Genomic DNA, 57671 nt, shown 5'->3' with positions numbered 1-57671 from the left:
AAGATTGACATCCCTGCCCTTCTGGCATATAGTCCACAGTCTTGATCGGGAGAGCGCAGCGACCCGCTGCCGCCGAAGGGGCACTACCCAAAAACTCTCAGGCAAAAGGACCGGTCAGGGGCCAGCGGCGCGCAGCGCAGCTGGTTAAACTCTGGAGAGCGGCTGTTCGTTCGATACAGCCCACCGAAGGGGCGTGCAAACCTATCCGTTTGCTATCTCTCAGGTACCAAGGACAGAGGGGTTCGAAGTACGGCGCTGCCGTGCCTTATAGACCCTTTTGATCACTGGACCCAACATGACCCTGAAGTCGACTCCCCTCAATAATGCCCACCGCGCACTGAACGCCCGCATGGTCGATTTCGGCGGCTGGGACATGCCGGTCAATTACGGTTCGCAAATCGAAGAACACCACGCAGTGCGCACCGACGTCGGCATGTTCGACGTGGCCCACATGTGCGTGGTCGACATCAAAGGCGCCAACGTGCGCGGCTTCCTGCGCGGCCTGCTGGCCAACAACGTCGACAAGCTGCAAGTACCGGGCAAGGCCCTGTACTCGTGCATGCTCAATCCTGAAGGCACCGTCATCGATGACTTGATCGTCTACTTCATCAACGAAGAGTGGTTCCGCCTGGTGGTCAACGCCGGCACCGCTGAAAAAGACGTGGCATGGATGAAAGCCCACAACGACAAGACCGGCGCCAACCTCACCATTACCCAGCGCCGCGACGGTGATAACGCAATGGCGCTGATCGCCGTGCAAGGCCCGAACGCCCGCGCCAAGGTGTGGCAAGTGATCCCTGGCTCGCAAGCTGCGACCGGCGAAATGAAGCCATTCAATGTGGCCTTCGTACCAGACACCCCGTTCGGCGAAGCCATGGTGGCGCGCACCGGCTACACCGGCGAAGACGGTTTTGAAATCGGCGTGGCCGCCGACAAGGCCGAAGCGCTGTGGAATGCCCTGATTGCCGCCGGCGTCAAGCCGGCCGGCCTGGGTGCGCGCGACACGCTGCGCCTGGAAGCCGGCATGAACCTGTACGGCCAGGACATGGACGAATCCGTGAACCCGCTGGACGCCGGCCTGGCATGGACCATCGACCTGGTGTCGGAACGCGACTTCGTCGGCAAGTCTGCACTGCAGGCGAAAGGCCAGAACGCGCAATTCGTCGGCCTGATCCTGCGTGAAAAAGGCGGCGTGCTGCGCGCCCACCAGAAAGTCATCGCCGCCAATGGCGACACCGGTGAAATCACGTCCGGCACGTTCAGCCCAACGATGCAGCAAGCCATCGCCCTGGCGCGCGTGCCGATGGGCGTGAACGTAGGCGACACCGTGCATGTGGAAATCCGCGACAAGAAGCTGGCCGCCACGGTCGTGAAGCTGCCATTCGTCCGTAACGGTAAAATCCTGGCTGCCTGAGCATAGTCAGCACTAGGCATAACGAACAACAACCCAACTGGAGCCAATATGAGCAACATTCCTGCAGACCTGAAGTACACCGCATCCCACGAGTGGGTACGCGCTGAGGCGGACGGCACCCTGACCGTCGGCATCACTGAATTCGCGCAGGATGCGCTGGGCGACATCGTGTTCGTCGAACTGCCGAAAGTCGGCAATTCGTACACCGCCGGCGACGACGCTGCCGTGGTGGAATCCGTGAAAGCCGCTTCGGACATCTATGCGCCGGTTTCCGGCGAAGTGATCGCAGTCAACGACGCCGTGGTGGACGCACCTGAATCGATCAACAGCGACGCGTACGGCGCATGGCTGTTCAAGATCAAGCCAGCCGACGCCGCCGCGATCAACAGCCTGCTGGACGCTGCCGCTTACGGCAAGACCACCGAAGGTTAATCCTTCTGCGCCCGCGTTAATGCGGGCGTTCGTTTTCCTGCGGTCCACGTATATTCCTCTTCTGCCCCCCGCTATCATGACCCGTACCAGCCTGACCCAACTCGAAGCCCGCGATGCATTCATCGCCCGCCACATTGGCCCGGACGCCGCCGAGCAGCAGCAAATGCTCGACGTGCTGGGCTACGCCTCGCGCGCCGCGCTGATCGATGCCATCGTTCCGCCATCGATCCGCAACAAGAACACCCTGCCACTGGGCCAGTTCACCGAATCGATGCCTGAAACCGAAGCACTGGCGAAGCTGAAAGCCATCGCCGGCAAGAACAAGGTGCTGAAATCCTTGATCGGCCAGGGTTACTACAACACCCACACCCCGGGCGTTATCCTGCGCAACATTTTCGAGAACCCGGCCTGGTACACCGCCTACACCCCATACCAGCCAGAGATTTCGCAAGGCCGCCTGGAAGCCATTCTGAACTTCCAGCAAGTGGTGACCGACCTGACCGGCATGAGCATCGCCAACTCGTCGATGCTGGACGAGGGCACTGCCGCTGCGGAAGCCATGACGCTGATCCAGCGTGTGGGCAAATCGAAGTCCAACGTGTTCTACGTGGCCAACGACGTGCTGCCGCAAACGCTGGAAGTGGTGCAGACCCGCGCCACGCCGCTGGGCATCGAAGTGCGCACGTTTGACCCGTCGGAACTGGCCGGCGTCACCGGTGCATTCGGCGTGCTGCTGCAATACCCAGGCGTGAACGGCGTCGTGCGCGACTACCGCGCCGCCGTAGAAACCGTGAAAGCCGCAGGTGCGATGGTGGTGGTGGCAGCCGACCTGCTGGCCCTGACCATGCTGACGCCTCCAGGCGAATGGGGCGCCGACGTTGTCGTCGGCAACTCGCAGCGCTTTGGCGTACCGCTGGGCTTCGGCGGCCCGCACGCCGGCTACCTGGCCACCCGCGATGAATACAAGCGTTCGATGCCAGGCCGCCTGGTCGGCGTGACCATCGACCAGCAAGGCAACAAGGCTTACCGCCTGGCCCTGCAAACCCGGGAACAGCACATCCGCCGCGAAAAAGCCACGTCCAACATCTGCACCGCGCAAGTGCTGCTGGCTGTCATCGCGTCGATGTACGCGGTCTACCACGGCCCGGCCGGCCTGCTGCAAATCGCCAAGCGCGTACACCGCTTCACCGGCATCCTGGCTGCCAACCTGAAAACCCTGGGCTACAGCCTGGCCAACGATTCGTACTTCGACACGCTGACCGTGAAGACCGCCAATGCCGACGCGCTGCACGCAGCCGCTGTCGCCAACGGCGTCAACCTGCGCAAGATCGACGCGCACCACGTCGGCGTCTCGCTGGATGAAACCACGACCCGCGAAGACATCGCCACCTTGTGGACCATCTTCGCCGCCGGTATCAACTCGACTGCCACCGCTCCGGACTTCGACACCGTGGAAGCCGGCGTGGAGCGCGGCTTCAACGAAGCGCTGGGCCGTTCGTCCGCCTACCTGACGCACCCGATCTTCAACCGCTACCATTCCGAAACGGAAATGCTGCGCTACCTGCGCTCGCTGGCCGACAAGGACCTGGCGCTGGACCGCACCATGATCCCGCTGGGTTCGTGCACGATGAAGCTGAACGCCACCAGCGAAATGATTCCCGTGACGTGGCCGGAATTCTCGACCATCCACCCGTTCGCGCCAAACGACCAGACCGTCGGCTACCGCGAAATGATCGCGCAGCTGGAAGACATGCTGTGCGCCGTAACCGGCTACGCTGCCGTATCGCTGCAGCCGAACGCTGGCTCGCAGGGCGAATACGCGGGCCTGCTGGTGATCCAGAAGTACCACCAGTCGCGCGGCGAAGGCCACCGCAATATCTGCCTGATCCCATCGTCGGCACACGGCACCAACCCTGCTTCGGCCCAGATGGTCGGCATGCAGGTGGTGGTCACCGCCTGCGACGAGCGCGGCAACGTGGACCTGGCTGACTTGAAAGCCAAAGCAGAACAGCACAGCAAGAACCTGGCGTGCGTGATGGTGACGTATCCATCGACCCACGGCGTGTTCGAAGACGGCATCACGGAACTGTGCGACATCATCCACTCGCACGGCGGCCAGGTGTACGTGGACGGCGCCAACATGAATGCACTGGTCGGCGTGGCCGGTCCGGGCGCATTCGGCGGCGACGTATCGCACCTGAACCTGCACAAGACCTTCTGCATTCCGCACGGCGGCGGCGGCCCTGGCGTGGGCCCGATCGGCGTCGGCGCGCACCTGGCGAAATTCCTGCCTAACCAGCGTTCCAACGGCTACGTGCGCAGCGAAGACGGCATCGGTTCGATTTCGGCCGCACCGTTCGGCTCCGCATCGATCTTGCCGATTTCGTGGATGTACATCGCGATGATGGGCGCGGAAGGCTTGACCGCCGCGACGGAAACCGCGATCCTGAACGCGAACTACATCGCCCGCCGCCTGGCGCCGCACTTCCCAGTGCTGTACTCGGGCCACGACGGCCTGGTGGCGCACGAGTGCATCCTGGACCTGCGTCCTCTGACCGATGCCACCGGCATTTCGAATGAAGACGTGGCCAAGCGCCTGATGGACTTCGGCTTCCACGCGCCGACCATGAGCTTCCCGGTTCCTGGCACCCTGATGATCGAGCCGACCGAATCGGAAGCCAAGGCGGAACTGGACCGCTTCATCGACGCGATGATTGCGATCCGTGCCGAAATCGCCAAAGTGGAAAGCGGTGAATTCGACAAGGCCAACAACCCGCTGAAGTTCGCGCCGCACACGGCTGAAGTGCTGGTATCGGACAATTGGGACCGCAAGTACAGCCGCGAAGTGGCGGCGTACCCGGTGCCATCGCTGCGCCGTAACAAGTACTGGCCATCGGTAGGCCGTGCCGACAACGTGTACGGCGACCGTAACCTGTTCTGCAGCTGCGCGCCGATCAGCGATTACGAGTAAGTAGTCTCGTCATCCCCGCCTGCGCGGGGATGACGCTTTCTCAGCTTATGCTGCTGTCCCGAACTCCGCCGCTTCTTCTTCCCCTTCCCATACCGCCAACTGCGCAATTTCCTCGCAGCTGACGACCTCCCCGCCCCCGCGCACCCGCATCCACATCAACGCACCGCCCGGCGTCACGCCGACCGCATGCACGCCGCCTGTTTCACTGTCCACGCACAGGCTGGTCGCCACCAGCGATTCGCCCACAGCATGCGGCCGGCCCCATGACGAACCGACGGCGCGCGACACCAGCCACAACCCGCCAGAACCATCGGAGTACGCGATGTGTTCCGCCTGCGCATCCTGCCCGCACCACACGAGACGCGCGCCACGCGTATCGGCAACTTTCAGCGGCAGCGTATGCCCGCCCCGGTACACGACGATGCCGTCGCCCGCCACATACACGTCCGGCACATTGGGCACAGAACCCGGCGCCAGTACGAAACTGCACGCGCGCCGCGGAATCGCCTGGTACGCAATGTCGATGCCCCAGTTGAACGGGTCAGGGAACGATACAAACGACAGTGCCGAACCATCCTTGGCCAGCGACCACGCACCGGGCAAACGGTAGCAGCCGATGGCCAGTGGATCCGATCCTTGCGGCAGCGGCATGATTGCCGTCACGGGATTGGCCGCATTGAAATACCAGCGCCCTTCCCCGTCCGGCGTATCCGCCGTCACCAGCACCATGGCCGCAGCCCCCGGCAGCACAGGTCCCAGCGCCAGGCTGTTGACGGTTGCGCCATCGGGCAAGCCGCGCCGGCGTTCCGGCATCGCGGCAAAGGCGGAAACCCATCCGGCTTCATCAAGCGAAGCGGCCAAACCGGCCGCAGCATACAGCGCACATCCCCCATCGCCGCTGCGCCTGGACACAGCCAGCGCGACCGCGATCGCGCCATCGGCTCCCTGCCGCATATCGATACATTCAATTACCGACGCGCGGGAATCAAATGCCGGCAACGCCGCGCTCAAATCGGTTTGCGACCAGTTGCCAAATGCGGTGCGCCGGAACAAGTGCAAGTGGCCATTGGCGCCAACGGCAAACACCAGCGGCATGCCGTGGCTGTCACGCAGCGCAAAGAACGGACGGCGCGCATCAACTGGCGCCGCGCACGGCATGCTGCGGCTGCCGCTGCGCTCGATGTCATGCATGCGCACAAAATGCAGGCGGATCATTTCCGTTTCCGACAGCCCTTCCACCGCAAGGCGCTGCAGCAATGCATCCAGCCCATGGGAGGCGTTGATATTGTTCGTGTCGTAGCGCCCCATGACGGCGTCATAGCTGCGCGCCAGCCGCTCCGGCGCATCGAGCTGCGCGGTTTCCGGCAAAGCCAGCAAGGCAATTGCCAACTCGGCGCGGCCTCGTGCGGCACAAGGCTGCGATGCGAAGATCGACGTCCAGCGCAGCACTTCATCATTCACTGGTTCGCGCCGCAGCACGATGCGCGCCACGCGCGCCGCCGCATACCCCACCGCGCCCGACGCCGTTGCACCACCCAGCCCATCCACCTTGCGCCGTGCCAGCGCAGCCTTGCGCGTCATGCCTTCAATTGCCAGTGCCGCCAGATTTGCACTCATAATTAACGCTCCTCGTGAGCCAGTTCCAGTTCAATATTGCCTTCGCTATTCAGCTTCACGCCCCGGTAAGCCAGTTGCGGCCCGGCCGGCAGCACCAGGTGGCCCGCGGCTTGCCCGAACATTGCCGCCACGGCCGCGCCGAATTGCGCCACGACGGTTTGCTGCAGCGCCGCCATCCCCGCCGCATTGCCGTCCCAATCGTTGCTGATCTTGTTCATGTTCAGTAAGTGAGAACGCGCATCGGACACCACGTACACGCCAAGCACGCCGGAATCCGTAACCGCCGGCGCCAGGCGCCCGCTGACGTTCAGTGCTATGCTGCCGCGCGCCGATGGCACACATTGCAGCCGCAGCGACCACTGCATGGTGGTGCGCGCCCATCCTTTGCCGGCATAGGTCTTGCGCACGAATGGCCCGCTTTTCTGGTTGATGCGGTCCCACTCATAACGCATCAGTGAACTGCTGAGGTCAAAGGTCAGCCGTTCGACGCCTTCGGCATCGGCCTGGTTCGACACGCAGATGTGAAATTGCCAGTCCTGTTCCGATTCGCGGTCATGCGACCGCTCGCCGCCTTCGTGCCAGTGCAGCAACACATGGTCGCGGTAGCGCCAGCCGCTGGTTTCGGGTACGAAATCAGCACGCGCGCCGTTATCCAGTGTCGCCATGGCGCCAGATTTCTCATTCAGCGATTCCATGCGGTCCAGTTCATCGCCTTGCGCCCGCCGCGCGTGCACATAATCCGGCAGCGACGCCAGCCGCGCCCTGATGGGTTCCACCAGCAAGGGCCGGATGAATTCGTTGAAAAATGTATGGCGGGCAATCACCAGTTTGCCCACGCCGCCTTCGGCCGGCGCCGTGTTGAAATGCCCGGCATGGACGCCATACAGTTTGGGGTCGTGGGCGATTTTGCGGTCGCCCATCACTTGCAGGAAATTCAAACTGCCATGGGCGGCAAGGTTGGCGCCGGAAGGTTGCATACGGTCGAGAATATCGGTCGCATGTGTCTTGCGCGTGACAACGTAGCCCAGCACGAAAGGATTGCCATTGGCGGCCAGTTGTTTCAGCCAACGCCCCACTACAGCGGTAAACCGGTTCGCTATAAATTCGTTGTCAGTATTTAAATGCGTATTGAGCGCATCAGCCTGCGTTAAATCGCTTTGCTCAAAATCCAGCATCGCAGCTTGCACGCGGTAATACGCCTCGTCGAACCGCCCAAGGCGGTTGACGCTGGAAGGAACTGCCGGCGCAGCGCCATTTAACAAATCGCGCATCGGCACGGATTGCAATTGAATACGCACCTGGAACGCCAACCGCCACCCGGCCAGCGGCTGGCGCAAAACGTCGCCGCCAGCATAGCCGTTGGGAATGATCATGTTGCCGCCGACAAACGTCAGCACGAGCGCGGCAGTGCGTGGCAAGCCTGTTTCAAAATGGATTTCCGGCGCTGCCAGTACAGCGCGGTCATTGCCTTCTCCGCCTATCATCAGACCGGTTTGGTCCGGGTCGCCGGCGTTAACGGCCTGCGGAATGAAACCAGCATGTTGCATCATGGCAAGTTGCCGATTTACCACAGCAGGTTGCAACGCCCACACGAAATCAAAGCCATCGAGCGCCGCTTGAGGTGCCTTGCTGGTTTCCTGCTGGGAATTAAGCCCATGTGCGCCCATACTCTCGAAAGAGTTGCTTATGGTAAACATGGAAATGTTAGACATGTTACTATCCTTGTTGGGGGAGTGCTAAGATTGTTTGACCGGAACAGTTGCAATTTAACGAGTGCAACATTCTTCCGCCTTCCGGCAACCTTCCGGAAGGCATAAGTCCCTGATTTACAAAGAAATCATTTTTATGTGGGCGGCGGTGAATGAGCGAAAACGGGTTCCGCTTCGGCGATTGGCAGATTGATCCAGACAGCAATACGCTGCGTAACGGCGATACGGCAGCGGCTGTCGAGCCCAAGGCCATGGATGTGTTGCGGTACTTGTGCCGCCACGCAGGCGCCGTCATCCCTCCGGAAGAATTGCTGCAAGCCTGCTGGGGCAATGCCGAACTGGGTGACAACCCCATCCACAAAGCCATCACCCAACTGCGCCGTGCGCTGGGCGATTCCGCGTCCGAACCCCGCTATATCGAAACTGTCCGCAAGCGCGGCTACCGCGCCATCGCACCTGTCCTGTCGGAAGAAGCGGCTTTGGAAGGTTCCTGGCAGCAAGGTTCTCCCTTCCGCGGGCTGGAATCATTCCAGGAAAGCCATGCGGCCATCTTCTTTGGGCGCATGCAGGCGACTGCGCAATTGCGCGAGCTGGTGCTGCAGCAAGCTTCCGAAGGCTGCGCGATGGCGCTGGTGCTGGGACCTTCCGGGTCAGGCAAGACTTCTTTGGTGCGTGCCGGCCTGCTGCCGGGGCTGATGGCTTCGCGTACCGGCTCAGGCGAACCCGTGGCGCTGGCGTGCACCTTATATATGGATTGCGCGGACCTGGCGGATGGAAATTTGTTCCAGGCGCTGGCTGCTGTGCTGATCGACGCGGAAGTGGGCGGGCAACTGTTGTTCGCTGGTGACAATGCCGAGGGATTGGGGCGCTGGCTGGAATCTTCTGATGCTGAAACCATTGCCGGAAGGTTAAGGGAAGCTTCCGGAAGGATCAAAATCGGCTTGTTTGTGGACCGGCTCGAGGCGATTTTCCGGGCGCCGGGCGTCACTGATGAGATTCGCGTGCGGTTTATTGCTGTCTTGGAACATCTGGCGCGGTCGAAAGCGGTGCTGGTGATGCTGGCTTGCCGGAATGATTTTTATCCGGAAGTGATTGCGCTGCCAGCGTTGATGGCGCTGAAGGCGCGCGGCGGGCACTTTGACTTGAATCCGCCGGATGGGGCGGAGATTGCGCAGATGGTGCGGATGCCGGCCAAGGTGGCTGGGTTGAAGTTTGAGGTGGATCCAGCTACGGGGGCTTCGCTGGATGACGTGCTGTGTGATGCGGCGCGGGGGAGTCCGGATACGTTGCCTTTGCTTCAATACACGCTGAACGAACTTTATCGACAGCGCGCAGAGGATGGGACATTACGACTGGAGACTTTACGGCAATTAGGCGGTATTGAGGGCGCAATCGCTGTTCGCGCTGAGCAGGTCGTAGCAAGCTTAAATTCCACTAAAGCGCGAGCGTTACCTCGCGTGCTATCTCTGATTGTAGATGTTTCCGAAAAACAAGGCACGGTTACGGCGCGCCGAATACCTTGGTCAGCCTTGCCAGATACCGACGCAAATGAATTGCTGCAAGCACTCGTCGAAGCCCGACTGTTCGTGAGCGAACTGTCTGGAAATGTCCCCTGCTTCGGAATGGCACATGAAGCATTGCTTCGACGTTGGCCTAGAGTGTCCGAGTGGATAGAGCAACATCGCCATGCTTTACAACTGCGCACCCGGATTAGCATAGATGCGGACAAATGGGTTGCTGCCGGCAAACCGCGTGACTTGCTGCTTCCTCCTGGTAGCCGCATTAACCAGGCAGCCAACTTGATAGTTTTGGACGGTTTTTCGCTGTCTGCTCAGGAGCAAGAGTACATCGTTACCTCCCAACGCAGGGCGAAGCTGAGCGAACGACTCCGCGTGGGCATCATGATAATGATATGCCTCTTGGCAGTCTTAGCAGGTGTCTTGGGAATTACCGCCAAGAGAGCACAGGCTAATGCCGAGCAACATCGGATCGAGGCGGAAGGCCTGATGAGTTACATGCTCGGAGACTTTGTGGATAAATTGCGTCCGCTTGGCAAGCTTGCTTTGCTAAGCGATGTCAGCAATAAAGCGCTCACGTATCTTACGGCAAGTGACAATCAGGATTTATCAAGCACCGCCCAGATGCAGCGCGTTAAAGCCCTACAACTGATTGCGGACGTCAATATAGCGAAAAATGCACCAGAGGTTGCGAGCCAAGCCTTACAAGCCTCTGAAACTATGCTCGCCGCATGGGAAAAAAATGCGAAGCCGACGAAAGATTTGCTCAGGCTAAAGATGGCCAATGCTTTTCTCTTGGGACAAATTTATTTGAACAAGAATGAGCTTGGCGAAGCCCAACGCTACTTCATGGATTATGACAAGTTCAGTGTTCAGCTGATCGCGCTTAATCCCACAGATGCCGACGGGTGGCTGGAACAGTCCTATGCCCAAAACAATCTCGGTTCAGTTGCAGTGCGGCGAGGAAATTTTAAAGAAGCGATTCCACATTTTGAAAAATCAGTCGAGCTTAAGCGGCGCGTGCTAGCAAAGATTCCAAACGGACGCGAGGTACGGCTTGAACTGGCAAATAGCCTCTCATGGCTGGGAAGTTCATTGTCACGCCAAGGTGAGTTGATATCCGCAGCTAAATATATACAGGAACAAAAATCACTACTGGAGACAATGCACGCAGAGTCTCCAAATGACACAACCATTTCGTACCGTTTAGCAATTGCACAGGCTTTCAGCGCGGATCTGCGTTTTATTCAGGGCGAAATCCCATCCGCTGGCAGCGAGTTACGCCAAGCGGAGAAAATAATGAAGGATCTGACTGCAATTGATTCTTCCAATAAAAATTGGGAGTTTGCGCTGTTGCGCGTTCAATTACGCTTAATTGACACCGATATTGATAGCAAAAAAGAAAAAGAAGGTCTGGATAGGCTGGATATCCTTCTAAAGCGTTTGGAAGCTCTAATGGCTTCGGCCCCCAAGCGTTCTGATTTTGCAGTGATGAATGCCCGCGCCCTGTATAAAAAAGCACATTTTCTGGCTAATGCTGAAGAATTTGTTTTAGCAAGGCACGCAGTCAACAATTCGATTGCAACCCTACAACAACAGCATGAGCAGAACAAAAGCGACGCATCAATTTTAGCTTATTTATCTGAAGCAATACTGATCGATGCTGACCTTAGCCTGGATGAGAAGAAACCAGCCGAATCCATTTCGAAGTGCAAGAAAGTTCAAAATATATTGCAACCATTCTCCGAAAACACCAAAGACTATTGGATAATAGCGCCATATATACGGTCTTTTGCCTGCACCGGGGACATTGAAAAAGTAAAGCCACAGCAAAGATTGCTGTCAGATATGAGTTATGCAGAGCGAAACCATCTGCAATATTTAGTCACCCACGCCCATAGAAAGGAATCCAATGAGTAACGTCCCTCCAACCTCCTTTAAAAATGTGCAAGTTACGGCAATACCTGAGATCGATTCAGTAACTAAAAAGGTCAAATACAAAACTTCATTTGATCCTGACTCGCTTACGATTACCGAATTTGACACTGTTATTAATTACCAGCTCATTTCCCCAACTCCCGCTGACGTGACGATAAAGAAAGTCACTTTTAAGCCAGTAACCTCTAATCAGTTCAGCGAACCCAGTATCGGCGATAGCGGTAAAATTGTTACCTTTAGTGATGCAAATACTGCAAAAGAGACTTTCAACCTTACGCTTCATTTCGCTGACAGCGACGGCGTCGAGTTTCTTGTCGATCCAGAAGTGACGAACGAACCGCCTGTACCACCTATGTAATAGAAAGTCTTGAGGCCAGATATCGGAGGCATGCGGGAAGCATGCCTCTAAACGTGATTCTCGCGTTGCTGACCTCACCACACTGTTTGCCAAAAGTGTAAGATAGAGTCTCCCCACAAAGGAGTTCTGACCATGAAGCAATCCCTCAAGGCAGCACTGATGTCCGGCCTCGTATTCCCAGGGCTGGGGCAAATCATCTTCCTGAAAAAGCCCACCCGTGGCTGCATTTTCCTCATCCCTTCCCTGGTTTCCCTGTTTTACATCCTGCATGTCGCCTACGAACAAGCGTCGATGGTGGCGGCGCAGCTGGCCAATGGCACGCTGGCGCTGGACGTAACGGTGCTGGCGGCGCAAATTGCTGCTTCGCGCGTCAACGGGCCGACCATGACGGCGGCTACCCTTACCTGCGTACTGTGCTGGTCTGCCAGCATTCTGGACGCCATCTTGTTCGGTAACGACCATCACCATGAACCTGTCAAAGGACATGCTTAATGAATCAATCCGTGACTGCATCGGCATTTCTTGCCGCGTTTCTACTGGCGGCTTCCGGCGGCGCCTTTGCGCAGGCGTCCGGGATCAAGCGCACTGTCGTGACGAAGGCTGACGTCGCGGCGCCGGGACATGAAGCTGTCGTGGCGCGGGTGGAATTGGAGCCTGGCGCCGTGGCTGGGCGGCATTCCCATCCGGGAGATGAAATCAGCTATGTGCTGGAGGGCGAAGGTGAATTGCTGATTGAAGGGGAAGACCCGCGGCGCGTGAAGGCTGGAGATGCGTTTGTGATTCCGGCCGGGAAGGTGCATGACGCGCGCAATGTGGGCGGCACCGTCATGAAGCTGGTGGGGGTGTATGTCGTGGAGAAAGGGAAACCGCTGGCGACGCCGGCAAAATAAAACGCCGCGGTGGCGGCGTTTTATGGATCCTCGCCTGCGCGAGGGTGACGAGCTCACTGGAAAGCGGACCATAGCGGCCCGCTTTTTTTTACACCAGTTTTGCCGCGTGTTCGCGCGTCGCGTGGAATTGCAGTTTCGGCCAGCGCTCTTGCGTCAGGCGCAGGTTCACGCCCGACGTCGCCAGGTAAGCCAGGTTGCCTGCCGCATCGTAGGCCACGTTGGCCGACAACGCGTTTTCGAAGTCCGACAATGCTTTCTTGTCATCCGACGACACCCAGCGCGCCGTGGAAATCGACGTGCTCTCAAACACGGCATCGACGCCGTATTCATTCATCAGGCGGCTCGCCACCACTTCAAACTGCAGCACGCCGACCGCGCCCAGCACCAGCTCGCCGCCGGACACCGGCTTGAACACCTGTACCGCGCCCTCTTCGCCCAGCTGCTGCAAGCCCTTATGTAACTGCTTGATCTTCAGCGGGTTACGGATGCGTACCTGGCGGAAGAAGTCTGGCGCGAAGTATGGGATGCCGGTGAAGGTCAGCATTTCGCCTTCGGAGAAGCTGTCGCCGATCTGCATGTTGCCGTGGTTCGGCAAGCCGATGATGTCGCCTGCGTACGCTTCTTCCACCTGTTCGCGCGACGACGCCATGAACGTCACGACGGACGACACTTTGACTTCGCGGCCCAGGCGCAAATGCTTGACCTTCATGCCACGCTCGAAACGGCCCGAGCACACCCGCAGGAAGGCAATACGGTCGCGGTGCGCCGGGTCCATATTGGCCTGGATCTTGAATACGAAACCAGTGAACGGTTCCTCGGTCGGTTCCACCACGCGCACGGACGCGTCGCGGCCACGCGGTGCGGGCGCCCAGTCCACCAGCGCGGACAGGATTTCACGCACGCCGAAGTTGTTGATGGCGGAACCGAAGAACACGGGGGTCTGCACGCCGGCCAGGAAATCTTCCAGGTTGAACGGGTGCGATGCACCGTGCACCAGCTCGACTTCCATGCGCAACTGGTCCATCTCCATCGGGAACATTTCCTGCAGGCGCGGATTGTCGATGCCCTTGATGACTTCCACGTCCTGGTTCGCGCTTTCATCGCCGGCGCGGAACAGCAGGATTTCATCGTTCAGCAAGTGGTACACACCGCGGAAATTCTTGCCCATGCCAATCGGCCACGTCACGGGTGCGCACTGGATCTTCAGCACGGATTCCACTTCGTCCAGCAATTCCAGCGGGTCGCGGCATTCGCGGTCCAGCTTGTTCATGAACGTGACGATCGGCGTATTGCGCATGCGGCAAACGTCGAGCAGCTTAATGGTCTGCGCTTCCACGCCCTTGGCCGCATCGATGACCATCAGTGCCGAGTCCACCGCCGTCAGCACGCGGTAGGTATCTTCCGAGAAGTCCTGGTGGCCCGGGGTATCCAGCAAGTTGATAATGTGGTCACGGAAATCGAACTGCATCACCGACGATGCGACCGAAATGCCGCGCTGCTTTTCAATTTCCATCCAGTCGGACGTGGCGTGGCGGCCGGATTTACGGGCCTTCACCGTACCTGCCATCTGGATTGCGCCCGAGAACAGCAGCAGCTTTTCCGTCAGCGTGGTTTTACCCGCGTCCGGGTGGGAAATGATGCCGAACGTACGGCGGCGCTTGGTTTCACGCGCGATCAGGGCGGCAGATTTCACGCTGCCTTGTTCTGCGTTGTCGCTGGAGGTGGTGTCGATTTCGTTGGACATGGGGATGGCCGGGGCCTTGCGGAGCAAAACTGGAGATTTTACACCATTTCCCCGGGGTGTTTTAGCTGTAGCGGTGGGGCGCCAGGCTTGCTGTGCAAACCTGGCGCCGGCATGAGCTGAAGGCAGATTACGCGGAGGCCGGAAAGCGCACAGTGAACAACGCGCCCACACCCTGCGCACCGGTGCCGACCGCGACGGTGGCGCCATGCACGGCCGCGATGTCGCGCACAATGGCCAATCCCAGGCCATTGCCCGTCAACTTGCTGTCCAGCCGCACGTGGCGGTCAAACACGGCGCTGCGCAATGGCGGCGGGATACCGGGACCCGAATCTTCCACTTCCAGCACACTGCCCTGCTCCGGGCTTTGCCGGCAGCGCACCGTCACCATGCCGTGCTCCGGCGTATAGCGCAGCGCATTGTCAATCAGGTTATCGATCAAGTCACGCAGCAGGAAACGCTCGCCCAGCACGGCGGCCGGTTCCAGTTCAAAGCCCAGGTCGATGTGCTTGCGGGCCGCCTGCTCGACAAATTGCTGCACGCATTCCCCCACCAGTGCATCGAGCTGCATTGGCGCCAGCACGGATTTTTCCAGGTGGCCGGATTCGGCACGGGCCAGCGCCAGCAATTGCTTGCTCTGGCGCGCCATGCGCTCGGTGGCGGACAGCATCAGCGCCACCGTGTGCGCTGTTTCCGGATCACGGTGCCGCTGCGCCAGCCACTCCAGTTGCGCCTGCAAGCCCGCCAGCGGCGTGCGCAGTTGGTGCGCCGCGTCGGCAAGGAAATCCTGCTGCGCCTGCGCCGCGCTTTCCACGCGCGCCAGCAAGCCGTTAAACGCCAGCACCACGGGCTCCAGTTCATACGGCACGCCTTCCGGCGGAATCGGCTCCAGGTCGTCGCGGCTGCGCGCATTCAAATGGCTGCGCATGCGGTCCAGCGGGCGCAAGCCATTGGTGACGGACAGCCATGCCAGGCCGATACTGCCCACGGTCGCCACGACGCCCAGCGCCAGCAGCGCGCGCAATGCCGTCTGCCGGATCTGCGCACGCATGCGCACGGTTTTCGCCACGCCGATGACAGCCTCGCGCTGTCCCCGGCTGACGCGCAACGCGGCAATGCGCACCGGTTCGCCGCCGGCCACACCATCATACGCGATGGGCACGCCCACCTTGGGCGGCTTGCGCAATGGCGGAAAATCACGGTCCCCGGCCACCTGTGCACTGCCGTCGCGTACGGCAAACGCCACACGGTCGATATCGCCGCTGCGCAGCACTTGCTCGGCTTGCGGCGGCAAATCCATGCGCCACGCGCCATCCTTTACGTCGAGCCGCGCGCCCAGCGCACTGGCCGCATCAAACAAATTCTGGTCATACGCCATTTGCGCCGGCAGCCACGCCAGCAAATACGTCAGCACCCCGGCAATCAGGCTGATCAACACGAACGGGCCGATCAGGCAAGTCATCAGCCGCAGGCGGATGCTTCCCGGGCGCAGTGCGGCAGGCGCGTCACGCATGGGACGCCGTGGCCGGTTCCAGCATGTAGCCAAAGCCGCGGATGGTGCGGATCGTGATGCCCGCATCGGCAATTTTCAGGCGCAGGCGCGAGATATACACTTCCACCGCGTTCAATGTCATGTCGTCGCCGAACGGCAGGATGGCGTCAATGATTTGCTGCTTCGATACGACGCGCGAACCATGCTGCAGCAAGTATTCCAGCACGGCCCACTCACGGGCGGATAAATCGATCACGCGCTCGCCAATGCGGGCGCGGCGCGCCACCGCATCCAGCGCCAGCGCGCCCATGGCCAGCACTTGCGGCTTGGGCGCGTGGCGGCGCGCCAGCGCCCGCACGCGCGCCACCAGTTCCGGCATGGCAAACGGCTTCACCAGGTAATCGTCCGCTCCCAGTTCCAGGCCCCGCACACGGTCTTCGACGGCATCGCGCGCCGTCAGCAGCAAGACCGGCGTGGCGGCGCCCCGGGCGCGCATGCGGCGCACCACTTCAAAGCCATCGATGCCGGGCAAGCCGATATCGAGCACGACAACAGCGATGCCATCGCCTTCCGGCGTGGCCAGCACCGCATCGGCATCGGTACCGTTTTTCAGCACGTCGACCGCCATCCCGTGTCCCGTCAGGATACGGTGCAGGCCATCGGCCAGGACGGCGTCGTCTTCCACTACCAATACGTGCATCGGCTGCCTTTCAAACGGGGGTATGGCCACTATAGAGTCCGCAGGCGAACCGGGCAAGCGGAGGAATTTAGCCTCGCTTTTGTGACAATAGTTTCATCAAGTTGTCACATACGACGGGCATTATTGCATGGCGGAAATTTTATTCGACTGAGATCAAGATGAAAACGTTAATCCAGCCAGCCATCGCTTTAATGCAACGCTTGCGCCTGTTCCCTAAATTTACACTCGTTACGCTGGTATTCCTGTTGCCTTTGCTGATGGTCACCACTTTGCTGATGGCCGAACTGAACAAATCCATCGCCGTCACGGGCAGCGAACAGCGTGGCGTGGCCTACCTGCAGCAAGTACATGACATCACCCGCCTCGTGCAGCAGCACCGCGCGATCGAGCGCTTGCGCCTGGCAGCGCACCAAGCTGCCGATGGCGCACCATTGCGCACCCAGGCTGAAGAACGCATCAAACGGCTCGATGCATGGCAAGCCAATGCGGCCGGCCTGTCCGTAATGCCGGAATGGGCGGCAGTGCGCCAATCGTGGAGTACGCTGGCGGAACGCCAGGCCAACGGCGCATCGGACGCCAAGGACAGCATGCAGTTGCACGCCATGCTGATCACGCAGCTGGGCAAACTCGCGACAGCCGTGGCCGACCGCTCCAGCCTGAGCCTGGACCCGCAAGTGCAAACGTATTACTTGATTGCCGCGTTCACCCGCACACTGCCGGACATCGCTGAAGACTTGTCCGTGATTGCCGCCCGTGGCGGCGCGTATATCGACAGCGGCTTGTTCGAAGCCAATGAAGACCAGGTGGTCAATGCAACGGCCATGATTGCCCGCCACAACCTGGAGCGCCTGCCCAGCCAGGCAGCCGCCATGCTGCAGCACAATCCGGAATTGAAAGCCGCGCTGCAATCGCACGGGGCAGCCACCAATAACGCGCTCGCCTTCCTGGAGCGCACGAAAAGCGAAGTGACAAATTCGTACGATCAGACTTCCGGCAAGGAATTTTCCAGCGCCGGCAATGCCGCCATCGATGGCTTGTATGCGTTCGGCGGCGCCTGCGCGAAAGCACTGGACCAGTTGCTGGCGGAGCGGATGGCCGGCGCCCAGTTGCGCCGCAACCTGATGCTGGCCGGTGTGCTGGCGGCCATTGCCATGGCAGCGTTCCTGTTTGCCGGTTTTTACCTGTCCTTCTCGCGCGACGTGGGCGCGTTGAACCACGCCGTGCGCGCCGCCGCGGCGGGCGACTTGACGCAAGCCGTTGCCTCGCCCGCGCGCGATGAAATCGGCGCCCTTGTCAATGCCTTTGGCGGCATGACGGATGCGCTGGCCACCCTGGTCGGCGATATCCGCAGCGGCGCCGGCCGCATTGCCAGCGGCGCAGATGCACTGGCCGGCGGTAATACGGCGTTGTCCGGCCACACGGTATCGCAGGCGGAAGACTTGTCGGCAACCGCCGCCTCGATGCGCGCATTGACGGCAAACGTGCAGCGCAACGCGGCCCATGCGGCAAATGGCCGCAAGCTGGTCCAATCGGCGTCCGACATTGCCCACCAAGGCGGCGACAAGGTGGCGGCCGTGGCCGGCACCATGGCTGCCATCCGCGCCAGCTCCGACCAGATCCGTGACATCACCGGCGTCATCGACGGCATCGCGTTTCAGACCAATATCCTGGCGCTCAATGCCGCCGTAGAAGCCGCCCGCGCCGGCGAGGCGGGACGGGGCTTTGCCGTCGTGGCCAGCGAAGTGCGCTCGCTGGCGCAGCGCTCCGCATCGGCTGCCAAAGAAATCAAGGCGCTGATAGACGATTCCGTATCCCGCGTGGAAGCAGGCCATGCGCAGGCCGATGCAGCGGGCGTGACAATGGAACAAGTGCTGCAGTCCGTGCAACAGACAGCAGCCATCATTGCGCAAATCAGTGAAGCGGAAGCGGCGCAGCGGCAGCAAATCGAACAAGTGGACCGCGCCTTGGCCCGTATCGATGACATGACACGGCAAAACGGTGCGCTGGTGCTGCAGGCTTCCGCCGGGGCGGACAGCTTGCATGAAGAAGCCGTGCAACTGGGCACAGCCGTCAGCCGCTTCCGTCTGGACCATGGACATGAGCACGACGCGGAGGCCGCGCCCGCTGCGCTCGCCCATGACGGCCGCTGGCCAACTGTTGCTCAGCCACATGAATGGAGTGCGAACAAGCCCAGCATGGTGTCGCGCAAGCGCTTGCAGGGCTAGTTGAACAACATTCCGCTGGACAAACTTTCCGTAGGAATAAACTTACAAAGCGCCATGCTCCAAGCCTACACGGGTGCGGAGAACCGTCTTATGTTCGTAACCTACACAAGAACTTAAAGTACTAACAACGCAATCGATAAAGTGGGAACGAGAACAGAAGTCCCACCTGGTGTCCATATCACTGGTCCATATCACTGGCGTCGCATTGCAATCATGTACTTAAGCTTGTGAGGAAAAAAATGAACAGCACTCAACTTGACAGCGACAGCGGCACGCCACCCGTGGCCCGGATGGACCCCGACTCGCCGGAATTCAAAGTTGCGTCCCGGCCTGTCGTCAGTTACAGCGGCACCCAGCAAAACGAACTGCTGGCCGCCCTGCCTCGCGAAGTCCTGGAATCCCTGTTTGAACACCTCGAACTGGTTGCACTGCCATTTGGCAAAGAGTTGTTTGAGTATGGCAGCAAATTGGAAAACGTGTATTTTCCGACGACGGCAATCGTGTCGCTGCTGTATGTGATGGAAGATGGCGCCACCACGGAAATCGCCGTGGTCGGCCATGAAGGGGTGGTCGGCGTGTCGATGTTCCCCGGTGAGCGCGCCATGTGCAGCGCGGTCGTGCAAAGCGCCGGTTATGGCTACCGCCTGAAAGCGCAGGCACTGCGCGACTGCTTCAACCAGGGCGGCGCCCTGCCCCAGCTGTTAATGCGTTACAACCACGCGCTGTTTGCGCAAATGGCGCAAAACGCTGTCGGTGGCCGCCACAGTTCGATTGAACAAAAACTGTGCCGCTGGCTGCTGGACCGCCTGGACCGTTCCGCCACCAACGAGTTAAAAGTCACGCAGGAAATGATTTCCATTATGCTGGGCGTGCGGCGCGAAAGCATCACGGCCGCTGCCGGCAAGCTGCAGGACGACGGCATGATCACTTACCGCCGTGGCAATATCACTGTGCTTGATCGTGCAGGCTTGGAGCGCTACGCTGGGGAGTGCTATAAGGTGGCAAAGACGGAATATGACCGTCTGCTGGTGGACGTGGCAAGCTGCTGAGTTCCGGCGGACGGCCCGGCACCTTGGGCGGCGTGTGGCGCAGCGGAATATGCACTTCGATGCACGTACCCTGCTCATTGCGCCCGCGGCGTATCGTCAGCGTGCCGCCCAGCAGCAACGCCCGTTCACGCATCCCCAGCAAGCCATGCGACATGGGCTTGACGATGGTATTCGATTCGATGCCGATGCCATCGTCAATCACCCGCAGCGTCAATACTTCTTCCGCACATTGCAAGGTCACACTGACTGTGCTGGCCTTGGCGTATTTACGGATATTCGTCAGCGATTCCTGCACGATGCGGAACAAGGCAATGGCCAGGCTGCTGTCGCGTGATTTCGCAATGCCATCGATATGGCTGGCAATATCGGTTTCGCACGGCACGTTCGACATGCGGGTAAATTCTTCGCAATAGCTTTCAATGGCCGCGCACAAGCCCAGGTTATCGAGCAAGCTGGGGCGCAAATTCTCGATAATGCGGCGCTTCATTTCCACCGTATCGACCAGGGTGGCGCGGGCGCGCTTCAATTGCTGCGCCAAATCATCCATTGGCGGCTGCGTCCTTTGCAATTGGCCCATGACGGCTGCGATATCCATGGAAATCGACGTGAGATTCGCCCCCATTTCATCGTGCAATTCCCGCGATAGCCTGACTTTTTCCTCTTCGCTGATGCTGATCAGATGGCGCGACAGCACGGACAATTGCTCGGTACGCTGTTCCACCGTGGATTCCAGGTTTTCATTGGCAGCCTGCAACGCCTGCTCGGCGGCAGCGCGGTTCATGAAACTGCGCCGCACTTGCTGGTAGAACGCGATCAATACAATGATGGCGACGGCATTGATGCCCATGCCCAGCACAATCGCCTTGTGGTATTCGTTATAAAACGCTTCGCTGCGCTTTTTCAGCATTTCATTTTGTTCCTGCACCATGATGACCACCTGCAGGCGGATTTCATCCATGGCGGAACGCTCATCGCTGACTTTTGCGATGTTGACGATTTCTTCCAGGCCGCCGTGGCGGTACACGTCGATGGCTTGCGCCATCAGCGCCAGCTTGCGCCGCACGAGGGAACGCAATTGCGCGAGGTTTTTCAGCTGGACGGGATTTTCCGCCAACAGTTTTTCCAGTTCCGCGAATTCCGCTTCCGTTTCAGCCGTCACCGTGCGCGTCGGCCCCAGGTACGTTTCCCGGCCGGACGTAAAATACCCCCGCATGCTGCTTTCCGCATCGAGCACCAGCACGTTCAGGTATTGCAGCCGCTCCGCCACGCGCGACGTTTGCGCCAGTTGCGCGTTCGCGCCCCGCAACGACTGCAAGTTCAGGTACAGGCTGAAGCCATTGGCGATCAGAATCAATGCACATGTGATGCACAGAATCGTCTTGTAGATGGGCAGCTTGTGTTGCGGCGCTCTGTCGACTGTGAAATACATCCTGGTTCATTTCCTTCGCTGGTTAACCCAGCATAGCTGGCCAATTATAGACCGTGCGGAAATTTGCCGCAGCGCACAACTTTCTACGGTGCGCAGGATTTGCAGGTAGGAAAATTGAAGAAAGTTCGGAGGTGTTATCAAGAATGCATCGAGCGTTGCCGGAAGATTCAGCAACGCAGGCGGCGTGGCGCCGCCTCCGGTGCATTATTCCAGCAAATTGTTTTTCATCGCGTAATACGTCAAGTCACTGTTCGACTGCAAGCCCATCTTTTCCATGATCCGGGTACGGTACGTGCTGACGGTTTTAATACTGAGCGACAGCGCCACGCCGATATCCGACACGGTCGCGCCGCGCGCCAGGCGCAAGAACACCTGGAATTCACGGTCGGACAATTCCGTGTGCGGCGCCGTATTGGGGTCGCGGTCAAAGCTTTGCGCCAGCAATTCGCCCACTTGCGAGCTGACGTAACGGCGGCCCTGGTGTACCGTGCGCACGGCCGTCATCAATTCTTCTGCTTCACATTCTTTATTCAGATAGCCATTGGCGCCCATTTTGAACAGGTTCAGCGCATATTGCTGCGCCGGATAGCCGGACAAAATCAGCACAGGCAAGTCTGGCTGGCCTTGGCGGATGGTACGCAGCGTATCAACGCCGGACTGGTCCGGCATGGCGATATCGAGCAGCAGCACGTCGCAAATTTCGCGGCGTGCAATGTCCAACGCTTCGCGGCCGGTGCTGCCTTCGGCAACGACGGAAAATTCATCCGAAGATGAAAAAATCTGCTTGAAGCCGGCCCTAACTATCTGATGATCGTCACATATGGCAACGCGTATCATTGTTTTCCTCGTGTCTTCCTCGCATGGGAGAAACCCACACTGCCGACGACTTTTGCTATCAAAATAGTAACATTAATATTGTATCACTGCTATTTTACACTTCTGAGCCGTGCGGTGGAGGTTCTATTGGTACCTGGCCCTGACCAACCAGGCATAAAAAAAAGACGCACAGGCGCCTTTCTTGGTTCACGCTATTTCAGCAATTCCAGAATCGCCAGCAATTCCTTGCGCACCATTGCCCGGTCGATCGGCGGTGGCTGCACGGGCTGCGGCTCTCGGCCCATGGCTTCATCATACTCCGCATGGACGGCGGCAGCGCCCCGGCTATCGAGTTTATTACGGGCGCCACTGATCGTGAAACCCTGTTCATATAACAATTCCCGTATACGCCGTATCAACAATACTTCATGGTGCTGATAATAGCGCCGGTTGCCGCGCCGTTTGACGGGTTTTAGCTGCGTGAATTCCTGCTCCCAATAGCGCAGCACATGCGGCTTAACGCCGCACAGCTCGCTCACCTCGCCGATCGTGAAATACCGCTTGGCCGGGATGGGCGGCAACGCCGCCGGATCAGACTTGCCGAGACGATCGTTCATGGGTGGCACTCAATTAAGCGGCACGGGCCAGCGAGTTGCTTTCTTCGACCATACCTTTCAGCTTTTGGCTGGCATGGAAGGTCACCACACGGCGTGCCGTGATAGGAATTTCTTCGCCGGTTTTCGGATTGCGGCCAGGACGCTGCGGCTTGTCGCGCAGCTGGAAATTGCCGAACCCGGACAATTTGACGGCCTCGCCCCGCTCCAACGCATTGCGGATTTCGTCAAAGAAGGTCTCGACCATGTCTTTGGCTTCGCGCTTATTCAAGCCAACTTGCTCAAACAGCAGTTCCGCCAGCTCCGCCTTGGTCAAGGTCGGCATGTCTTTTTCCGCCTCTTTGCGCACTTTGGCGGACAGCATGGCGCTGTGCAGCTCCGCATCCAGGGCGGACTGGAGTACGTTGTTGTCGACGTCGTTGTTGTTAATTTTGCTGCCTCTAATCGTTGCGTAAAAATTGCGCCGCCCTGCATGCGGCCAGGCGGCGCAGCGGCAGGTTCATCGAACCCGCCCTACGTGTTTCAAGCGCGTGGTTTTGCTGCGTGTTTTTCAACTGCGGCAGCCGTTACAGCCGCCATCACAGCATCTACCACATCGTCTTGCAGGGTGTTTTGAGTATCTTGCAAGCTAAAGCGGAAAGCAAGCGATTTTTCATCCGCCTCCAACCCTTTGCCGCGATATTCGTCAAACAAAACAATGGCTTGCACGAGCTTGCCATTTGGATTTACTTGCAATGCGGAATTAAACGCATCCAGCAAAGCCTGCGCCGGCACGCTGTGCTTGACCACCAGCGCCAGGTCGCGCGTTGCGCCCGGGAACTTGGAGATCTCGCTATATTTTGGCACGTCGCGTTGCTGCAAGGCAATAGCATCCACCTCGAACACGACCGGCGCATTCGGCAAGTCATACTTTTGCAGCCAGCGCGGATGCAGTTCGCCGATGAAGCCGATGACTTTGCCGTCCAGTTCCACGTTGGCGGAACGGCCCGGGTGCAGCGCCGGGTGTGCTGCCTTGGTAAAACGCAGCTGCTTCGGTGCGAACAAGTGTTCCAGGTCCGCTTTCACGTCGAAGAAGTCGACGTTGCGGGTATCCATGCCCCACTGCTCATCGGCCACCGGACCATACGCCAGCGACGCCACGCGCTGCGGCTGGTCGTAGCCGGCCACGGTCAGCGGGCCGTCGGCCACTTGCGCATCACGCTTGAAAATGGCGCCCACTTCGAACACGCGCACGCGGCTGGCTTTGCGGTTCAAGTTGTAGCGCACGTTGGCAATCAGGCCGCCAATCAGGTTCGAGCGCATCACGCTCATCTGGCTGGCGATCGGATTTTGCAGCTTGATCGGGTTGTCATTGCCGGCAAAATCCAGTTCCCACTGCGATTCCACGAAGCTCATGTTGACGACTTCCTGGTAACCCAGGTCAGCCAGCTGGTGGCGCACGGCAAAGATGGAGCGGGTGTTTTCCGGCGCCAGCTTCATCGTGTTGGGCGCCACCGGGGCCACTGCTGGGATGTTTTCAAAGCCATACACGCGCGCCACTTCTTCGATCAAATCTTCTTCGATTTCAATGTCGAAACGGTACGACGGCGCCGTCACCGAGAACACTGCCCCGTTCGGGCCGTTTTCCAAAGTGAACGGCAGCGCCAGGCGCTTGAAGATGTCGGCGATAACTTCATCCGTCAGCGGTACGCCGATGACTTTCTGCGCGCGGGCCGTACGCATCTGCACGGCCTTAGGCTGCGGCAGGTTGACGATCTGGTCATCGATGGCGCCCACTTTCGTGTTGGGCGTGCCGCAGATTTCCACGATCAGCGATGTCAAACGCTCCAGGTGTTCCGGGATCGTCGCGTAATCCACGCCGCGTTCAAAGCGGTGCGCGGCATCGGTCGAGAAGTTGTACTTGCGGGCGCGGCCCTGGATGGCTTGCGGCCACCAGAATGCCGCTTCCAGGTAAATCGCCGTGGTCTCCAGGCTGACTGCCGTGGCATCGCCGCCCATGATACCGGCCAGCGATTCCAGTTCCTTGTCGTCGGCAATCACGCCGACCCAGTCATCGACGGTAATCGTGTTGCCGTTCAACAGCTTCAAGGTTTCACCGGCTTTGCCCCAGCGCACATCCAGGCTGCCATGGATCTTGTCCATGTCGAACACGTGCGATGGGCGGCCCAGTTCCAGCATGACGTAGTTGGAAATGTCCACCAGCGCCGACACGGACCGCATGCCGCTGCGCTCGATGCGCTGCTTCATCCACTCCGGCGTGGCCGCTTTCGCATTCAAGCCACGGATCACCCGGCCAGCGAAACGGCCGCACAAATCCGGCGCCGATACCTTAACGGGCAGCTTTTCATCCAGCGTCACCGGCACGGTGCGGAAAGCAGGCTGCGTCAATGGCGAACCCGTCAGGGCCGACACTTCACGCGCCACGCCCAGCACGGACAGGCAGTCTGCCTTGTTCGGGGTCAGCTTGATGGTGAATTTCAAGTCATTGAGCGCGAAGTAGTCGCGCAAGTTCTGGCCGATCGGCGCATCATCCGGCAACTCGATCAGGCCGGAACCTTCTTCGGACAGTTTCAATTCCTTGGCCGAGCACAGCATGCCTTGCGATTCCACGCCGCGCAGCTGGCCCACCTTGATTTCAAACGGCTTGCCATCGGCGCCCGGCGGCAGCACGGCGCCAGCCATCGCGCACGCGACTTTCAAGCCCGGGCGCACGTTCGGCGCGCCGCACACGATGTTCAGCAAGGTACCGGTGCCGACGTCCACCTGGCACACATTCAGGCGGTCCGCGTTCGGGTGCTTGGCGGTTTCACGCACGTGGCCGACCACAACATTGTTGAACGGCGGCGCCACCGGCTCCACTTCTTCCACTTCCAGGCCGGACATGGTCAGCAAGTGCGCCAGTTCGTCCGACGTCATTTTCGGATCAACCAGGGTCCGGAGCCAATTTTCAGAGAATTGCATAGCTAGCTTTCATTAACTCGTCATTCCTGCGAATGCGGGAATCCATGCGTCGCCACCATGGCTGGCGGCCTATGGATCCCCGCCTGCGCGGGGATGACGATGGATGATCTTCGGTTACTCAGTTGAATTGCTTCAGGAAACGCAAGTCGCCTTCATAGAACAGGCGCAGGTCGTTGATGCCGTAACGCAGCATCGTCAAGCGCTCCAGGCCGGAGCCGAACGCGAAGCCGATGTACTTTTCCGGATCCAGGCCGAAGTTGCGCACCACGGTCGGGTGTACCTGGCCCGAACCCGACACTTCCAGCCAGCGGCCTTTCAGCGGCCCGGAACCGAATGCAATGTCGATCTCCGCCGATGGCTCCGTGAACGGGAAATACGATGGACGGAAACGCACCTGCAAGTCGTCCGTTTCAAAGAACGCTTTGACGAAGTTCAGGTACACGCCCTTCAAGTCGGCAAACGAAATGTCTTCGGCAATCCACAAGCCTTCGACCTGGTGGAACATCGGCGAGTGCGTTGCATCGCTGTCCACGCGGTAAGTGCGGCCTGGTGCGATGACCTTGATGGGCGGCTGGCTGTTGCGCGCATAACGCACCTGCATCGGCGACGTATGCGTGCGCAGCAGCAGCGGCTTGCCGGTGCTGTCGTTGCCGTCGATATAGAAGGTGTCTTGCATCGAACGGGCCGGGTGGTTTTCCGGGCTGTTCAATGCAGTGAAATTGGTCCAGTCGGTTTCGATTTCCGGGCCGCCGGCCACGTCGAATCCGATCGAGCGGAAGATCTGTTCCACGCGTTCCCACGTGCGCATTACCGGGTGGATGCCGCCGCCGGCGCGGCCGCGGCCTGGCAGGGTGACATCGATTTCCTCGGCATTCAGGCGCATCTGTAACTGCGCTTCCGCCATGGCGTCTCGGCGCGCGGTCAGCGCGGCTTCGATCTGCACTTTGGCGGCATTGATCAGGGCGCCCTGCGCTTTTTTAGCGTCCGGGTCCAGCTTGCCCAGGCCCTTCATCATTTCCGTGATCTGGCCGGTCTTGCCCAGGTATTTGGCTTTCGCGTTTTCCAGTGCGGCTGCGTCTGCGGCGGCGATAAAGTCAGCACGGGCCGAGACGACGAGTTCTTCCAGGGTGTTCATCAGCAAAATTCCTGTCTTAGAAACCAAAAACGGGGCACAGGTTCACACCTTGCCCCGCTCTCAAGCACCGTCTTGCAACGGTGCAAACCGAACGCTTCTTACTTATGGCGCCTGATACCAGAGGTGTCAGGTACCACTAATTAGCCAGCGATCTTGGCTTTAACGGTGTTAACAATCGCAGCAAATGCTGGCTTGTCAAACACAGCCATGTCGGCCAGAACTTTACGGTCCAGTTCGATGTTGGCTTTTTTCAGGCCATTCATGAACACGCTGTAGGTCACGCCATGTTCACGCGTTGCCGCGTTGATACGGGTGATCCACAGGGCGCGGAATACGCGCTTCTTGTTACGACGGTCGCGGTATGCGTACTGGCCAGCGCGCATCACTGCTTGCTTGGCAATACGGTATACCTTGCTGCGACGGCCGCGGTAACCCTTGGCCAGGTTCAGTACTTTTTTATGACGGGCACGCGCAGTAACCCCACGTTTTACTCGAGGCATAGTAGCTCCTTAAATGAGTGTGAGATTAAGCGGATGGCATCATTGCGTAGACGCGCTGAACGTCCGTCGCATCGATGTTACGGGTACCACGCAGCTGACGCTTGTTTTTGGTGGTCTTCTTGGTCAGGATGTGGCGCTTGAAAGCCATACCCGATTTAACGGTACCACCTGGACGCACGCGAAAACGCTTCTTCGCGGAGCTCTTGGTTTTCATTTTTGGCATAATGCATCTGCCCTCTCGGACAGCTCCAAAGTAACAGGATTGCAGGTGGCAACAACTATGTCGCGCTTGGGTGCCTGCTTTCACTTGTCGATGCAGCAGCCTTGCCGGCTACTACACTTTGCCCACGGTGAAGTGGACAAATTCAATACAAATTCCAGCGTCCGTTTATCTTTTCTCAAAGACAAACGTCACTGGAATCCGCGATTGTATCTTATTTTTTCTTTTTTGGGGCCAGAATCATGATCATCTGGCGGCCTTCCATCTTCGGGAATTGCTCGACCTGGCCATGCGGCTCCAGGTCAGCCTTCAGACGTTCCAGCATACGGAAGCCAATATCCTGGTGCGCCATTTCACGGCCGCGGAAACGCAGCGTGATCTTGGTTTTATCGCCATCCTCGAGGAACTTGATGAGGTTGCGCAGCTTGATATTGTAATCGCCATCATCGGTACCGGGACGGAATTTGACTTCCTTCACGGTAATGACTTTCTGCTTCAGTTTTGCTTCGTGCGCCTTCTTCTGCTCCGAATATTTGAACTTGCCGTAGTCCATCAGGCGGCAGACCGGTGGAGTCGCGTTAGGCGCGATTTCCACCAGGTCGACGTTCGCTTCTTCCGCCAGGCGGAAGGCTTCGGTCAGGCTCACGATACCGAGCGGTTCGTTATTCACGCCCGACAGACGCATTTCGGGATACGTGATTTCGCCATTGATGCGATGCTGCTTGTCAGTAGCTATTGTCTTTTCCTTCACAAATGATGAAAGGCCGGTATGCGAGTTTCCTCGGGATCAGGCTTTGGCTGCCACGTCTTGAGCAAGACGTTCAACCAGGGCATCGATGGACATCACGCCCAGATCGACATTGCCACGCGCCCGCACGGCCACAGTATTGGCATCCCGCTCCTTGTCGCCAACAACCAAAATGTATGGCATTTTTTGGACGGAATGCTCGCGTATTTTATACGTAATTTTTTCGTTCCGCAAATCAGTCTGGACGCGGAAGCCCTGTTTGCGCAGCTTGGCGGCCACATCCTGGACGTACTCGGCCTGCGCATCGGAGATGTTCAGGATCGATACCTGCACCGGCGCCAGCCACATGGGCAACGCACCCGCATAGTTTTCGATCAGGATGCCGATGAAGCGCTCCAGCGAACCGACGATGGCACGGTGCAGCATGACCGGGGTCTTGCGGCTATTGTCTTGCGCAACGTATTCCGCGCCCAGGCGGCCCGGCATGAAGAAGTCCACCTGCATGGTGCCAACCTGCCAAGGACGGCCCAGCGAATCCTTCAAGTGGTACTCGATCTTCGGACCATAGAACGCGCCCTCGCCCGGCAACTCAGTCCAGGTCACGCCGCATGCGCGCAGGCCCGAACGCAGCGCTTCTTCCGCCTCGTCCCACACGGCGTCGTCGCCGATACGGTTATCCGGACGCAGCGCCAGCTTGACGTCGATGTTTTCAAAGTGGAAGTCTTTGTACACTTCCATGGCTTGCTGGTGGAACGCCACGACTTCCGGCTCGATCTGCTCATGGGTGCAGAAAATGTGGCCGTCATCCTGGGTAAAGCCGCGCACGCGCATGATGCCGTGCAGCGCGCCCGACGGCTCGTTGCGGTGGCACTGGCCGAATTCACCATAGCGCAGCGGCAGGTCGCGGTACGAACGCAGGTCGCTGTTGAAAATCTGCACGTGGCCCGGGCAATTCATCGGCTTCAGCGCGTACGAGCGGTTTTCCGATTCCGTCACGAACATGTTTTCGCGGTAGTTTTCCCAGTGGCCGGTCTTGCCCCACAGCGAAGCGTCCAGGATTTGCGGCGCCTTGACTTCCTGGTAGCCGTTGTCCTGGTACTTCTTACGCATGTACTGTTCAACTTGCTGCCAGATGGTCCAGCCTTTCGGATGCCAGAACACGAGGCCAGGCGCCTCATCCTGGAAGTGGAAGAAGTCCAGCTGCTTGCCCAGCTTGCGGTGGTCGCGCTTTTCCGCTTCTTCCAGCATGAACAGGTATTGCTCCTGGTCTTCTTTCTTGGCCCACGCAGTGCCGTACACGCGCTGCAGCATTTCATTTTTCGAGTCGCCGCGCCAGTAAGCGCCAGCCAGCTTCATCAGCTTGAACACTTTCAGCTTGCCGGTCGATGGTACGTGCGGGCCGCGGCACAAGTCGGTGAAATTGCCTTCCGAGTACAGCGACACGTCTTCATTGGCAGGAATCGATGCAATGATTTCCGCTTTGTAGTGCTCGTTGATGGACTTGAAATATGCGACAGCCTCATCGCGCGGCAACACTTTGCGCTCGACCTTTTCATCTTTCTTTGCCAATTCCGCCATTTTCTTTTCAATCGCCACCAGGTCGTCCGGGGTGAATGGGCGCTTGTACGAGAAGTCGTAATAGAAGCCGTTTTCAATGACCGGACCGATGGTCACCTGCGCATCCGGGAACAGTTCTTTGACGGCATACGCCAGCAAGTGGGCGGTCGAGTGGCGGATGACGTCCAGCCCTTCCGGATCCTTGTCGGTCACGATAGCCAGGTCGACATCCTTGTCGATCAGGAACGACGTGTCGACGACTTTGCCATCGACTTTGCCGGCCAGGGCAGCCTTACCCAGGCTGGTGCTGATGTTGGAGGCCACCTGGGCCACCGTAACAGGGGCGTCAAATTGACGAACGGAACCATCGGGAAGACGGACTGCAACCATAATGCTCTCCAATCGGCCTGGGCCGGAAATTAAGGGTATGACGGGGTGATGAAACTAACAGACGAAAAAAAAACGCGGGCCAGCCGCGTTTTCTTTCAATTTGATAAGACGAAGAAAGCCGATCGACTAGCGTTACTTACTAACCTTGGTAGTAGTTCGCGGTGTCATAACCGGTTTGCCTTTCTCGCTCTTACATAGTTGTGGGTTGGTGGGCGGTGCAGAATTCGAATCTGCGACCCCCTGGATGTCGACCAGGTATTCTAACCAGCTGAACTAACCGCCCTTGGTACTGCTAGATAAATCTTACTACATGTTCTGGTGGGCGGTGAGGAATTCGAATCCCCGACCCCTTGGATGTCGACCAAGTATTCTAACCAGCTGAACTAACCGCCCGTTGTACTACTATTACTACTCATGCCGGATTACGCGCTGCGCGCTAATCCGGCCTACATTCTGGTGGGCGGTGCAGAATTCGAATCTGCGACCCCCTGGATGTCGACCAGGTATTCTAACCAGCTGAACTAACCGCCCGAGAGCCAGCATTATAGTGACGGAAACCTTGCCCGACAAGAGCGAAATACGCGATAGATTGTAAAAACATTGCTCAAACGTCGTATGTTATAGTCAGGAGCTATTCCAATAGCGCAACTCCATGAAATTCCTCCTCCCTATTTTTGCCGCCTTGCTACTGTCGCTGACGACAGTGAACGCCCGCGCCGCCGAACATGGCACGGCGGAAGAAGCGATTGCACTGATTAACAAAACCGCGGCATACCTGATCGATGAAGGTCCAGAAAGAACCTTTTTTGAGGTCAGCAATCCCAGGGGACGCTTTACGTACCGCGACTTGTATGTCGTGATTTACGATTTGCAGGGCAGGATCATGGCGCATGGCATGACGCCCCGGCTGGTCGGCTTGAACGCCATGGAATACCGGGACGACGATGACAAGCAATTTGTGCGTGAAATGATCGAGCGCGCCGCCAAAGGGCAAACCGGGCCCGTCGACTATAAGTGGGTACACCCGCAAACCCAGCGTTTGCACGCGAAGTCGGCTTACTTCCGCCAGGTGGGCTTGTACGTGATTACTGCCGGCATTTATAAGTAAGCCCATGTCCGGCACTCCCGACTCCACGCACCTGCACGCCCACCTCGATGGCGATGCGCATTACCAGCACCAGTCCGGCAAGCGCAGCCTGACGACCTTGACCCTCGCGCTGGCATTGACGTTGGGCTTTGCCGGCGTTGAAGCCATCTCCGGCTTTTTGTCCGGGTCGCTGGCGCTGGTGTCCGATGCGGGGCACATGCTGACGGATGCCGCCTCGCTGGCGCTGGCCCTGTTTGCCCAGCACATGACGCGCCGGCCGCCGTCGGAGCGCTACTCGTTCGGCTATGGCCGCGCGGAAGCGTTGGCGGCGTTCGTCAATGGCCTGGCCATGCTGGCGGTCGTCGCCTGGATCATCATTGAAGCGGCACAGCGGCTGATGGCGCCACACCCGGTTCAAGGGGCCGCCGTCATGGCGGTGGCCCTGATCGGGTTGCTGATCAACGTGGCCGTGGCGTGGATCTTGTCGCGCGACCAGGACAGCATGAATGCGCGGGCCGCACTGGTGCATGTGCTGGGCGACTTGCTGGGCTCGGTTGCCGCGCTGGCGGCGGGCGCCATCATTTATTTCACCGGCTGGATGCAGGCCGACCCGCTGCTGTCCGTGCTGGTGGCGCTGTTGATTTTGAAGTCCACGTTCGCCATCTTGCGCGAGTCGTACCACCACTTGATGGAAGGTGTGCCGGAACAGCTTGATTACGTGGCAGTCGGCGCCGACATTGAAATGATCAACGGCGTGGCGTCGGTACACGATCTGCACGTGTGGGCCATGTCGCCGGGCCAGCCCGCTTTGATCGGCCACGTGCGCATCTGCGACATGGCCGCATGGCCGCGCATCCTTGAAGAGATCCGCGCCATGCTGCTGGCGACGCATGGCATCGATCACGTCACCTTGCAGCCGGAACCCGCCTGAGCCGCACTGTCTCCGGTACGCATTACTACTTAGATGCAAGGCAGCAATGCCATGCTACGCTAGCCTCTTCGACAACGCGCAGGGGCGTCACTGTGAAGATCCGCGATTTGAAGGTTGGAACCCGGTTGGCATGGGGCTTTGGCGTCGTCCTGGCGTTACTGCTGGCAATCAGCACCATCGGCCACTGGCGCCTGCAAACCATGGGTGACCTGATCATCCGCATGCGCGACGAAGGCATGGCCAAGGAACGGCTGGCGTCCGAATGGCACAGCCTGACCCACGTCAATGGCGCGCGCACCATCGGCTTGAATTCCAGCACGGATGCCCGCGAGCGCCAGCGGATCCAGCAGCAAATCGACCAGGCCAGCCAGCGCATCGGGGTAGTTCAGCAGCAGTTGGAAAGCATGATCAACAGTGACGGCGAACGTACGCTCTATGCCGATATCGGCAGCCGCCGCAATGCTTACCGCCAGGCGCGCAGCGCCGTGTTTGCCGCCAAAGACCGCGGCGACGCCGCCGCGGCAACCCGGCTGGCGGCGGAGCAGCTGGACCCGGCGCTGGACGCCTACCTGGCCGCCATCAACAGCTTGAAACAGCGGCAGACCAGCTACATCGAAACGCTGTCGAAGCAGGCCGAGCAACAGTATCGGACCGGCCAGGCTTTGCTGCAGCTGCTCAGCGCAGCGGCGCTGCTGGCCGGCGCCGTGTTTGCGTGGTGGATTGCACGCTCGATTGCGCGCCCGATCCAGCATGCCGTGCGCATTGCCCAATCGGTTGCCACTGGCGACTTGAGCACGCCAATTGCCGTGCACTCGGCGGACGAGACGGGCCAGTTGATGCAGGCATTGAAAGACATGAGCGCCAGCCTGGCCTCGATCGTGCAGCAGGTGCGCAACGGCGCCGACACCATCGCTTCCGCATCCGGCCAGATGGCGGTCGGCAGCGGCGACCTGGCCGCGCGCACCGAACAGCAGGCCACGGCGCTGGAAGAAACCGCCGGCGCGATGACTGAACTGGTGGCCGCAGTCAAACGCAACGCCCTGCACTCGCGCCAGGCCGACCAGTTGACGCAGGAAGCGGCCAACGCCGCCAGCGAGGGCGGCGCAGTCATGACGGAAGTGGTGGACATCATGGCGTCCATGAACGGCGCGTCACGCCAAATCGTGGAAATCATCGCCGTCATCGACGGCATCGCGTTCCAGACCAATATCCTGGCATTGAACGCCGCCGTGGAAGCGGCCCGCGCCGGCGAACAGGGACGGGGCTTTGCCGTGGTAGCGTCGGAAGTGCGTTCACTGGCGCAGCGCAGCGCCGCCGCCGCCAAGGAAATCAAGGCGCTGATCGACGCGTCCGTGTCGCAGGTTGACGTGGGCAGCCAGCGCGTCGAACATGCTGGCGCCACCATGAACAACATCGTCGCCCGCATCGGCGAAGTCACCGCCATCATGGGAGACATCACGCACGCCAGCCAGGAACAAAGCAGCGGTATCGAACAGGTCAACCAGACAGTGGCGGCAATGGACAGCGTCACGCAGCAAAATGCCGCCCTGGCGGAAGAAGCCGCCGCCACGGTCGCATCCCTGCACGACCAGGCCGATCAACTGGCACAACTGGTCAGCGTCTTTACCTTGCCGGCCGCCGCATCAACACCTGTCCTGGCCGTGTTCGACGGGCCGGCATCGCCGCAGGCCAAACCGCAAGACCGGGCTCACCGCGCAGCTGCCTACTCGCCGCGCCGCCATGGCAGATCCACCTGAAAATCCGGCACACTGACACTGCCTTCACTCTCTTTCATATCAAACCAGCAAGGCAACGCGGCCAGTCAAACCACTGAACCAGCAATCCGCACTGGAAGCCATGCTGGCCAAGCACGGCTTGCCGTGCCTGCCACCATATTGCGCAGCGAAAGGCAAGAAAAAATAAACCGCCACAGGCCGGGACCGAATACTGATCAATCCCGGCCCATCCCGGCCAGTGCGTCAGCCGCGGCGCGCTTCCAGCACGCCCGGCACTTCGGCTATCGCGGCCAGCGCCTTTTGCAGGTGCGCGGTGGAATTGATTTCCGCCGTAAACGTCATGCGCGCCTGCCCTTTCGCGCTTTGCGTATTGACGCCGATCACATTCAGCTTTTCACGCGAAAACACTTCGGAGATATCGCGCAACAAACCCTGGCGGTCGCCTGCCAGCACGAAAATGCCGACCGGGTACACCGTGTCGGACACGCCGCGCCCCCATTCCGTGACGATCACCCGCTCCGGCGCCTTGGCGCGCATTTCCGCAAAGTTTTTGCAACTGGCGCGGTGGATCGACACGCCCTTGCCGCGCGTGACAAACCCAATGATGGGGTCCGGCGGCGCCGGTTTGCAGCATTTGGCCAGCTGCGTCATCAAGCCGTCGGTGCCGACCACCAGCACACCCGACTTGGCGCCCTGCTCCACGCTCGACGCCCGGCTCTTGCCAATCAATACTTCATCGACGGGACCGGTAGGCTCGACCGTGTCGTGCAGCGCTTGTTCCACATGGCGCAGGCTGAATTCTTCCTTGCCGACCGATAAGAACAATTCATCGACCTTGGAAAAGCCCAGCTTGGCAGCCAGCGCTTCCAGGTTGACAGCGGTTTTACCCTCGCGCTGCAAACTCTTTTCCACCAGCGCGCGGCCGTGCGACAACGTTTCCTGCATGTCGATCGCATGGAACCATGCCCGCACCTTGGAGCGGGTACGGTTGCTGGCCGTATAGCCTGGACTGAGCCAGTCGCGCGATGGCCCAGCCGAGCCGGGCGCGCCTTTGGCGGTGATGATTTCCACCGTCTGCCCGGTCTTCAGCTGGGTATTTAACGGCACCATGACGCCATCGACTTTGGCGCCACGGCAGCGGTGGCCGACGTCGCTGTGCAAGTGGTACGCGAAGTCAATCGGCGTGGCGCCGACCGGCAATTCCAGCACGCGCGCCTGTGGCGTCAGCACATAAATGCGGTCGTCCAGCGACGCGGATTTCAGCTTTTCCACCCACTCGCGCTGGACTTCTTCTTTTTCCACCACGTGTTCCGCCACATCGGATTTCCACGCCAGCAACTGGCGCAGCCACGCGATTTTTTCATCGTATTTCTGGCCCTGGAAATTCGAGCCGCCCGCTTCCTTGTAGCGCCAGTGCGCGGCCACGCCATATTCGGCAAACTGGTGCATTTCCTGCGTGCGGATTTGCACTTCCAGCGGGCGGCCGTCATCGGCCGTCACGACGGTATGCAGCGAGCGGTAGCCGTTTTGCTTCGGACGGGAAATGTAATCGTCAAATTCCTTGGGGATCGGCGTCCAGATGTTATGGACCACGCCGAGCACGGTATAGCACGTCTTGATATCCGACACGATCACGCGGAATGCGCGCACGTCGTACAGTTCCGTGAAATCCAGTTCCTTGCCGCGCATCTTGCTCCAGATCGAGTAGATGTGTTTCGGACGCCCGAACACTTCCGCGGCAATCCCGGCGGCGGCCAATTCTTTTTGCAAGCGCTCAATCGATGCGGACACGAACGTTTCGCGCAGCATGCGCTTTTCTTCCAGCATCTTGGCAATGCGTTTATACGTTTCCGGCTCAATGAAACGGAACGATAAATCTTCCAGTTCCCACTTCAATTGCCAGATGCCGAGGCGGTTGGCCAGCGGCGCGTAATAATCGAGGGTTTCGCGCCCATACGCGCGCGTGACGTCGTCAAAACGCTTGATGTCGGCAAAGTAGCGCAGCGACGTCAGGCACGACGCGAGGCGCACCAGCACCACGCGCATGTCGGTGGCCATGGCCAGCAACATCTTGCGCAGCGTTTCCACTTGCGCAACGGCTTGCTGCGACGCGTTCTTGCCACGGCCCAGGCCGCCGGACGGCTGGTTTTGCGTGAGTTCGCGCATGCGCAGCAATTGGCGCACGCTGTTGACCAGCTCCGCCACGTGTTCGCCATACATGGTTTCGATGCGGGGCGCCATCGCGGGCTCCAGCAGCGTCAGCTCGAACATCATGCCGGCAATGCGGGAATCCGCGTCCGTATTCAGGAAAGCCAGCGTGCTGGCCACGCCGACGGCGAAATCCACCGCAGGCTGGCCACTGGCGCACACTTTGTCGCCATACAATTCGCTGGCCTGATCAAGCGCCGCCAGCACGCGCGCTCCTTCGTCGGACGACAAGCCTTGTACCAGCTGGTCCGACGTTGCGCTGTTCAGCGCTGCGATAGAAACCATGAAACCTCTTGCTTACTGTATTGCTGCGGCCGGGAAGTGACGCTCACATGGCCGGGCCGTTCGCTGCAGGGCGGCGGCGCCGCAAGCGCCAGCGCCGTCCACCCTCCCTACGCCAGGATTACGCCTGGGCGGCAGTGACCACCATTTCAACCAGCCACTTAGGATCGGCCAGCTTGGCTTGCACGGTCGCGCGTGGCGGCGTTGCGCCTGGCACGACCCACTCTTCCCACACGGCGTTCAGCGCAGGGAACAGGGCCAGGTCGGTGATGTAGATCTGGGTCATCAGGATGCGCGACTTGTCGCTGCCGGCTTCAGCCAGCAGTTTGTCGATGCTTTCCAGCACTTCGCGGGTCTGGCCCGTGATGTCGGCGTCTGGGTTACCAGCTGCAACTTGGCCGGCCAGGTACACGGTGCCATTGTGAATAGCGGCTTCGGACAGGCGCTTGCCTACGTGCAGTCGTTTGATTTCCATTATTTCAGTTCTTTCGTTTTATGAGTTAAGTAAAAAATTCCGTGCGATGGCGATCTGGTCGTCATGCAGGAAGGTCGGAGCATGACCGACGTCCGGTATCTCCACCAGCGTGGCTTTTGGCCCCCGCTGCGTCATGTTTTCCGCTGTCGCGCGCGACAGCAAGTCGGATTGGGCGCCCCGCACCAGCAATGTAGGACAGCGGATCGCGTCATACGCAGCCCACAAGGCTGCCTGGTCCGCTTCCGCGGTTTCTACCGTCGTGGAACGGAATGGCTGCGCCAGGCCCAGGTCATAGTGGCGCGTCCACTGGCCGTCGGCGTCCTGCACCAGCACGTCGGCCGCCAGTTTGTGCCATTCTTCATCCGTATGCGGGCCGAAGGTCAGCGAAATATCGCGCACGAATTTCGCAGCCATGTCAAAGGTAGGGAAACGCACGTCCTGGCCAATGTAATCGCCAATGCGCTGCAGCGCCGCGCCATCGAGCGTCGGGCCGATATCGTTGAGCACCAGGCGGCTGATGGGTGAATCCGGCAGCGAGGCCAGCCCCATGCCGATCAAGCCGCCCATCGACGTGCCGAACCAGTGCACATCCTTGCGGCCCGTATGGCCCGAAGTGTACCCGGTCACGGCGGCAATCAACGTCACCATGTCGGCAACGTACTGCGGCAAGCGGTACAGCTGAGGATTGAGCAAACGGCCGGAACGGCCACGGCCCACGACGTCCGGGCACACGACGCGGTACCGGTCCGCCAGCGCGCGCGCCAGGTTGTCGAAATCGTCCGATACGCGGGTCACGCCGTGCACGCACACCAGCACCTGCGGATTATCCGGATCGCCCCACTCTTTGTAGGCCATCTGGTGCAAGCCGCTCGGGGAGATGCATTGCACAGACTTTATTTTCGCTTCAAGCATGCCCATTCCTTTTTTTCAATGCGACATTTTACAGGGTTACACGTAAAATCCTAAACCAGTGTAGCTCAGGCCTTTCCCTATAGACAACTTAAGGATATACATGACTTCTTTCCTCAAAGGCAAGACCGCACTGGTAACCGGCTCGACGTCCGGCATCGGACTGGGCATGGCCCGTTCGCTGGCTGCGGAAGGCGCCAACATCATCTTCAACGGCTTCGGCGATACCAATGAAATCGCCCAGCTGCAACACGCCACCGCCAGGGAATTTGGCGTGCAAACGGCGTACCACAATGCCGACATGGCGAAATCACCGGAAATCGAAGCACTGTTCGCGTTTGCCGCCGACCGCTTTGGCGGCATCGATATCCTCGTCAATAACGCCGGCATCCAGCACGTGGCCAATGTGGAAGATTTTCCGGTCGAAAAATGGGACTCGATTATCGCCATTAACCTGACGTCGGCGTTCCACACGTCGCGCCTGGCCCTGCCCTACATGCGCAAGAAAAACTGGGGCCGCATCATCAACCTGGCGTCCGCGCACGGCCTCGTGGGTTCGGCCGGCAAGTCCGCGTACGTGGCAGCCAAACACGGCCTGGTCGGCCTGACCAAGGTGACGGCGCTGGAAACCGCGCAAACCGGCGTCACGTGCAATGCGATTTGCCCGGGCTTCGTGCTGACGCCGCTGGTGCAAAAGCAAGTCGATACGCGTGCCTTGAAGGAAGGCTTGACCAACGAAGAAGCGAAAAAAGCCTTGTTGGCCGATAAGCAGCCATCTGGCGAATTCGTCACGCCGGAAGAACTGGGCGCGCTGGCTGTTTTCCTGTGCACGGATGCGGCCAAGCAAGTGCGCGGTGTGGCGTGGAATATGGACGGCGGCTGGGTCGCCCAGTAAGCGCTTCCCTGCATGGCGGCAGCGCTGATGCCGCCATGCGCACTAAGTACTAACCGCATGCGGGAATTCCACAATAGCTGGCCTGACCGCATTAGCGCAAGATCGCTCTCATCAAAGACAAATGGGGGGAGACGATCATGGCTGCTAAAAAACCGTTTTACAAAATCCTGTACGTACAGGTGCTGTTCGCCATCGCGGCGGGCGTGCTGATGGGCATGTACATGCCGACTGACGCTGTCGCCATGAAACCGCTGGGCGATGGCTTCATCAAGCTGATCAAAATGATCATTGCACCCGTGATTTTCTGCACCGTGGTTGCCGGTATTGCCGGTATGCAGGACGTCAAGAAAATCGGCCGCGTCGGCGGTAAAGCACTGCTGTACTTCGAAGTCGTGTCCACCATCGCGCTGGTGATCGGCCTGATTGTCGCCAACGTGTTGCGTCCAGGCGACGGCTTCAATGCCGATCCGCATACGCTTGACACCAAAGCCATCGCGCAATATACGGAAAAAGCCAAAGCACAGACCACGGTGGACTTCGTGATGAATATCATCCCGAACACCTTCGTTGATGCGTTTGCCAAAGGCGATATCCTGCAAGTGCTGCTGATTGCCATCCTGTTTGGCTTTGCCCTGTCGCTGATGGGCGAGCGCGGCAAACCCGTCACGAAATTCATTGATGACATTGCCCACGTGATCTTCGGCATGGTCAATATCGTCATGAAGGCAGCGCCGATCGGTGCGTTCGGCGCCATGGCCTTCACCATCGGCAAATACGGTATCGCGTCGCTGAAGCCGCTGGCAGCCCTGATGGGTTCGTTCTACCTGACTTGCTTCCTGTTTGTATTCGTCGTGCTGGGCGTGATTGCCAAGATGACGGGCTTCTCGATTGTCCGCTTCATTTCGTACATCAAGGAAGAATTGCTGATCGTGCTGGGCACCAGCTCGTCGGAGAGCGCCCTGCCTTCGCTGATGCGCAAACTGGAAAAACTGGGCTGCTCGAAATCCGTCGTCGGTCTGGTGGTGCCAACCGGCTACTCGTTCAACCTGGACGGCACCAACATTTACATGACGATGGCCGCCCTGTTCGTTGCCCAGGCCACCAACACGGAACTGACCCTGGCGCAGGAATTGACGATCCTGGGCGTGGCCATGCTGACTTCCAAAGGCGCCTCCGGCATTACCGGCGCCGGCTTCATCACCCTGGCGGCAACCCTGGCTGTGGTGCCGACGATTCCAGTGGCCGGCATGGCGCTGATCCTCGGTATCGACCGCTTCATGAGCGAATGCCGCGCCCTGACCAACTTCGTCGGCAACGGCGTGGCGACGGTGGTGGTGTCGAAGTGGGAAAAAGAGCTGGATGTCGCAACCATGCAGGCTGAATTGGCCAACCCGTCCCTGGCTGACGACGCGGCAGGCACGGCGCCGGCAGCAAAGGCAGCATGAAGTAGCCGCCTGCATACTATCCTTGTAATTCTTGACGGCACGCTACGGCGTGCCGTTTTTTTTTGCCAGCGCGGAGAAAAAACGGCGCGGCAAAGATGCCGCGCCGCCTGGTCTTGCGGGGAAAATTACAGTGCGGAGAAGTCCAGCTCGACGCCGGTGGCGGCAGCGATTTGTTCACGCGTCACGCCAGGCGCCAGTTCCGTGACTTTCAAGCCCGATGGCGTCACTTCCATCACGCCCAGGTCGGTAATCACCAGGTCCACCACGCCCACGCCGGTGAGCGGCAAGTCGCACTGCTTCAACAGTTTATGGGACGTGGTGCCGTCCTTGGCCGTCGCCACGTGTTCCATCAGCACCACGACTTTCTTGACGCCGGCCACCAGGTCCATGGCGCCACCCATGCCTTTGACCATCTTGCCTGGAATCATCCAGTTGGCCAGGTCGCCTTTTTCCGACACTTGCATGGCGCCCAGGATGGCCAGGTTGATCTTGCCGCCGCGGATCATGCCGAACGAATCAGCCGAGCTGAAGTACGCGGCGCCCGGCAGCGCCGTCACGGTCTGCTTGCCCGCATTGATCAAGTCCGCATCGACCTGGTCATCGGTCGGGAACGGGCCAATGCCCAGCAAACCGTTTTCCGACTGCAGGAACACTTCGATATCGGACGGCACATAGTTGGCCACCAGCGTCGGCAAGCCGATGCCCAGGTTCACATAAAAACCGTCCTGCAATTCTTTCGCTGCGCGTGCAGCCATTTGGTCACGAGTCCATGCCATGTTTGTCTCCTTGGTTGGCGTCAGTTGGCACGAATGGTGCGCTGTTCGATACGTTTTTCCGGCGTCGCGTTCACCACGATGCGATGCACGAAAATCCCCGGCGTGTGCACGGCATCCGGATCGATCTCGCCCACTTCCACCAGCTCTTCGACTTCCACGACCGTGATCTTGCCCGCAGCGGCCACATTCGGATTGAAGTTGCGCGCAGTCTTGCGGTACAGCAGGTTGCCGGCCTTGTCGGCCTTCCACGCTTTCACCAGCGACACGTCGGCCACCAGCGAACGTTCCATCACATATTGCTCGCCATCGAATTCACGGATTTCCTTGCCCTCGGCAACGATGGTGCCGACGCCGGTTTTCGTGAAGAAGGCCGGGATGCCGGCGCCGCCGGCGCGCAGTTTTTCCGCCAGCGTGCCTTGCGGCGTGAATTCCAGCTCCAGTTCACCGGCCAGGTATTGGCGTGCGAATTCCTTGTTTTCACCCACGTACGACGAAATCATTTTTTTGATCTGGCGGGTTTCCAGCAACTGGCCCAGGCCGAAACCATCGACGCCGGCGTTATTGGAAATCGCCGTCAAGCCTTTGGCGCCCGTGTCGCGCAGCGCGGCGATCAGGGCTTCAGGAATACCGCACAGGCCAAAACCGCCGACGGCAATCGTCTGGCCGTCCTGGATGATGCCGGCCAGGGCGGCAGCGGCATCAGGATAAACTTTATTCATAGGTGGTGTCCCTTGTGTTTTGATAAGCTTGCACTGTTGCTCAAGTGGCATACCAGAATAGAATACGGCCTCCAAAAGTACAATACCGTAGAATTACGCTTAGCCATGGACACCGCCTTGCACGATATCGATTACGAGACCATCTTCATGGAAGCGCCGGTCGGCATGTGCATCTCGGACAACCGCGTGATCCTGTCGGCGAACGCCGCGCTGGCCACGATGTTCGGCTATCACCGCATGGAACTGGCGGGCAAATCGTTTTCCATGCTGTATCCCACGCAAGATGAATTCAAGCGCACGGGCGACCGCATCATCCCCATCATGAATGCCAAGGGCCGCTATTCGGATGAGCGCATCATGCTGCGCGCCAGCGGTGAACTGTTCTGGTGCCATGTGACGGGCCATGCGCTCAATGCCAACCAGCCGCTGGGACGCGGCATCTGGACGTTTGAAGATGTCAGTGAAAAGCGGCCGGTGACAGCCGAACTGACGGCGCGCGAACGGGAAATTGCCGCACTGCTGGTGGAAGGCAAGACCAGCAAGGTGATTGCACGGGACGTGAATTTGAGTCCGCGCACGGTGGAAATGCACCGCGCACGGCTGATGAAGAAGTTTAGTGCTGCGACGTCATCGGAACTCGTGCACAAACTGGTCGGCGTGCACCTGTAACCCCGAACAACCTGCTGCGCGTTGCCCTGCCGGCCTGCGATGCCCGCTGTGCCGCTCGCGACGGTTCTTCGGGGTTGCTTTAGTTACATCGCCGTCATGCCGTCATCGGCGGAAATCACGGCGCCATTGATGAAGTGCGCCTCATCGCCGGCCAGCAGCAACAGCAGGCCGTCGAGGTCTTCCGGCTTGCCCGGCCGTTTGCGGGGCAGCATTTCAATCAGCTTGCGGCCCTGCTCGCTGGCGAAATAATCTTCATTGATTTCCGTGGAAATGTAGCCCGGGCAAATGGCATTGACGTTGATGCCATATTTACCCCACTCCACCGCCATGGCCTTCGTCATTTGCACGACACCTGCCTTGCTCATGCAATAAACGCCGATTTGCGGCAGCACGCGCAAGCCCGCGACGGACGCGATATTGATGATGCGGTGCTGTTTTTTGGGATCTCCCTTGGCGCGGGCAATCATGCGTTTGGCGGTTTCCTGCGCGACAAAGAAAGCGCCGCGCAAGTTGGTATCCATGACAAAGGCATAATCTTCTGGCGTCACGTCCACTAAACGTTGCGTTGTAGACACACCCGAATTATTGACGAGGATATCGATCTGGCCCGCTTCTGTTTCAGCATGGGCAATCGCGGATTTGATGCTGGCATAGTCCGTCACGTCCAGCGACACCACGTGGGCGGCGCCGCCCTCCGCCTCGATTTCCGCACGTAATTCTTTTAAGCGGTCGATCCGGCGCGAAGCCAGCACCACCTGGGCTCCCGCCTGCGCCAGCACTTTGGCAAACCGCGCCCCGAGGCCACTGGAAGCCCCCGTTATCAGCGCGACCTTTCCCTCAAAATTAACTTCGATGCCCACGGCGCTACTCCTGTCTTGTAATTGGCTTCGCCAGCCGCGCATCGTCTTGCCGCGCTCCCTGGTCTGCTGCTAATGATAACTAAAAAACCAGTATTAGATTGCAGCGTCTAGGATTGTCCCGCAAAATGGCGCCCAAGTTGCCGAAACGTTTCCGCACGTTCGTGCTATTATTTTTAAAAGCTTTCAAAACACCATTACCATAAGAACTATGACACAGCCTAACAACCTCGTAGAACAGTACGGCCCGCGCGATGCGATGGAATATGACGTCGTGATCGTCGGCGGTGGCCCAGCGGGCTTGTCCGCGGCCATCAAGATTAAACAGCTGGCTGCAGCCAGGAACCAGGAAATTTCCGTCGTCGTGCTGGAAAAAGGCGGCGAGCTGGGCGCCCATACCTTGTCGGGCGCCGTCATGGATCCCAAAGCCCTCACCGAGCTGATCCCGGACTGGAAAGAAAAAGGCGCACCGCTGAACACGCCGGTGACGGAAGACCGTTTCCTGCTGCTGACGGAAACCAAAGCCTACAAGGCGCCCGACATGCTGTTGCCGGAATGCTTCCAAAATCACGGCAATTATGTGATTTCGCTGGGTAATGTGGTGCGCTGGCTGGGCCAGCAAGCCGAAGCGCTGGGCGTGGAAATCTTCCCGGGCTTCGCGGCAGCCGAAGTGCTGTACAACGATGACGGTTCCGTCAAGGGCGTTGCGACCGGCAACATGGGCGTCAAGCGCGACGGTGAACCCGGTCCTGACTTCCAGCTGGGCATGGAATTGCACGGCAAATACACGCTGTTCGCGGAAGGCGCACGCGGCCACCTGGGCAAGCAAGTCATCGCCAAATATAAACTGGACGAAGGTAAAGACCCGCAGGCATACGGTATCGGTATTAAAGAACTGTGGGAAATCGACCCGGCCAAGCACCAGCCGGGCCTGGTGATCCACACGGCCGGCTGGCCGCTGGACAGCAAAACCTACGGCGGTTCGTTCCTGTACCACCTGGAAAACAACCAGGTGGTCATCGGCTACATCGTTGGCCTGAACTATGAAAACCCGTACCTGTCGCCGTACGAGGAATTCCAGCGCTACAAGACCCACCCTGCCATCCGCACGTTCCTGGAAGGCGGCAAGCGTATTTCGTATGGCGCCCGTGCGATTACCGCCGGCGGCCTCCAGTCGCTGCCGAAGCTGACTTTCCCGGGCGGCGCGCTGATCGGCTGCGACGCCGGCTTCCTGAACATGAGCCGCATCAAAGGTTCGCACGCGGCCATCAAGTCCGGCATGCTGGCAGCCGAAGCGGCAGTCGAAGCGCTGCTGGACAACCGCGCCAACGATGAACTGGTGTCGTTCCCGGTGAAATTCGAACAATCGTGGCTGCATGAAGAACTGTACGTTGCCCGTAACGTCAAGCAGTGGCTGAGCCGCGGCCTGTACCTGGGCGCCATCATGACCGGTATCGACCAGCTGATCTTCCGCGGCAAGGCGCCGTGGACCCTGCACCACTCGCATGCGGACCACGAATGCCTGAAACCGGCGTCGAATTACCAGCCTATCGTGTATCCGAAGCCGGACGGCAAGCTGACGTTCGACCGCCTGTCGTCGGTATTTATTTCCAATACCAACCACGCGGAAGACCAGCCGATCCACCTGACGCTGAAAAACGCCAACATCCCGGTGGACGTCAACCTGGCCAAGTTTGCCGGTCCGGAATCGCGCTACTGCCCTGCCGGCGTGTATGAATTCGTCAAGACGGATGAAGGCAAAGACCGCCTGCAAATCAATGCGCAAAACTGCGTGCACTGCAAAACGTGCGATATCAAAGATCCGACGCAGAATATTGTCTGGGTGACACCGGAAGGCGGCGGCGGTCCGAACTATCCAAATATGTGATCAAGCAGATTTTGTTCATGTAAACGAATAGCAACACAGCGCAGCCTTCGGACTGCGCTGTTTTGTTTTATGGCATCATAAACAGGTGCAAAAACGAGGTGTGGATGGGGGTGAAGTCCCTAAACGCCAAAAAATCAAAAAAAACTTCGAAAATTTCTCTCGAGCACTTAATGTGCGTACCGAAACGGTCGTCTAGTACTTCTGAGAGCGCAGATGTTTTGCAACGCTGCTCTGATTTGACCCCACATACACCAGGAGTTTTTCATGCTGAGCCTTCATACCAACAACGCAGCGCTGTCCGCGCAAAACTCTATCACTCGAACGCAGAGCCACTTGTCGACGTCGATGACCCGCCTGAGCACCGGCTACCGCATCAACTCGGCGATGGATGACGCGGCCGGTCTGCAGATCGCAACCCGTCTGCAAGCGCAAACGAGTGGTATGGGCATGGCCATGCGCAATACCCAAAACTCGATCTCGATGATCCAGACCGCCGACGGCGCCCTGGACGAGACCACCTCGATTCTGGTTCGCATGAAAGACTTGGCGACCCAGTCTGCTGACGGTTCTGCAACCGACGTCGACCGCAACGCAATGCAGTCGGAATACGATGCCCTGACCGACGAGCTGACCAACATCGTGTCGAACACGTCGTTCGGCGGCACCACGCTGCTGAGCTCGAAAGCCGACTCGAAATTCAACGTGGCGATCAACTTCCAGATCGGTTCCGCTGAATCCGAGCAGATGGGCGTGGACATCTCCACCCTGCTGCAAACCATGCACACCAACCTGACCAGCACCAACGGCGGCCACGTGTTCGCATCCGACGGCACCGTAGGCGCCGGCACCGGTACCGGCATCGCTACCGCCAACGCGGCAAACGACATGATCACCACGCTGTCGACTGCTATCGAATCCGTGTCGAACGTCCGTTCGTCGCTGGGTGCAGCAGCCAACCGCCTGGACCACGTGTACAACAACTTGTCGAACATGTCGACCAACACGAAGAACGCTTCCGGCCGCATCATGGACGTGGACTTCGCAACGGAATCGGCTTCGATGATGTCGAGCCAGATGCTGCTGCAAGCCGGCACTGCAATGCTGAAACAAAGCAACAGCCAGTCCTCGCTGGTTCTGTCCCTGCTGCAATAATAGCTATTATTGTTGTAGTGGTGATACTCCGGACGGCTTGCCGCCCCGGACAACAGGAGCCAACCGGGAATACGGTTGGCTTCTTTTTTTACAACTCGTAAAATCGGGTTATGGCAATAGACCGACTGACTCCTCCCGCAGCGACGCTGACGGTGCCGGAACGAATTGTCCGCGAGCAACCTGGCCAAGTCCAGGTGATCCCGCCGGTCAATACCGTGCCGGGCGAAGAGGCAAGCTTTTCCCTGCCCCCAGGGTTACCTGCGGCAGTGGGCGCTGTCGTCGATGCGCCGGACGCCATGCTGTCTCACGCGGGACTCAATACCTTAGCCAACGTACTGCATGCGCAAGCGGCCAATATGGCGGACCCTGCCGCGCTGCGCCCCGATCAATTGCAAATGTCGCGCCAGCTGGTGTGGCAACAGCCGGACGCCAATACCATGGCGCAATCATGGGCCGTGATGGTACGCACCTATGGCGACCAGCGCGCCGCACTGATGGACCAGGCCAATGGCCGCAGGCTGCCTTCCGGCATCTTTATGACGGACCAGGCGCAAAATGCCGTGCGCGATGGCCGCGCCACGCCGCAGCTGGTGTCCGAACTGGAATCATGGCGCTTTGCCGTGTATGCGTGGGGCGCGGAAAAACTCGTGCTGCGCGTCGTATCGCGCGATCCCGGCTTGCCGGATGAGCCGCGCCGCAAACGGGCCCGGATTGCCATCCGGCTGGAACTGACGTTGCCGGATATCGGCAAGGTGCTGGTCCAGATGGAACCGGCCGGCGACGGCATCGTGCTGGAAATCGGCGCCAACCAGAATGCTGCAATGGAATATATGCGGGAAATGCTGCCGCAACTGGCGGCAATTATTTCCCGCAACGGCTTGACGCTGGTGCGCTGCCACCTGATGCGCGAACTGGCGCCCGTACGCGAAGAATACAACAACCCGACCAGGGTACAGACCGCCATGCTGACGCAATCCGTGTTCAAATCCATGGCGGAAGTGGCGGTGCTGCTGTCGCAGCCCCAGCAACCCAAAGATTTGTTTTCCGAATCTGCGTGAGGATTTGCCTGGCTACTTCGGCAATACTTCAAATGCCAGCAATTGCGTGACCTGACCCGCCCCGAACGCATCGAAATTATCGTCGGACACCAGCACAATCGACAGGTGCCCATTGGCCAGGCGCGGCCCCCACGCCATCCCCTCGATGCAATCGACTTTGATCCCCAGCGCATTCAAATCCAGCACCAGCCGCTTTGGCACCGGCTTGAAATACGCCCCCGCCAGCGACGCCTGCCGGCTGGTATCGGTGGCGCCATCCGTATCGATCTCATAAATCCGCGCATGGAACTGGAGAGCCTGCCCCGGCGCCGGCTGCACGGCGGCGCGCTCGAGCACCAGCATGCGGTGGCTGTCGATGGCGAGAATTTCACTGATGCCGTTTTCCGCCGCACCGGACGACGGCGTCGCCCCCGGCGCCGCCTCGATCGGATAGGCAAATTGCGCCATCATGGTCCCCGTCAAATCGTAGCGGGTGATGCGGGACAGCGCACCGCTGGTGGCCGTGGCAGGCGCCCCATCCGCATACACCGGGCCTTCCATGGCCACCCACAGTGATTTGCCGTCTGCGGAAAAACTCATGGCTTCGTAGCTGAGGTTCATGCGCGCGCCCTGGGTTTGTGCTGCGGACATGCTGAACATATACGGCGTCGGCAAGCTTTGCAGCGTGCCGCCATCAGCAGACGTGTGGCGCACAAATGGCTGCAAGCCCAGCGACCGGTCGCCTTCGCTGCTCCACCAGATCGAGCCATCGCGGGGATCGAAGCGGACTGATTCCGCATCCGCCACTTCGCCGCCACGCAGCGCGTACTGGGCGCGCGACGGGTACAGGCTGCCATCGGCCTGGCGCAGGTATACGACGTCGCGCAGTTCCACACTGCTGAAGCCTTCGAGGCCGAAATTCAGCCTGGCCGTATAAAAACGCGCCGGGCTCAGTTCCGAGCGGTCATCGCTGATCAACACCCAGTTACCGCTATTCGGGTCGTAATCAATACCGGACAAGCCGCCCACCACGGACCCTTTAAATGCCATTTTCAGCGGAATGCGCTGCTCCCCCAGCAGCTTCAGGCTGCCCACGGAACGGTCAGGTTCACCGCCACCGCAGGCGGTCAGGATAGCGGCCAGCGCAATCGCGCAAACCGCCAGGCGGGAGTGGAAAGATGGGAGGCTCATGGTGCACGCATGTCATAGTTATTGTGGCAACTGTGACATTCTAGGAGCGGCTATTGGACGAAGCCGCCGCGTGCACACTATAGGCGTTATTGTTTTTCGTTGATGGGTTGCACAGATCCCATACGAAATGGCTGATACTTAGCCTACGGTGCCGATAATCGACACTTCCCGGTTTTCCGGCACTTCGTTATACGACAGCACGTGCAAGCCCGGCGCAAACAGGCGCGCATAGCGGGCCAGCAACGGCCGGATTTGCGGCAGCACCAGCAGCAGCGGCGGTGTGGCTTGCTGTTTCATCTGCTCGCGCGCCACCGGCATGTTCACTTGCAGCTGCGCCAGCAAATGCGGGTCGATCGGGTAGTTGTCCAGCACGACTTTACCGCCCTGGCGGGCCTGGTTCAGCGAACCGAGCAGCATATTTTCCAGTTCGCCGCCCAGGTTAAACGCCAGCATTTCCGACTTTTGACCGAACAGGCCGGACACGATCTGCCGCCGCAGCGCGCAGCGTACTTCGGCTGCCAGCAATATCGGGTCCTTGGTGGTTTCCGACGAGTCCAATAGCGTCGTGGCAATCGGCACGATATCTTTCAGCGACACGTTTTCCGTCAACAGTACGCGGAATACGCGCAGCAGCTGCGTATGCGTCAGCGCTTTTTCCAGCTGGGCCGCCAGCTTGGGCGACAGCGCCGTCAAGCGTTCGATAATGGCCGGCACGTCTTCGTGGCGGAACAATTCCGGCAAATATTCGCGCGTCAATTTCGACAAGTGCGTGGCAATCGCCGATGCCGCTTCCACCACCTGGTAGCCGAGGCCCAGCGCGTTGGCTTTTTCTCCCATTTCAATCCACGTGACCGGCATGCCGTACGCCGGCTCCACGCCGGGAATGCCATCAATCTTGCCGTACACGGTGGGCGACGGGATCGCCATCAGCCGGTCTGGAAACACTTCCGCCTGCGCCACCACGGCGCCCGACAACAGCACCGCATATTGCGATGGCTTCAAACCCAGGTCATCGCGCACGACAATTTGCGGCAGCACCATGCCCATTTGTTCGGAAATCGATTGCCGCACGCCGCGGATGCGCTTGGTCAGCGGTTCGCCATGGTTCTTGTCGATCAGGCCGACCAGCTTGTAGCCCACCGTCACTTGCAGCGGCTGCACGGCCGGCAGCGACTGCCATTCCAGCTCCGGCGTTTTTTCTTCCTTCAGCGCCGCTTCAATGGCCTTCATGGCCGTGTTGTCAGGCGCAACCACCCGCTGGCTCAGCCTGTATGCAACAAAGCCCAGCACGCCAGCAAACGTCAGGAACACCAGCCACGGCATGCCCGGCACCACGGCCAGGATCACCATCAGCCCGGCCGCGCTGCCAATCACGCTTGGCGACGACAGTACTTGCTGGCCGACAGTTTCTTCAAAGTCACCGGCATCGCTGATACGCGTCACGAGAATTGCGGACGCCGCCGACAGCAGCAGCGCAGGGATTTGCGCCACCAGGCCATCACCAATGGTCAGCAGTGCGTACTGGCGGAACGCATCGCCAAACGACATGTTGTGCATCAGCGAACCAATCGCGACGCCGCCCACCATGTTGATGATCAGGATCAGGATCGACGCCACGGCGTCGCCGCGCACGAACTTCGACGCACCGTCCATCGCGCCATAGAAGTCCGCTTCCATCGCCACATCCTTGCGGCGCTCTTGCGCTTTTTCCTGATTGATCAGGCCGGCATTGAGGTCGGCATCGATGGCCATTTGCTTGCCGGGCAAGGCATCCAGGGTGAAGCGGGCCGACACTTCGGAAATACGCTCGGCGCCCTTGGTCACCACGATGAAGTTAATGATCATCAAGATCACGAACACCACCAGGCCGACCACGTAATTGCCGCCAATGACGACGTTACCAAACGCTTCAATCACGTGGCCGGCAGCCGCCGTGCCTTCGTGGCCGCGCAGCAGCACGACGCGGGTCGACGCCACGTTCAAGGTCAGCCGCATCAAGGTCGTGGCCAGGATCACTGTCGGGAAGACAGAAAAGTCCAGCGGCCGCTTGGCCGTCACGCTGACGAGGATGACGATCAGCGCCAGCACGATATTGAAGGTGAACAGGATGTCCAGCAATGCAGGCGGCAACGGCAGAATAATCATGCCGAGGATCGCCAGCACAAACAGTGGGGTCGCGAACTTGTGGCGTCGCAGTTCGGCGACGATTCGGTTCAGGAAATTCATCAGGTTCTTGCCTCGCTCATACTTTCAGGTACTTGTAGTTCAGTCGGGAACAGCGGCTCATTGCCGCGCTGCCCGGACCGGAATGACTTCAGGGCCAGCACGTAGTTCAGCACTTGCGACACGGCCGCATATAGCTGGACAGGAATTTGCTGGTTGACCTGGCTGGTATTGTAGATGGCGCGCGCCAGCGGCGGCAGCGGCATCACTTCAATGTTGTGCTCGATGGCGATCTGGCGGATCACCAGCGCCATTTCATCAACCCCCTTGGCCAGCACAAATGGCGCTTCCGCGCGCGTTTCATCGTAGCGCAGCGCGACGGCATAGTGTTCCGGGTTGGTGACGACGACATCGGCTTGCGGCACGGTCTTGCGCGCGGCGCGCTGCGCCATCGCGCGCTGCAGCTGGCGGATCCGCTGTTTCACCTCGGGCCGGCCTTCATTGCCCTTGAATTCTTCCTTCAAGTCCTGCTTCGACATCCGCTGGTTTTGCGCATAGAAGAACGCCTGCGCCGGCACGTCGATGATGGCGAAGATCACAAACACGGAAATCATCGACATCAAGCCATCGAGCATCAGCGACGATCCCGTCAGCAAGGCTTCGTTGAACGGCAGCGCCTGCAAGCGCGTGTAATCCTTCATGGTCGACGTGGCAATGTGCACCAGCACCCAGCACAGCACGGTGGACTTGGCCAGCGACAGGCCGAATTCAAACGCATGCTTGCCGGTGAACAGGCGGCCCAGGTTGCTGACCGGTGAGAACCGCTCAAGCTTGGGTTGCCAGTGCTTGCCGCTGAACACCCAGCCGCCCGGGATCATGCTGCCGAGAATAATCGCCAACGGCACGACGAACAGCGGCAAGATCATCTTGACCAGCAGCCACGTGGCGGTCGAGAAAATAATCGACAGCGTGTTCAGCATTGAGCCTTCCGATTCATAATTGCTGAACGCCTGATGGAACAATTCCCGCATCTCATCCATATAGGCCGGCATCAGGAAGATGAACAGCTTCAGCGTCACGAGAATGCCGAGCGCGGTCGCCAGGTCGCGCGAACGGACAACCTGGCCCTCTTCCCGCGCCTTTTTCAGCTTCTGCGCTGACGCCTTCTCTGACTTGTCGCCAGTGCTGTCGTCAGCCATGGGCCACCCGCATTTGCGTTTCGATCATGTCCAGCACCTGGCCTGAAATCCGGATGTAGTGGCCGGGAATAAAGCGCACCACTTGTGCCAGCATGAACAGCCCGAACACCGTCACCACGGAAAAGCCCAGTGAAAACAAATTCAACGTTGGCGCCACCCGGTTCAGGAAACCAAAGCCGATCTGCACGACGATGGTGGCAAACACGATGGGCACGGCCAGCAGCATGGCGGCGGCAAACACCCACGCGACATTCCATGCCACCGTCTGCAACAGCAGCGGGTGGTAGCCGCCGCCCAGCGGCCACGCTTTAAAGCTGGCGCCGATCACGCCGGCAATTACCAGGTGGCCATCGACGGCAAAGAAAATCACGATGGTCAGCATGGTCAGCAAGGCCGACACCACGTCCGACGACTGGCCATTGATCGGGTCGTTCATGACCGCCATGGAAAAACCAATCTGGCTCGACACCACGTAGCCCAGCACCATCATGACCGACGTGGCAAAGTGGAACGCCAGCCCCAGCACGCCGCCAATGACGGCTTGCTCGATGGTGGCGGCGACGCCATGGAGGGATATCGGGTCGATGGGCGCCGCACTGGTCGTCAGCGGCAGCATTAAAATCGACAGCACCAGGCTGGCCAGCACGCGCACTGTCACCGGCACCATGGCTTCGCCCAGCACCGGCGCGGACGCCATCATGGCCATGACGCGCACGAACGGCCACCACCAGGCATTAAGCAGGGGCAACAGCTGGAGCATGATGGATTCCATCGTGCCTATCCCACCAGTGTGGCGGCGCGGGTGAAGATGGACACGCAATAATCCATCAGGTAGCCGGCCATCCAGCGTCCCGCCATAATCAGCGCCAGCAGCGTGACGATCAGGCGCGGCAGGAAGCTCAACGTTTGTTCATTGATTTGCGTGGCAGCCTGGATCAGCGCCACCACCAGGCCCGTGACGAGCCCTGGCACCACCAGTACCAGCACCAGCACCATGACGATGTGCAGCGACTCGGCAATGAGGTCGACAGCGAGATCGGGCGTCAGCATGGCATCCCCTAATAAGCCTGGATACTGGTGACCAGTGTATTGACGGTCAGTGTCCAGCCGTCAACCAGCACGAACAGCAGCAATTTAAACGGCAGCGAAATCACCAGCGGCGACAGCATCATCATACCCATGGCCATCAGCACCGACGACACGACAAGGTCGATGATGAGGAAGGGAATGAACAGCAGGCAGCCGATCTGGAACGCTGTTTTCAACTCCGACAGCACAAAGGCGGCCAGCTTGACGGTAAAGGCGTGATCGGATGGATTGGTGACTTTTTCATCGCCGGCCAGGTGGGCAATCTGCTTGAGCGCGGCCTTGCTGGTCTGGGCCAGCATGAAGCGGGAAATCGGCTTTTCAGCAATTTGCAGCGCCTGTTCCAGGCCAATCTTTTCCTGATCGTAAGGAACGAAGGCATTGCGCCACACATCGTCGCCAATGGGACGCATGACCAGCAGCGTGAGGATCAGCGCCACGCCGGTGACGACGCGGTTCGGCAAGCCCTGCTGGAGTCCCAGCGCCTGGCGCAGCAGCGCCAGCACAATCACGAAACGGGTAAAGCTCGTCATCATCATGACCAGCATGGGCAGCAAGCCCAGCAGGGTCATAATGATGAGAATCTGGGTCTTGACCGTCAGTTCAGTCTTCGCACCCGGTACCACATTGGCCAGCAAGTCGACCGCCTGGGCAGGCATGGCCAGGCCGATGCCGGCAAGCAGCGCAGCCGCACCCAGCAACCGCCCCCGGCGTTGCAGGAACGGCCGCCTCAGCAAAGCTGCCGTCTTCAAGGCTGCATCATGTCGAGGTTGAGACCATCCAGGTCGATGACCTTCAGGCCATAGTTTTCACCTGCCACCACGACTTCCGCGCGGCCGATGGCCGTGCCGTTGACCTTGATGGTCAGCGGCTCGCCGGCCAGCATGTCCAGCTCGACCACGCTTTCCGGGCCGATCGACATCAATTCCTGCAACGAGATGCGGGCCGAGCCCACTTCCAGCGTCAAGGTGACGGGAATCTTGCGCATCATTTGCGGCAAGTCGCGCCGGGGTGCGCCGGCACGGGCCGGCACCATGCCGTCCCCCATGTCATTGCCACCCTGGTCGATGATCATTTCTTCGGAAATATCTTCCAGCAACGCGTCACTGCCGCTGTTCGGATTTACGTTCATCATGTTTATTCGACGTCTTCAAAAGAGGTTAAACAGATTTTGCCCTTGTGCTCAGACACAGCCGCTGTGAACAAGCGCGAATCGTCGAGCAGGACGTCGGCGCGGTGCATGCTGATCGGGATCACGTCGCCGATTTGCATGTCAAACAAGTTACCCAGCATCACTTCCTTGGTGACCAGGATGCCTTTCAAATGCACTTGCAGGCGCGTCGCCAGCGGCGCCTGCCCCTGCGGCGTGCGGCGTGCATTGTCGCGTTCGGGCGACAGGCCATGCAGCACGGACGTCATCAATTGCTTATCCAGCGCAAACGAGAACGTGCCCACCAGCGGCGCTTTGCCGCCCGTGTCGTGGTCCGACACGGTGACGGTAATGACCCACGTGCCTTTGGGCGGCTGCGCGCCAGGTTCGGCGTGGAAATCTTGCGCCTTGCCTTGGTCCGGCATGCCTTCCGTTTTTTCAGGGCGGGGCAAATTCGCTTCAATACGGCCAGCCAGCGTACCGGCCAACTGTTGTCCCAGCACCACGGCCAGGCGGTCTTCCGTGGCCGTGACCTTCACGGTGCTGTCGTCCAGCGAACCATCGCTCTTGGCGCGGCCATAGCGGAAATTGAGGACAGCCAACAACACTTTGCGCTCCAGCGAGAACGCAATGTTGCCGGAGGGCGCGGCAAAGTTGAGCCAGCGGGCGCGCGGCTCGGTGCCGTCCAGACGCGAAAACACCACGCTATCGACCTGGAACGAGCCCCAATAGCGGCGGTTCATGTTCAGGCGCATCGATTGCGCCAGGTCTTCCTTGAGCTGCGCCGCGAACGCCGGCAAACGGTGTACAGGGCGCCCCAGCAAGCATGGATCCAGTACCTGATGCTGCGCGTTTTTTTTCACGAGGTTCATTCGAGGTTCGTGTCAATGTTGGAATCGGTACGCGGTCGGTACACTCTCATGGCGCTAAGCCATATGCCATATCCTAGCTTAAAAAAGGCAGGGCGAGCGAAGCTTACATGAAATTCTTGCCCATTGCCATGGATCAATTTTCGATCCTAAAGGCATCAAGTCTTTACAGAAATATTGCTAGCAGGTAAGCTTATTCATAGCACGATCATCGCACCATCGCGCAATTGCTGCAAAGCAATAAAAAATCATAAAAATGCGCTTAGTGCATGATTAAAAAGGAAATTCTGTCTCTTTGAGGGGACACGAATCCACCTTTTCTGTTGTTTCCGCACAATGGACTACACCAGACTAATTTCCAGCATGTATGATTCTTCGAGTCCGCCACGCATCGAAAAGGTGAAGGCGTTTGTCGGAATACCAGCCGACATGGGGCTATGGTAGCCATGTATGAGCAACGTTGCAATTAAGTAAGCAACCTAGCAAGCAACTTATGGAGGTGCAATATGGCTAACGAATTTGCCAGCCTGATCCAGTCGGATCTGGCTTCCCTGACCAATGCGGCTGCCGACCTGTCGAACGCCACAATCGCCCCTGCCGCCCAGTTCGGCAATATGCCCGGCCAGCCAGGCCAGTCCGGCCATCAAGGCGGCAACTTCTCGTTCGCGACCTCCATGCGCGAAGCCCTGAACAAAGTCAACAACGACGACGCCATGGCGGCGCAAAAGATGGCCGACGTGGATGCCGGCAAGAGCGATGACCTGGTCGGCGCCATGCTGGCCAGCCAGGAAGCCAACCTGTCGTTTTCCATGCTGATGCAAGTACGCAACAAAGTCATGGGCGCCATGGATGAACTGATCAAGCTGCCTCTGTAATGCAGTGCACCACTTTGCGTTTTAACCCCTCCTTCTCCGGAAGATTACAGTGACCAATCCCATCAAGTCCGCCCTTGCGCGCTTGCGGCCAGGCGACGGCAGTGCGCCGCTCCTGTCGCCGGCGCTGACCAAGAACCTGACTCCCATCCTGACCCTGGCGATCGGCATCACGGCGCTGATCATGATGGTGATGTGGCAAGACCAGTCCAGCTACAAGCCCGTGTTTGGCGCGCGCGAAAAAGTCGTCGCGTCCGACATGATGAGCGTGCTGGAATCCGAACATATTTCTTACCGCGTCCATCCGGACAGCGGCCAGGTCATGGTGCCGTCGTCCATGCTGGGCAAGGTGCGCATGCTGCTGGCCGCCAAAGGCGTGACGGCGCAATTGCCGGCCGGCCTGGAATTGATGGACAAGAATGATCCGCTGGGCGTGTCGCAATTCGTGCAGGACGTGCGCTTCCGCCGCGGCCTCGAAGGCGAACTGGCGCAGTCCATCATGACGCTGGATTCCATCGCCACGGCGCGCGTGCATTTGTCGATTGCCAAGTCCACGTCGTTTGTGTCCAGCGATGGCGACAAGTCGTCCGCCTCGGTCGTGATTTCCACCAAGCCGGGCCGCAAGCTGTCGAACGAAACCATTGCCGCCATCGTCAACATGGTGGCAGGCAGCGTGGCCAGCCTGAGCCCTGCCCGCGTCAGCCTGGTCGACCAGACCGGCAACCTGCTGTCGTCGCACGTGGACATGGATGAAGGCTTTGACGCCGGCTCCGCCGCCAATGAACACGGCAAGCGCGCGCAGGAAGATATCCGCACCAACATCAAAGGCTTGCTGGGCCCGATCGTCGGCGAAGACAACTTCAAGATCAGCGTGACGGCCAGCGTCAACAATGATCGCATTGAAGAAACCGTTGAAAAATATGGCACGGCGCCCAAAGTCACCAGCGAAGCCATGCGTGATGAGCAAGACCGCAACCGCCTCGTCATGGGTGTGCCGGGCACGCTGTCGAACCGCCCTCCTCCGGCCGACGCAAAAGCCGGCACCGACGGCAGCAAGACTGCCGATGGCAAGGATACCGAAGGCAGCGGCGACCAGAGCCGCAAGAACGCCACCACGCGCCAATACGCGTATGACCGCAGCATCATCCAGACCAAGCATGCGCGCGGCCAGCTGGAAAAACAAAATATTGCCGTCGTGCTGGCCCATGCCGCCGCACCATTCCCTAAAACCGGCTGGACCGCCGCGGAACTGGCCAATATCGATAAAGTGCTGCGCAACGGCCTGGGCATCGATGAAAAACGGGGCGATACGCTGGTCGTGACGGCCATGAATTTCCCGCCGAAACCGGCGCCGCAGCCATGGTGGCAAGAACGTGAAACCGTGGTCGATTACTCGCTGTGGCTGACCTATGCCGTGGGCGCGCTGCTGGCCTTCTTCCTGTTCGTGCGCCCAATGCTCAAGCTGCTGATCACGGCAGTGCAAGCCGTGCTGCCGAAACCACCAGTTCCTGTGGCCGCCGCGCCGGAACAAGTGACGCTGCGTGCACCAAGCGACCGCCGTGGCGCAGGCGCAGCAGCAGGCGATGCGGCCGCCACTGGCGCACAGCCGCAACTGGCCGGCCAGGCCGCACAAGGCAGCGCGGCGCACGCGG

The 57671-nt window shown here is 59.4% G+C and carries 49 protein-coding genes, 3 tRNA genes and 2 riboswitches; of the genes, 20 read left to right on the top strand and 32 right to left on the bottom strand.

The genetic code is table 11. The annotated features are described in order from the left end of the window. The first annotated feature begins 36 nt into the window (after positions 1 to 36). Positions 37 to 123: riboswitch (glycine riboswitch) on the top strand. An 18-nt stretch (positions 124 to 141) separates the two neighbouring features. Further along, positions 142 to 246, top strand: a riboswitch (glycine riboswitch). Between the two features lie 49 nt (positions 247 to 295). The 3 genes from gcvT to gcvP all read left to right on the top strand — a co-directional run bounded on the left by gcvT (position 296) and on the right by gcvP (position 4817). Next, on the top strand, positions 296 to 1414 hold the full coding sequence (gcvT, locus tag GM668_RS13845) for a glycine cleavage system aminomethyltransferase GcvT (RefSeq protein WP_155439556.1): 1119 nt from the start codon (positions 296 to 298) through the stop codon (positions 1412 to 1414). Between the two features lie 48 nt (positions 1415 to 1462). Next, positions 1463 to 1846 (top strand): glycine cleavage system protein GcvH, encoded by a 384-nt coding sequence (gcvH, locus tag GM668_RS13840; protein WP_155439555.1) that lies wholly within the window; start codon positions 1463 to 1465, stop codon positions 1844 to 1846. Between the two features lie 76 nt (positions 1847 to 1922). Beyond that, positions 1923 to 4817, top strand: a complete 2895-nt coding sequence (gene gcvP / locus GM668_RS13835; RefSeq protein ID WP_155439554.1) for an aminomethyl-transferring glycine dehydrogenase — start codon at positions 1923 to 1925, stop codon at positions 4815 to 4817. A 45-nt stretch (positions 4818 to 4862) separates the two neighbouring features. Here the strand turns inward: gcvP and GM668_RS13830 are convergent, their stop codons facing one another. Together GM668_RS13830 and GM668_RS13825 are read right to left on the bottom strand one after the other, a co-directional pair. Beyond that, positions 4863 to 6434: a hypothetical protein gene (locus GM668_RS13830; RefSeq protein ID WP_155439553.1), complete on the bottom strand. Its 1572-nt coding sequence runs from the start codon at positions 6432 to 6434 to the stop codon at positions 4863 to 4865. A 2-nt stretch (positions 6435 to 6436) separates the two neighbouring features. Beyond that, on the bottom strand, positions 6437 to 7984 hold the full coding sequence (locus tag GM668_RS13825) for a hypothetical protein (protein WP_155439552.1): 1548 nt from the start codon (positions 7982 to 7984) through the stop codon (positions 6437 to 6439). Between the two features lie 311 nt (positions 7985 to 8295). On the opposite strand from GM668_RS13825, the gene GM668_RS13820 reads away from it, so the two are divergent. From GM668_RS13820 to GM668_RS13805, 4 genes are all read left to right on the top strand, one after another. Then, positions 8296 to 11580: an nSTAND1 domain-containing NTPase gene (locus GM668_RS13820; protein ID WP_155439551.1), complete on the top strand. Its 3285-nt coding sequence runs from the start codon at positions 8296 to 8298 to the stop codon at positions 11578 to 11580. Then, positions 11573 to 11956: a DP-EP family protein gene (locus tag GM668_RS13815; protein WP_155439550.1), complete on the top strand. Its 384-nt coding sequence runs from the start codon at positions 11573 to 11575 to the stop codon at positions 11954 to 11956. Before GM668_RS13820 ends, GM668_RS13815 begins: the two co-directional genes overlap by 8 nt. Before the next feature lie 132 nt (positions 11957 to 12088). Next, positions 12089 to 12448, top strand: coding sequence for a hypothetical protein (locus GM668_RS13810; protein ID WP_155439549.1), 360 nt, complete (start codon positions 12089 to 12091; stop codon positions 12446 to 12448). Then, complete coding sequence (locus GM668_RS13805) at positions 12448 to 12846, top strand: cupin domain-containing protein (RefSeq protein WP_155439548.1); 399 nt, start codon at positions 12448 to 12450, stop codon at positions 12844 to 12846. The genes GM668_RS13810 and GM668_RS13805 overlap by 1 nt, the downstream gene beginning before the upstream one ends. 88 nt (positions 12847 to 12934) lie before the next feature. Here GM668_RS13805 and GM668_RS13800 read toward each other — a convergent pair whose 3' ends face one another. From GM668_RS13800 to GM668_RS13790, 3 genes are all read right to left on the bottom strand, one after another. Next, positions 12935 to 14590 (bottom strand): peptide chain release factor 3, encoded by a 1656-nt coding sequence (locus tag GM668_RS13800; RefSeq protein ID WP_155439547.1) that lies wholly within the window; start codon positions 14588 to 14590, stop codon positions 12935 to 12937. Positions 14591 to 14717: 127 nt separating this feature from the next. Next, positions 14718 to 16100, bottom strand: a complete 1383-nt coding sequence (locus GM668_RS13795; protein WP_155439546.1) for a sensor histidine kinase — start codon at positions 16098 to 16100, stop codon at positions 14718 to 14720. Then, the gene (locus tag GM668_RS13790) at positions 16093 to 16779 is read right to left on the bottom strand and encodes a response regulator transcription factor (RefSeq protein ID WP_155439545.1); all 687 of its coding nucleotides are present in this window, start codon (positions 16777 to 16779) and stop codon (positions 16093 to 16095) included. The genes GM668_RS13795 and GM668_RS13790 overlap by 8 nt, the downstream gene beginning before the upstream one ends. A 158-nt stretch (positions 16780 to 16937) precedes the next feature. Between GM668_RS13790 and GM668_RS13785 the strand changes: the two genes are divergently transcribed. Both GM668_RS13785 and GM668_RS13780 read left to right on the top strand, forming a co-directional pair. After that, the gene (locus GM668_RS13785; RefSeq protein WP_155439544.1) at positions 16938 to 19004 is read left to right on the top strand and encodes a methyl-accepting chemotaxis protein; all 2067 of its coding nucleotides are present in this window, start codon (positions 16938 to 16940) and stop codon (positions 19002 to 19004) included. A 290-nt stretch (positions 19005 to 19294) separates the two neighbouring features. Then, a complete protein-coding gene (locus tag GM668_RS13780; protein WP_229499318.1) occupies positions 19295 to 20053 on the top strand; it encodes a Crp/Fnr family transcriptional regulator in 759 nt (252 codons plus the stop codon). Here the strand turns inward: GM668_RS13780 and GM668_RS13775 are convergent. The 13 genes from GM668_RS13775 to GM668_RS13715 form a co-directional block, all read right to left on the bottom strand. After that, positions 19950 to 21482 (bottom strand): CHASE3 domain-containing protein, encoded by a 1533-nt coding sequence (locus GM668_RS13775; protein ID WP_155439542.1) that lies wholly within the window; start codon positions 21480 to 21482, stop codon positions 19950 to 19952. The two genes, GM668_RS13780 and GM668_RS13775, sit on opposite strands and share 104 nt — an antisense overlap. A 204-nt stretch (positions 21483 to 21686) precedes the next feature. Further along, complete coding sequence (locus tag GM668_RS13770; protein WP_154378648.1) at positions 21687 to 22319, bottom strand: response regulator; 633 nt, start codon at positions 22317 to 22319, stop codon at positions 21687 to 21689. A gap of 191 nt (positions 22320 to 22510) precedes the next feature. Next, positions 22511 to 22915 (bottom strand): MerR family transcriptional regulator, encoded by a 405-nt coding sequence (locus GM668_RS13765; protein ID WP_155439541.1) that lies wholly within the window; start codon positions 22913 to 22915, stop codon positions 22511 to 22513. Positions 22916 to 22928: 13 nt separating this feature from the next. After that, positions 22929 to 23276, bottom strand: coding sequence for an integration host factor subunit alpha (locus GM668_RS13760; protein WP_155439540.1), 348 nt, complete (start codon positions 23274 to 23276; stop codon positions 22929 to 22931). A gap of 158 nt (positions 23277 to 23434) precedes the next feature. Further along, entirely contained in the window at positions 23435 to 25873 is a 2439-nt protein-coding gene (gene pheT, locus GM668_RS13755) for a phenylalanine--tRNA ligase subunit beta (RefSeq protein WP_155439539.1), read from the bottom strand. A 118-nt stretch (positions 25874 to 25991) separates the two neighbouring features. Continuing rightward, positions 25992 to 27008: a phenylalanine--tRNA ligase subunit alpha gene (gene pheS / locus GM668_RS13750; protein WP_155439538.1), complete on the bottom strand. Its 1017-nt coding sequence runs from the start codon at positions 27006 to 27008 to the stop codon at positions 25992 to 25994. 140 nt (positions 27009 to 27148) lie between these two features. Continuing rightward, positions 27149 to 27508: a 50S ribosomal protein L20 gene (gene rplT / locus GM668_RS13745; protein ID WP_155439537.1), complete on the bottom strand. Its 360-nt coding sequence runs from the start codon at positions 27506 to 27508 to the stop codon at positions 27149 to 27151. Between the two features lie 25 nt (positions 27509 to 27533). Continuing rightward, positions 27534 to 27731 carry a 50S ribosomal protein L35 gene (rpmI, locus tag GM668_RS13740; RefSeq protein ID WP_056156036.1) on the bottom strand — a complete coding sequence of 66 codons (198 nt, stop codon included), beginning with the start codon at positions 27729 to 27731 and terminating at the stop codon, positions 27534 to 27536. A 211-nt stretch (positions 27732 to 27942) separates the two neighbouring features. Then, complete coding sequence (gene infC / locus GM668_RS13735) at positions 27943 to 28464, bottom strand: translation initiation factor IF-3 (RefSeq protein ID WP_371868705.1); 522 nt, start codon at positions 28462 to 28464, stop codon at positions 27943 to 27945. Between the two features lie 51 nt (positions 28465 to 28515). After that, positions 28516 to 30423: a threonine--tRNA ligase gene (thrS, locus tag GM668_RS13730; RefSeq protein WP_155439535.1), complete on the bottom strand. Its 1908-nt coding sequence runs from the start codon at positions 30421 to 30423 to the stop codon at positions 28516 to 28518. A gap of 206 nt (positions 30424 to 30629) precedes the next feature. Then, positions 30630 to 30706, bottom strand: a tRNA-Val gene (locus tag GM668_RS13725). A gap of 33 nt (positions 30707 to 30739) precedes the next feature. Continuing rightward, positions 30740 to 30816, bottom strand: a tRNA-Val gene (locus GM668_RS13720). Between the two features lie 61 nt (positions 30817 to 30877). Further along, positions 30878 to 30954, bottom strand: a tRNA-Val gene (locus GM668_RS13715). Between the two features lie 121 nt (positions 30955 to 31075). Here GM668_RS13715 and GM668_RS13710 point away from each other — a divergent pair. From GM668_RS13710 to GM668_RS13700, 3 genes are all read left to right on the top strand, one after another. Beyond that, positions 31076 to 31531, top strand: coding sequence for a cache domain-containing protein (locus GM668_RS13710; protein ID WP_155439534.1), 456 nt, complete (start codon positions 31076 to 31078; stop codon positions 31529 to 31531). Positions 31532 to 31535: 4 nt separating this feature from the next. Beyond that, entirely contained in the window at positions 31536 to 32441 is a 906-nt protein-coding gene (locus GM668_RS13705) for a cation diffusion facilitator family transporter (RefSeq protein WP_155439533.1), read from the top strand. Positions 32442 to 32533: 92 nt separating this feature from the next. Further along, positions 32534 to 34198 (top strand): methyl-accepting chemotaxis protein, encoded by a 1665-nt coding sequence (locus tag GM668_RS13700; protein WP_170305635.1) that lies wholly within the window; start codon positions 32534 to 32536, stop codon positions 34196 to 34198. A 222-nt stretch (positions 34199 to 34420) separates the two neighbouring features. On the opposite strand, the gene GM668_RS13695 is transcribed toward GM668_RS13700, so the two are convergent. From GM668_RS13695 to GM668_RS13685, 3 genes are all read right to left on the bottom strand, one after another. Beyond that, positions 34421 to 36670 carry a RelA/SpoT family protein gene (locus GM668_RS13695; protein ID WP_155439531.1) on the bottom strand — a complete coding sequence of 750 codons (2250 nt, stop codon included), beginning with the start codon at positions 36668 to 36670 and terminating at the stop codon, positions 34421 to 34423. Positions 36671 to 36788: 118 nt separating this feature from the next. After that, positions 36789 to 37142, bottom strand: coding sequence for a RidA family protein (locus GM668_RS13690; RefSeq protein WP_155439530.1), 354 nt, complete (start codon positions 37140 to 37142; stop codon positions 36789 to 36791). 18 nt (positions 37143 to 37160) lie between these two features. Next, the gene (locus GM668_RS13685) at positions 37161 to 38054 is read right to left on the bottom strand and encodes an alpha/beta fold hydrolase (protein WP_155439529.1); all 894 of its coding nucleotides are present in this window, start codon (positions 38052 to 38054) and stop codon (positions 37161 to 37163) included. Positions 38055 to 38154: 100 nt separating this feature from the next. On the opposite strand from GM668_RS13685, the gene GM668_RS13680 reads away from it, so the two are divergent. Next, a complete protein-coding gene (locus GM668_RS13680; protein WP_155439528.1) occupies positions 38155 to 38946 on the top strand; it encodes a 3-hydroxybutyrate dehydrogenase in 792 nt (263 codons plus the stop codon). Between the two features lie 137 nt (positions 38947 to 39083). Continuing rightward, complete coding sequence (locus tag GM668_RS13675; RefSeq protein WP_155439527.1) at positions 39084 to 40391, top strand: dicarboxylate/amino acid:cation symporter; 1308 nt, start codon at positions 39084 to 39086, stop codon at positions 40389 to 40391. A gap of 125 nt (positions 40392 to 40516) precedes the next feature. Here the strand turns inward: GM668_RS13675 and GM668_RS13670 are convergent, their stop codons facing one another. Together GM668_RS13670 and GM668_RS13665 are read right to left on the bottom strand one after the other, a co-directional pair. Next, positions 40517 to 41167, bottom strand: a complete 651-nt coding sequence (locus GM668_RS13670) for a CoA transferase subunit B (RefSeq protein ID WP_155439526.1) — start codon at positions 41165 to 41167, stop codon at positions 40517 to 40519. Positions 41168 to 41187: 20 nt separating this feature from the next. After that, on the bottom strand, positions 41188 to 41886 hold the full coding sequence (locus GM668_RS13665) for a CoA transferase subunit A (protein WP_155439525.1): 699 nt from the start codon (positions 41884 to 41886) through the stop codon (positions 41188 to 41190). A 105-nt stretch (positions 41887 to 41991) separates the two neighbouring features. Here GM668_RS13665 and GM668_RS13660 point away from each other — a divergent pair, with 105 nt between their 5' ends. Continuing rightward, positions 41992 to 42555: a LuxR C-terminal-related transcriptional regulator gene (locus GM668_RS13660; protein WP_155439524.1), complete on the top strand. Its 564-nt coding sequence runs from the start codon at positions 41992 to 41994 to the stop codon at positions 42553 to 42555. 83 nt (positions 42556 to 42638) lie between these two features. Here the strand turns inward: GM668_RS13660 and GM668_RS13655 are convergent, their stop codons facing one another. After that, positions 42639 to 43457 (bottom strand): SDR family oxidoreductase, encoded by an 819-nt coding sequence (locus GM668_RS13655; RefSeq protein WP_155439523.1) that lies wholly within the window; start codon positions 43455 to 43457, stop codon positions 42639 to 42641. Between the two features lie 166 nt (positions 43458 to 43623). Between GM668_RS13655 and GM668_RS13650 the strand changes: the two genes are divergently transcribed. From GM668_RS13650 to fliK, 3 genes are all read left to right on the top strand, one after another. Continuing rightward, entirely contained in the window at positions 43624 to 45300 is a 1677-nt protein-coding gene (locus GM668_RS13650) for an electron transfer flavoprotein-ubiquinone oxidoreductase (RefSeq protein WP_211923394.1), read from the top strand. 264 nt (positions 45301 to 45564) lie between these two features. Then, positions 45565 to 46452: a flagellin N-terminal helical domain-containing protein gene (locus tag GM668_RS13645; RefSeq protein WP_155439522.1), complete on the top strand. Its 888-nt coding sequence runs from the start codon at positions 45565 to 45567 to the stop codon at positions 46450 to 46452. 110 nt (positions 46453 to 46562) lie between these two features. Further along, entirely contained in the window at positions 46563 to 47510 is a 948-nt protein-coding gene (gene fliK, locus GM668_RS13640; protein ID WP_155439521.1) for a flagellar hook-length control protein FliK, read from the top strand. Positions 47511 to 47522: 12 nt separating this feature from the next. On the opposite strand, the gene GM668_RS13635 is transcribed toward fliK, so the two are convergent. The 8 genes from GM668_RS13635 to GM668_RS13600 form a co-directional block, all read right to left on the bottom strand. Beyond that, positions 47523 to 48680: an esterase-like activity of phytase family protein gene (locus GM668_RS13635; protein ID WP_155439520.1), complete on the bottom strand. Its 1158-nt coding sequence runs from the start codon at positions 48678 to 48680 to the stop codon at positions 47523 to 47525. A 138-nt stretch (positions 48681 to 48818) separates the two neighbouring features. Further along, positions 48819 to 50906 carry a flagellar biosynthesis protein FlhA gene (locus tag GM668_RS13630; protein WP_155439519.1) on the bottom strand — a complete coding sequence of 696 codons (2088 nt, stop codon included), beginning with the start codon at positions 50904 to 50906 and terminating at the stop codon, positions 48819 to 48821. Then, positions 50906 to 52042 carry a flagellar type III secretion system protein FlhB gene (flhB, locus tag GM668_RS13625; protein WP_155439518.1) on the bottom strand — a complete coding sequence of 379 codons (1137 nt, stop codon included), beginning with the start codon at positions 52040 to 52042 and terminating at the stop codon, positions 50906 to 50908. Before flhB ends, GM668_RS13630 begins: the two co-directional genes overlap by 1 nt. Then, complete coding sequence (locus GM668_RS13620) at positions 52035 to 52814, bottom strand: flagellar biosynthetic protein FliR (protein WP_155439517.1); 780 nt, start codon at positions 52812 to 52814, stop codon at positions 52035 to 52037. Before GM668_RS13620 ends, flhB begins: the two co-directional genes overlap by 8 nt. 5 nt (positions 52815 to 52819) lie before the next feature. Further along, the gene (fliQ, locus tag GM668_RS13615) at positions 52820 to 53092 is read right to left on the bottom strand and encodes a flagellar biosynthesis protein FliQ (protein ID WP_155439516.1); all 273 of its coding nucleotides are present in this window, start codon (positions 53090 to 53092) and stop codon (positions 52820 to 52822) included. Between the two features lie 8 nt (positions 53093 to 53100). Then, positions 53101 to 53880, bottom strand: coding sequence for a flagellar type III secretion system pore protein FliP (gene fliP / locus GM668_RS13610; RefSeq protein WP_371868698.1), 780 nt, complete (start codon positions 53878 to 53880; stop codon positions 53101 to 53103). Further along, the gene (gene fliN / locus GM668_RS13605) at positions 53877 to 54203 is read right to left on the bottom strand and encodes a flagellar motor switch protein FliN (protein ID WP_371868704.1); all 327 of its coding nucleotides are present in this window, start codon (positions 54201 to 54203) and stop codon (positions 53877 to 53879) included. Before fliN ends, fliP begins: the two co-directional genes overlap by 4 nt. Before the next feature lie 62 nt (positions 54204 to 54265). Further along, on the bottom strand, positions 54266 to 55150 hold the full coding sequence (locus tag GM668_RS13600) for a flagellar motor switch protein FliM (protein WP_155439514.1): 885 nt from the start codon (positions 55148 to 55150) through the stop codon (positions 54266 to 54268). Between the two features lie 503 nt (positions 55151 to 55653). On the opposite strand from GM668_RS13600, the gene fliE reads away from it, so the two are divergent. Beyond that, positions 55654 to 56022 carry a flagellar hook-basal body complex protein FliE gene (gene fliE / locus GM668_RS13595; protein WP_155439513.1) on the top strand — a complete coding sequence of 123 codons (369 nt, stop codon included), beginning with the start codon at positions 55654 to 55656 and terminating at the stop codon, positions 56020 to 56022. A 49-nt stretch (positions 56023 to 56071) separates the two neighbouring features. Next, a partial coding sequence (gene fliF, locus GM668_RS13590) for a flagellar basal-body MS-ring/collar protein FliF (RefSeq protein WP_371868697.1) occupies positions 56072 to 57671 on the top strand: 1600 nt, incomplete at its 3' end.

It is taken from the genome of Pseudoduganella ginsengisoli, assembly GCF_009720865.1.
GTDB lineage: Bacteria > Pseudomonadota > Gammaproteobacteria > Burkholderiales > Burkholderiaceae_D > Rugamonas > Rugamonas ginsengisoli.
This window is presented reverse-complemented; position numbering and strand designations above follow the sequence as displayed.

What these genes read in the sequence shown, in the direction of transcription:
- gcvT (WP_155439556.1), top strand. Translation starts at nt 296, where the DNA reads ATGACCCTGAAGTCGACTCCCCTCAATAATGCCCACCGCGCACTGAAC.
- gcvH (WP_155439555.1), top strand. Translation starts at nt 1,463, where the DNA reads ATGAGCAACATTCCTGCAGACCTGAAGTACACCGCATCCCACGAGTGG.
- gcvP (WP_155439554.1), top strand. Translation starts at nt 1,923, where the DNA reads ATGACCCGTACCAGCCTGACCCAACTCGAAGCCCGCGATGCATTCATC.
- GM668_RS13830 (WP_155439553.1), bottom strand. Translation starts at nt 6,434, where the DNA reads ATGAGTGCAAATCTGGCGGCACTGGCAATTGAAGGCATGACGCGCAAG.
- GM668_RS13825 (WP_155439552.1), bottom strand. Translation starts at nt 7,984, where the DNA reads ATGATGCAACATGCTGGTTTCATTCCGCAGGCCGTTAACGCCGGCGAC.
- GM668_RS13820 (WP_155439551.1), top strand. Translation starts at nt 8,296, where the DNA reads ATGAGCGAAAACGGGTTCCGCTTCGGCGATTGGCAGATTGATCCAGAC.
- GM668_RS13815 (WP_155439550.1), top strand. Translation starts at nt 11,573, where the DNA reads ATGAGTAACGTCCCTCCAACCTCCTTTAAAAATGTGCAAGTTACGGCA.
- GM668_RS13810 (WP_155439549.1), top strand. Translation starts at nt 12,089, where the DNA reads ATGAAGCAATCCCTCAAGGCAGCACTGATGTCCGGCCTCGTATTCCCA.
- GM668_RS13805 (WP_155439548.1), top strand. Translation starts at nt 12,448, where the DNA reads ATGAATCAATCCGTGACTGCATCGGCATTTCTTGCCGCGTTTCTACTG.
- GM668_RS13800 (WP_155439547.1), bottom strand. Translation starts at nt 14,590, where the DNA reads ATGTCCAACGAAATCGACACCACCTCCAGCGACAACGCAGAACAAGGC.
- GM668_RS13795 (WP_155439546.1), bottom strand. Translation starts at nt 16,100, where the DNA reads ATGCGTGACGCGCCTGCCGCACTGCGCCCGGGAAGCATCCGCCTGCGG.
- GM668_RS13790 (WP_155439545.1), bottom strand. Translation starts at nt 16,779, where the DNA reads ATGCACGTATTGGTAGTGGAAGACGACGCCGTCCTGGCCGATGGCCTG.
- GM668_RS13785 (WP_155439544.1), top strand. Translation starts at nt 16,938, where the DNA reads ATGAAAACGTTAATCCAGCCAGCCATCGCTTTAATGCAACGCTTGCGC.
- GM668_RS13780 (WP_229499318.1), top strand. Translation starts at nt 19,295, where the DNA reads ATGGACCCCGACTCGCCGGAATTCAAAGTTGCGTCCCGGCCTGTCGTC.
- GM668_RS13775 (WP_155439542.1), bottom strand. Translation starts at nt 21,482, where the DNA reads ATGTATTTCACAGTCGACAGAGCGCCGCAACACAAGCTGCCCATCTAC.
- GM668_RS13770 (WP_154378648.1), bottom strand. Translation starts at nt 22,319, where the DNA reads ATGATACGCGTTGCCATATGTGACGATCATCAGATAGTTAGGGCCGGC.
- GM668_RS13765 (WP_155439541.1), bottom strand. Translation starts at nt 22,915, where the DNA reads ATGAACGATCGTCTCGGCAAGTCTGATCCGGCGGCGTTGCCGCCCATC.
- GM668_RS13760 (WP_155439540.1), bottom strand. Translation starts at nt 23,276, where the DNA reads ATGCTGTCCGCCAAAGTGCGCAAAGAGGCGGAAAAAGACATGCCGACC.
- pheT (WP_155439539.1), bottom strand. Translation starts at nt 25,873, where the DNA reads ATGCAATTCTCTGAAAATTGGCTCCGGACCCTGGTTGATCCGAAAATG.
- pheS (WP_155439538.1), bottom strand. Translation starts at nt 27,008, where the DNA reads ATGAACACCCTGGAAGAACTCGTCGTCTCGGCCCGTGCTGACTTTATC.
- rplT (WP_155439537.1), bottom strand. Translation starts at nt 27,508, where the DNA reads ATGCCTCGAGTAAAACGTGGGGTTACTGCGCGTGCCCGTCATAAAAAA.
- rpmI (WP_056156036.1), bottom strand. Translation starts at nt 27,731, where the DNA reads ATGCCAAAAATGAAAACCAAGAGCTCCGCGAAGAAGCGTTTTCGCGTG.
- thrS (WP_155439535.1), bottom strand. Translation starts at nt 30,423, where the DNA reads ATGGTTGCAGTCCGTCTTCCCGATGGTTCCGTTCGTCAATTTGACGCC.
- GM668_RS13710 (WP_155439534.1), top strand. Translation starts at nt 31,076, where the DNA reads ATGAAATTCCTCCTCCCTATTTTTGCCGCCTTGCTACTGTCGCTGACG.
- GM668_RS13705 (WP_155439533.1), top strand. Translation starts at nt 31,536, where the DNA reads ATGTCCGGCACTCCCGACTCCACGCACCTGCACGCCCACCTCGATGGC.
- GM668_RS13695 (WP_155439531.1), bottom strand. Translation starts at nt 36,670, where the DNA reads ATGGTTTCTATCGCAGCGCTGAACAGCGCAACGTCGGACCAGCTGGTA.
- GM668_RS13690 (WP_155439530.1), bottom strand. Translation starts at nt 37,142, where the DNA reads ATGGAAATCAAACGACTGCACGTAGGCAAGCGCCTGTCCGAAGCCGCT.
- GM668_RS13685 (WP_155439529.1), bottom strand. Translation starts at nt 38,054, where the DNA reads ATGCTTGAAGCGAAAATAAAGTCTGTGCAATGCATCTCCCCGAGCGGC.
- GM668_RS13680 (WP_155439528.1), top strand. Translation starts at nt 38,155, where the DNA reads ATGACTTCTTTCCTCAAAGGCAAGACCGCACTGGTAACCGGCTCGACG.
- GM668_RS13675 (WP_155439527.1), top strand. Translation starts at nt 39,084, where the DNA reads ATGGCTGCTAAAAAACCGTTTTACAAAATCCTGTACGTACAGGTGCTG.
- GM668_RS13670 (WP_155439526.1), bottom strand. Translation starts at nt 41,167, where the DNA reads ATGGCATGGACTCGTGACCAAATGGCTGCACGCGCAGCGAAAGAATTG.
- GM668_RS13665 (WP_155439525.1), bottom strand. Translation starts at nt 41,886, where the DNA reads ATGAATAAAGTTTATCCTGATGCCGCTGCCGCCCTGGCCGGCATCATC.
- GM668_RS13660 (WP_155439524.1), top strand. Translation starts at nt 41,992, where the DNA reads ATGGACACCGCCTTGCACGATATCGATTACGAGACCATCTTCATGGAA.
- GM668_RS13655 (WP_155439523.1), bottom strand. Translation starts at nt 43,457, where the DNA reads ATGCGCGGCTGGCGAAGCCAATTACAAGACAGGAGTAGCGCCGTGGGC.
- GM668_RS13650 (WP_211923394.1), top strand. Translation starts at nt 43,624, where the DNA reads ATGACACAGCCTAACAACCTCGTAGAACAGTACGGCCCGCGCGATGCG.
- GM668_RS13645 (WP_155439522.1), top strand. Translation starts at nt 45,565, where the DNA reads ATGCTGAGCCTTCATACCAACAACGCAGCGCTGTCCGCGCAAAACTCT.
- fliK (WP_155439521.1), top strand. Translation starts at nt 46,563, where the DNA reads ATGGCAATAGACCGACTGACTCCTCCCGCAGCGACGCTGACGGTGCCG.
- GM668_RS13635 (WP_155439520.1), bottom strand. Translation starts at nt 48,680, where the DNA reads ATGAGCCTCCCATCTTTCCACTCCCGCCTGGCGGTTTGCGCGATTGCG.
- GM668_RS13630 (WP_155439519.1), bottom strand. Translation starts at nt 50,906, where the DNA reads ATGAATTTCCTGAACCGAATCGTCGCCGAACTGCGACGCCACAAGTTC.
- flhB (WP_155439518.1), bottom strand. Translation starts at nt 52,042, where the DNA reads ATGGCTGACGACAGCACTGGCGACAAGTCAGAGAAGGCGTCAGCGCAG.
- GM668_RS13620 (WP_155439517.1), bottom strand. Translation starts at nt 52,814, where the DNA reads ATGGAATCCATCATGCTCCAGCTGTTGCCCCTGCTTAATGCCTGGTGG.
- fliQ (WP_155439516.1), bottom strand. Translation starts at nt 53,092, where the DNA reads ATGCTGACGCCCGATCTCGCTGTCGACCTCATTGCCGAGTCGCTGCAC.
- fliN (WP_371868704.1), bottom strand. Translation starts at nt 54,203, where the DNA reads ATGATCATCGACCAGGGTGGCAATGACATGGGGGACGGCATGGTGCCG.
- GM668_RS13600 (WP_155439514.1), bottom strand. Translation starts at nt 55,150, where the DNA reads ATGAACCTCGTGAAAAAAAACGCGCAGCATCAGGTACTGGATCCATGC.
- fliE (WP_155439513.1), top strand. Translation starts at nt 55,654, where the DNA reads ATGGCTAACGAATTTGCCAGCCTGATCCAGTCGGATCTGGCTTCCCTG.